The organism is Marinococcus sp. LNHM3E3-2.2 (assembly GCF_056034385.1).
Window position 1 is genome coordinate 342,685 of record NZ_JBQLIC010000001.1, and the last position, 56,710, is coordinate 399,394.

Annotated in this window: 61 protein-coding genes and 1 pseudogene (1 of these 62 cut by a window edge); 40 read left to right on the top strand and 22 right to left on the bottom strand. The window is 46.8% G+C overall.

Translation table 11 applies throughout. The features are described 5' to 3' along the window. Positions 1-12: 12 nt before the first annotated feature. The 10 genes from ACTRXF_RS01700 to ACTRXF_RS01745 all read left to right on the top strand — a co-directional run bounded on the left by ACTRXF_RS01700 (position 13) and on the right by ACTRXF_RS01745 (position 16,155). Positions 13-1,329, top strand: coding sequence for an MFS transporter (locus ACTRXF_RS01700; protein WP_474260641.1), 1,317 nt, complete (start codon positions 13-15; stop codon positions 1,327-1,329). 411 nt (positions 1,330-1,740) lie between these two features. Continuing rightward, positions 1,741-3,186 carry an NADP-dependent glyceraldehyde-3-phosphate dehydrogenase gene (locus ACTRXF_RS01705; RefSeq protein WP_474260642.1) on the top strand — a complete coding sequence of 482 codons (1,446 nt, stop codon included), beginning with the start codon at positions 1,741-1,743 and terminating at the stop codon, positions 3,184-3,186. A 337-nt stretch (positions 3,187-3,523) separates the two neighbouring features. Then, entirely contained in the window at positions 3,524-4,498 is a 975-nt protein-coding gene (locus ACTRXF_RS01710) for an ABC transporter substrate-binding protein (RefSeq protein WP_474260643.1), read from the top strand. Positions 4,499-4,522: 24 nt separating this feature from the next. Further along, positions 4,523-5,536: a FecCD family ABC transporter permease gene (locus tag ACTRXF_RS01715; RefSeq protein ID WP_474277464.1), complete on the top strand. Its 1,014-nt coding sequence runs from the start codon at positions 4,523-4,525 to the stop codon at positions 5,534-5,536. After that, the gene (locus ACTRXF_RS01720; protein ID WP_474277466.1) at positions 5,533-6,570 is read left to right on the top strand and encodes a FecCD family ABC transporter permease; all 1,038 of its coding nucleotides are present in this window, start codon (positions 5,533-5,535) and stop codon (positions 6,568-6,570) included. Before ACTRXF_RS01715 ends, ACTRXF_RS01720 begins: the two co-directional genes overlap by 4 nt. A gap of 13 nt (positions 6,571-6,583) precedes the next feature. After that, positions 6,584-7,402, top strand: a complete 819-nt coding sequence (locus ACTRXF_RS01725; RefSeq protein ID WP_474277470.1) for an ABC transporter ATP-binding protein — start codon at positions 6,584-6,586, stop codon at positions 7,400-7,402. Continuing rightward, a complete protein-coding gene (locus tag ACTRXF_RS01730; RefSeq protein ID WP_474277473.1) occupies positions 7,371-8,069 on the top strand; it encodes an IucA/IucC family C-terminal-domain containing protein in 699 nt (232 codons plus the stop codon). The genes ACTRXF_RS01725 and ACTRXF_RS01730 overlap by 32 nt, the downstream gene beginning before the upstream one ends. A gap of 253 nt (positions 8,070-8,322) precedes the next feature. Then, on the top strand, positions 8,323-10,839 hold the full coding sequence (locus tag ACTRXF_RS01735; protein ID WP_474277475.1) for a GH39 family glycosyl hydrolase: 2,517 nt from the start codon (positions 8,323-8,325) through the stop codon (positions 10,837-10,839). A 168-nt stretch (positions 10,840-11,007) separates the two neighbouring features. Continuing rightward, positions 11,008-13,785, top strand: a complete 2,778-nt coding sequence (locus tag ACTRXF_RS01740) for a beta-glucosidase (protein WP_474277478.1) — start codon at positions 11,008-11,010, stop codon at positions 13,783-13,785. A gap of 27 nt (positions 13,786-13,812) precedes the next feature. Beyond that, entirely contained in the window at positions 13,813-16,155 is a 2,343-nt protein-coding gene (locus ACTRXF_RS01745; RefSeq protein WP_474277480.1) for a beta-glucosidase, read from the top strand. Between the two features lie 489 nt (positions 16,156-16,644). Here ACTRXF_RS01745 and ACTRXF_RS01750 read toward each other — a convergent pair whose 3' ends face one another. Both ACTRXF_RS01750 and ACTRXF_RS01755 read right to left on the bottom strand, forming a co-directional pair. Beyond that, positions 16,645-16,827, bottom strand: a complete 183-nt coding sequence (locus ACTRXF_RS01750) for a hypothetical protein (protein ID WP_474277483.1) — start codon at positions 16,825-16,827, stop codon at positions 16,645-16,647. Positions 16,828-16,955: 128 nt separating this feature from the next. Next, positions 16,956-17,666, bottom strand: a complete 711-nt coding sequence (locus tag ACTRXF_RS01755) for an SDR family NAD(P)-dependent oxidoreductase (protein ID WP_474277486.1) — start codon at positions 17,664-17,666, stop codon at positions 16,956-16,958. Between the two features lie 291 nt (positions 17,667-17,957). Between ACTRXF_RS01755 and ACTRXF_RS01760 the strand changes: the two genes are divergently transcribed. Then, complete coding sequence (locus ACTRXF_RS01760) at positions 17,958-18,149, top strand: DUF6440 family protein (RefSeq protein WP_474277488.1); 192 nt, start codon at positions 17,958-17,960, stop codon at positions 18,147-18,149. Positions 18,150-18,391: 242 nt separating this feature from the next. Here ACTRXF_RS01760 and ACTRXF_RS01765 read toward each other — a convergent pair whose 3' ends face one another. The 4 genes from ACTRXF_RS01765 to ACTRXF_RS01780 form a co-directional block, all read right to left on the bottom strand. Then, positions 18,392-18,919 (bottom strand): hypothetical protein, encoded by a 528-nt coding sequence (locus ACTRXF_RS01765; RefSeq protein ID WP_474277491.1) that lies wholly within the window; start codon positions 18,917-18,919, stop codon positions 18,392-18,394. Positions 18,920-19,025: 106 nt separating this feature from the next. Next, positions 19,026-19,190: a hypothetical protein gene (locus ACTRXF_RS01770; protein ID WP_474277493.1), complete on the bottom strand. Its 165-nt coding sequence runs from the start codon at positions 19,188-19,190 to the stop codon at positions 19,026-19,028. Continuing rightward, positions 19,157-19,471, bottom strand: a complete 315-nt coding sequence (locus tag ACTRXF_RS01775; RefSeq protein WP_474277496.1) for an Lrp/AsnC family transcriptional regulator — start codon at positions 19,469-19,471, stop codon at positions 19,157-19,159. The genes ACTRXF_RS01770 and ACTRXF_RS01775 overlap by 34 nt, the downstream gene beginning before the upstream one ends. 579 nt (positions 19,472-20,050) lie before the next feature. Then, positions 20,051-20,176 carry a hypothetical protein gene (locus tag ACTRXF_RS01780; RefSeq protein ID WP_474277498.1) on the bottom strand — a complete coding sequence of 42 codons (126 nt, stop codon included), beginning with the start codon at positions 20,174-20,176 and terminating at the stop codon, positions 20,051-20,053. A 243-nt stretch (positions 20,177-20,419) separates the two neighbouring features. Here ACTRXF_RS01780 and ACTRXF_RS01785 point away from each other — a divergent pair, with 243 nt between their 5' ends. Both ACTRXF_RS01785 and ACTRXF_RS01790 read left to right on the top strand, forming a co-directional pair. After that, the gene (locus ACTRXF_RS01785) at positions 20,420-20,965 is read left to right on the top strand and encodes a DUF1697 domain-containing protein (protein WP_474277503.1); all 546 of its coding nucleotides are present in this window, start codon (positions 20,420-20,422) and stop codon (positions 20,963-20,965) included. Positions 20,966-21,488: 523 nt separating this feature from the next. Beyond that, positions 21,489-21,962 (top strand): peptide-methionine (S)-S-oxide reductase, encoded by a 474-nt coding sequence (locus ACTRXF_RS01790; protein ID WP_474277709.1) that lies wholly within the window; start codon positions 21,489-21,491, stop codon positions 21,960-21,962. A 31-nt stretch (positions 21,963-21,993) separates the two neighbouring features. Here the strand turns inward: ACTRXF_RS01790 and ACTRXF_RS01795 are convergent, their stop codons facing one another. The 6 genes from ACTRXF_RS01795 to ACTRXF_RS01820 form a co-directional block, all read right to left on the bottom strand. After that, positions 21,994-22,581 carry a hypothetical protein gene (locus ACTRXF_RS01795; RefSeq protein WP_474277505.1) on the bottom strand — a complete coding sequence of 196 codons (588 nt, stop codon included), beginning with the start codon at positions 22,579-22,581 and terminating at the stop codon, positions 21,994-21,996. 115 nt (positions 22,582-22,696) lie between these two features. Then, positions 22,697-22,891 carry a bacteriocin-like WGxF protein gene (locus tag ACTRXF_RS01800; protein WP_474277509.1) on the bottom strand — a complete coding sequence of 65 codons (195 nt, stop codon included), beginning with the start codon at positions 22,889-22,891 and terminating at the stop codon, positions 22,697-22,699. A 62-nt stretch (positions 22,892-22,953) separates the two neighbouring features. Continuing rightward, positions 22,954-23,310, bottom strand: a complete 357-nt coding sequence (locus ACTRXF_RS01805) for a hypothetical protein (RefSeq protein WP_474277513.1) — start codon at positions 23,308-23,310, stop codon at positions 22,954-22,956. 24 nt (positions 23,311-23,334) lie between these two features. Continuing rightward, complete coding sequence (locus ACTRXF_RS01810) at positions 23,335-23,511, bottom strand: YqhR family membrane protein (RefSeq protein WP_474277516.1); 177 nt, start codon at positions 23,509-23,511, stop codon at positions 23,335-23,337. 34 nt (positions 23,512-23,545) lie between these two features. After that, complete coding sequence (locus ACTRXF_RS01815) at positions 23,546-23,839, bottom strand: hypothetical protein (protein WP_474277518.1); 294 nt, start codon at positions 23,837-23,839, stop codon at positions 23,546-23,548. Beyond that, positions 23,836-24,108, bottom strand: a complete 273-nt coding sequence (locus ACTRXF_RS01820) for a hypothetical protein (protein WP_474277521.1) — start codon at positions 24,106-24,108, stop codon at positions 23,836-23,838. Before ACTRXF_RS01820 ends, ACTRXF_RS01815 begins: the two co-directional genes overlap by 4 nt. A gap of 233 nt (positions 24,109-24,341) precedes the next feature. Here ACTRXF_RS01820 and ACTRXF_RS01825 point away from each other — a divergent pair, with 233 nt between their 5' ends. Together ACTRXF_RS01825 and ACTRXF_RS01830 are read left to right on the top strand one after the other, a co-directional pair. Then, positions 24,342-24,668 carry a PadR family transcriptional regulator gene (locus ACTRXF_RS01825; protein WP_474277523.1) on the top strand — a complete coding sequence of 109 codons (327 nt, stop codon included), beginning with the start codon at positions 24,342-24,344 and terminating at the stop codon, positions 24,666-24,668. Further along, a complete protein-coding gene (locus ACTRXF_RS01830) occupies positions 24,669-25,340 on the top strand; it encodes a DUF1129 domain-containing protein (RefSeq protein WP_474277526.1) in 672 nt (223 codons plus the stop codon). Between the two features lie 88 nt (positions 25,341-25,428). Here ACTRXF_RS01830 and ACTRXF_RS01835 read toward each other — a convergent pair whose 3' ends face one another. Genes ACTRXF_RS01835 through ACTRXF_RS01855 form a run of 5 tightly spaced genes read right to left on the bottom strand, consistent with a single transcriptional unit; the run spans position 25,429 to position 29,166 of the window. Next, a complete protein-coding gene (locus tag ACTRXF_RS01835) occupies positions 25,429-26,361 on the bottom strand; it encodes an ABC transporter permease (protein WP_474277529.1) in 933 nt (310 codons plus the stop codon). A 2-nt stretch (positions 26,362-26,363) separates the two neighbouring features. Then, positions 26,364-27,287: an ABC transporter ATP-binding protein gene (locus tag ACTRXF_RS01840; protein WP_474277531.1), complete on the bottom strand. Its 924-nt coding sequence runs from the start codon at positions 27,285-27,287 to the stop codon at positions 26,364-26,366. A gap of 2 nt (positions 27,288-27,289) precedes the next feature. Next, complete coding sequence (locus ACTRXF_RS01845) at positions 27,290-27,994, bottom strand: ATP-binding cassette domain-containing protein (protein ID WP_474277534.1); 705 nt, start codon at positions 27,992-27,994, stop codon at positions 27,290-27,292. Next, complete coding sequence (locus ACTRXF_RS01850) at positions 27,981-28,361, bottom strand: GntR family transcriptional regulator (RefSeq protein ID WP_474277537.1); 381 nt, start codon at positions 28,359-28,361, stop codon at positions 27,981-27,983. Before ACTRXF_RS01850 ends, ACTRXF_RS01845 begins: the two co-directional genes overlap by 14 nt. Positions 28,362-28,365: 4 nt before the next feature. Then, positions 28,366-29,166, bottom strand: coding sequence for a hypothetical protein (locus ACTRXF_RS01855; protein ID WP_474277539.1), 801 nt, complete (start codon positions 29,164-29,166; stop codon positions 28,366-28,368). Positions 29,167-29,352: 186 nt separating this feature from the next. On the opposite strand from ACTRXF_RS01855, the gene ACTRXF_RS01860 reads away from it, so the two are divergent. From ACTRXF_RS01860 to ACTRXF_RS01880, 5 genes are all read left to right on the top strand, one after another. Then, positions 29,353-29,544: a hypothetical protein gene (locus ACTRXF_RS01860; RefSeq protein ID WP_474260682.1), complete on the top strand. Its 192-nt coding sequence runs from the start codon at positions 29,353-29,355 to the stop codon at positions 29,542-29,544. A 195-nt stretch (positions 29,545-29,739) separates the two neighbouring features. After that, positions 29,740-32,094: a glycoside hydrolase family 31 protein gene (locus tag ACTRXF_RS01865; RefSeq protein ID WP_474277542.1), complete on the top strand. Its 2,355-nt coding sequence runs from the start codon at positions 29,740-29,742 to the stop codon at positions 32,092-32,094. Positions 32,095-32,130: 36 nt separating this feature from the next. Beyond that, positions 32,131-33,120, top strand: a complete 990-nt coding sequence (locus ACTRXF_RS01870) for a TRAP transporter substrate-binding protein (protein WP_474277546.1) — start codon at positions 32,131-32,133, stop codon at positions 33,118-33,120. Position 33,121: 1 nt separating this feature from the next. Then, complete coding sequence (locus ACTRXF_RS01875; protein WP_474277548.1) at positions 33,122-33,616, top strand: TRAP transporter small permease; 495 nt, start codon at positions 33,122-33,124, stop codon at positions 33,614-33,616. After that, positions 33,613-34,911 (top strand): TRAP transporter large permease, encoded by a 1,299-nt coding sequence (locus ACTRXF_RS01880; RefSeq protein ID WP_474260686.1) that lies wholly within the window; start codon positions 33,613-33,615, stop codon positions 34,909-34,911. Before ACTRXF_RS01875 ends, ACTRXF_RS01880 begins: the two co-directional genes overlap by 4 nt. Positions 34,912-34,919: 8 nt before the next feature. On the opposite strand, the gene ACTRXF_RS01885 is transcribed toward ACTRXF_RS01880, so the two are convergent. Further along, the gene (locus tag ACTRXF_RS01885) at positions 34,920-36,092 is read right to left on the bottom strand and encodes an ROK family transcriptional regulator (RefSeq protein ID WP_474277550.1); all 1,173 of its coding nucleotides are present in this window, start codon (positions 36,090-36,092) and stop codon (positions 34,920-34,922) included. A gap of 113 nt (positions 36,093-36,205) precedes the next feature. Here ACTRXF_RS01885 and uxaC point away from each other — a divergent pair, with 113 nt between their 5' ends. The 11 genes and pseudogenes from uxaC (at position 36,206) to ACTRXF_RS01940 (ending at position 49,219) form a co-directional block, all read left to right on the top strand. Next, positions 36,206-37,603 (top strand): glucuronate isomerase, encoded by a 1,398-nt coding sequence (gene uxaC / locus ACTRXF_RS01890; RefSeq protein WP_474277553.1) that lies wholly within the window; start codon positions 36,206-36,208, stop codon positions 37,601-37,603. A gap of 14 nt (positions 37,604-37,617) precedes the next feature. Further along, positions 37,618-38,655 (top strand): mannonate dehydratase, encoded by a 1,038-nt coding sequence (gene uxuA, locus ACTRXF_RS01895; protein WP_474277711.1) that lies wholly within the window; start codon positions 37,618-37,620, stop codon positions 38,653-38,655. Positions 38,656-38,658: 3 nt separating this feature from the next. Then, positions 38,659-39,504 carry an SDR family oxidoreductase gene (locus ACTRXF_RS01900; protein ID WP_474277556.1) on the top strand — a complete coding sequence of 282 codons (846 nt, stop codon included), beginning with the start codon at positions 38,659-38,661 and terminating at the stop codon, positions 39,502-39,504. Between the two features lie 11 nt (positions 39,505-39,515). After that, complete coding sequence (locus ACTRXF_RS01905; RefSeq protein WP_474277559.1) at positions 39,516-40,145, top strand: bifunctional 2-keto-4-hydroxyglutarate aldolase/2-keto-3-deoxy-6-phosphogluconate aldolase; 630 nt, start codon at positions 39,516-39,518, stop codon at positions 40,143-40,145. 3 nt (positions 40,146-40,148) lie between these two features. Further along, positions 40,149-41,153, top strand: a complete 1,005-nt coding sequence (locus ACTRXF_RS01910) for a sugar kinase (RefSeq protein ID WP_474277561.1) — start codon at positions 40,149-40,151, stop codon at positions 41,151-41,153. 337 nt (positions 41,154-41,490) lie between these two features. Further along, entirely contained in the window at positions 41,491-43,437 is a 1,947-nt protein-coding gene (locus ACTRXF_RS01915; protein ID WP_474277563.1) for a BglG family transcription antiterminator, read from the top strand. A gap of 58 nt (positions 43,438-43,495) precedes the next feature. Beyond that, a pseudogene (locus tag ACTRXF_RS01920) lies at positions 43,496-45,448 on the top strand (fructose-specific PTS transporter subunit EIIC). A gap of 238 nt (positions 45,449-45,686) precedes the next feature. Then, positions 45,687-46,523 (top strand): DUF4397 domain-containing protein, encoded by an 837-nt coding sequence (locus tag ACTRXF_RS01925; RefSeq protein WP_474277565.1) that lies wholly within the window; start codon positions 45,687-45,689, stop codon positions 46,521-46,523. After that, positions 46,492-47,121, top strand: coding sequence for a class F sortase (locus ACTRXF_RS01930; protein ID WP_474277568.1), 630 nt, complete (start codon positions 46,492-46,494; stop codon positions 47,119-47,121). Before ACTRXF_RS01925 ends, ACTRXF_RS01930 begins: the two co-directional genes overlap by 32 nt. Positions 47,122-47,407: 286 nt before the next feature. After that, positions 47,408-48,736, top strand: a complete 1,329-nt coding sequence (locus ACTRXF_RS01935) for a TrkH family potassium uptake protein (protein ID WP_474277570.1) — start codon at positions 47,408-47,410, stop codon at positions 48,734-48,736. Positions 48,737-48,922: 186 nt separating this feature from the next. Further along, complete coding sequence (locus ACTRXF_RS01940; protein WP_474277572.1) at positions 48,923-49,219, top strand: DUF4282 domain-containing protein; 297 nt, start codon at positions 48,923-48,925, stop codon at positions 49,217-49,219. Positions 49,220-49,337: 118 nt separating this feature from the next. On the opposite strand, the gene ACTRXF_RS01945 is transcribed toward ACTRXF_RS01940, so the two are convergent. Further along, positions 49,338-49,772 (bottom strand): VOC family protein, encoded by a 435-nt coding sequence (locus ACTRXF_RS01945; RefSeq protein ID WP_474277574.1) that lies wholly within the window; start codon positions 49,770-49,772, stop codon positions 49,338-49,340. Positions 49,773-50,056: 284 nt separating this feature from the next. On the opposite strand from ACTRXF_RS01945, the gene ACTRXF_RS01950 reads away from it, so the two are divergent. Further along, positions 50,057-50,368, top strand: a complete 312-nt coding sequence (locus ACTRXF_RS01950; RefSeq protein WP_474277576.1) for a hypothetical protein — start codon at positions 50,057-50,059, stop codon at positions 50,366-50,368. A gap of 104 nt (positions 50,369-50,472) precedes the next feature. On the opposite strand, the gene ACTRXF_RS01955 is transcribed toward ACTRXF_RS01950, so the two are convergent. Continuing rightward, positions 50,473-51,024 carry a DUF7010 family protein gene (locus tag ACTRXF_RS01955; RefSeq protein WP_474277578.1) on the bottom strand — a complete coding sequence of 184 codons (552 nt, stop codon included), beginning with the start codon at positions 51,022-51,024 and terminating at the stop codon, positions 50,473-50,475. Between the two features lie 184 nt (positions 51,025-51,208). Here ACTRXF_RS01955 and ACTRXF_RS01960 point away from each other — a divergent pair, with 184 nt between their 5' ends. Further along, positions 51,209-52,096, top strand: coding sequence for an SDR family oxidoreductase (locus ACTRXF_RS01960; protein ID WP_474277580.1), 888 nt, complete (start codon positions 51,209-51,211; stop codon positions 52,094-52,096). Positions 52,097-52,153: 57 nt separating this feature from the next. On the opposite strand, the gene ACTRXF_RS01965 is transcribed toward ACTRXF_RS01960, so the two are convergent. Beyond that, the gene (locus ACTRXF_RS01965) at positions 52,154-52,513 is read right to left on the bottom strand and encodes a winged helix-turn-helix transcriptional regulator (RefSeq protein WP_474277583.1); all 360 of its coding nucleotides are present in this window, start codon (positions 52,511-52,513) and stop codon (positions 52,154-52,156) included. A 248-nt stretch (positions 52,514-52,761) separates the two neighbouring features. Between ACTRXF_RS01965 and ACTRXF_RS01970 the strand changes: the two genes are divergently transcribed. Both ACTRXF_RS01970 and ACTRXF_RS01975 read left to right on the top strand, forming a co-directional pair. Further along, positions 52,762-53,397, top strand: coding sequence for an FMN-dependent NADH-azoreductase (locus tag ACTRXF_RS01970; protein ID WP_474277585.1), 636 nt, complete (start codon positions 52,762-52,764; stop codon positions 53,395-53,397). A 217-nt stretch (positions 53,398-53,614) separates the two neighbouring features. Continuing rightward, on the top strand, positions 53,615-53,788 hold the full coding sequence (locus ACTRXF_RS01975; protein WP_474277713.1) for a DUF4181 domain-containing protein: 174 nt from the start codon (positions 53,615-53,617) through the stop codon (positions 53,786-53,788). Between the two features lie 11 nt (positions 53,789-53,799). Here the strand turns inward: ACTRXF_RS01975 and ACTRXF_RS01980 are convergent, their stop codons facing one another. Then, positions 53,800-54,165 (bottom strand): hypothetical protein, encoded by a 366-nt coding sequence (locus ACTRXF_RS01980; RefSeq protein ID WP_474277587.1) that lies wholly within the window; start codon positions 54,163-54,165, stop codon positions 53,800-53,802. 128 nt (positions 54,166-54,293) lie between these two features. On the opposite strand from ACTRXF_RS01980, the gene ACTRXF_RS01985 reads away from it, so the two are divergent. The 5 genes from ACTRXF_RS01985 to ACTRXF_RS02005 all read left to right on the top strand — a co-directional run. After that, the gene (locus tag ACTRXF_RS01985; protein ID WP_474277589.1) at positions 54,294-54,485 is read left to right on the top strand and encodes a hypothetical protein; all 192 of its coding nucleotides are present in this window, start codon (positions 54,294-54,296) and stop codon (positions 54,483-54,485) included. Beyond that, entirely contained in the window at positions 54,482-54,772 is a 291-nt protein-coding gene (locus tag ACTRXF_RS01990; protein ID WP_474277591.1) for a hypothetical protein, read from the top strand. Before ACTRXF_RS01985 ends, ACTRXF_RS01990 begins: the two co-directional genes overlap by 4 nt. Positions 54,773-54,978: 206 nt before the next feature. Then, positions 54,979-55,260 carry a hypothetical protein gene (locus ACTRXF_RS01995; RefSeq protein ID WP_474277593.1) on the top strand — a complete coding sequence of 94 codons (282 nt, stop codon included), beginning with the start codon at positions 54,979-54,981 and terminating at the stop codon, positions 55,258-55,260. 139 nt (positions 55,261-55,399) lie between these two features. Next, positions 55,400-55,837 (top strand): Hsp20/alpha crystallin family protein, encoded by a 438-nt coding sequence (locus ACTRXF_RS02000; RefSeq protein WP_474260708.1) that lies wholly within the window; start codon positions 55,400-55,402, stop codon positions 55,835-55,837. Positions 55,838-56,306: 469 nt separating this feature from the next. Next, on the top strand, positions 56,307-56,710 hold the 5' portion of the coding sequence (locus tag ACTRXF_RS02005) for a 3D domain-containing protein (protein ID WP_474277595.1). 265 nt of this gene lie beyond the right edge of the window; the window shows 404 of its 669 coding nt (coding positions 1-404); its start codon is at positions 56,307-56,309; its stop codon lies beyond the right edge, outside the window.

Here is a 56,710-nt window from a genome sequence, read left to right on the forward strand (position 1 = left end):
ATAGGTGAAGTTATGGGAGAAAGAAAAAGAAAGAAGGCAGAAGCCTTTAGGTTAAAGATTCAGCGATATATGGATTCTGAAGAGGAGCAGCACCGGCTGTATAAAAAAACGCTTCTCATTGTAATCATCTCACAAATATTCGGCGGAGCCGGACTGGCAGCCGGGATCACTGTGGGGGCGTTGCTGGCCCAGGACATGATGGGTACAGACAGCGTCACCGGACTGCCTACCGCCGTATTTACGTTTGGTTCTGCTGGAGCGGCGCTCCTGATCGGGCGCTTGTCCCAGCGGCTCGGCCGGCGTACGGGTCTGGCAGCCGGGTTTTTGATCGGCGGGATGGGCGCCGTCGGAGTAGTGCTGGCGGCGATTACCAATCAGATCGGGCTGCTGTTTGTTGCCCTGTTAATCTACGGTGCCGGCACAGCGACGAATTTACAGGCCCGGTATGCAGGAACGGATTTGGCCTCCTCCACTCAGCGGGCGAAGGCGGTAAGCATGGCCATGATTTCTACGACTCTCGGAGCGGTTGCCGGCCCAAATCTGGTGGGACCAATGGGAGAGGTGGCGAGCGCAATGGGCATACCTTCCCTGGCCGGCCCGTTTATGCTGGCTGCCGCTGCCTATCTGGCAGCCGGAGGGTTCCTATATCTGTTTCTCCGTCCTGACCCGTTCCTTGTGGCAAAGGCGGTGGCCGAAGAACAAAAGAATAGCAGGCGGCTGCACGATGAAGAGGAGCCGGTGGAAGCATCGACTGACCGGCGGGGCGTATTAGCCGGAGCTTCCGTGATGGTGAGCACCCAGTTTGTGATGGTAGCGGTGATGACCATGACCCCAATTTACATGGGAAACCACGGCTTCTCCCTGCAGGCGGTGGGTATGGTAATCGGCTTTCATATCGCCGGCATGTATCTGCCTTCATTAATAACAGGAACCCTGGTGGAAAAGGCCGGACGAGCACGGACGGCTGTGGCATCCGCCGGTACCCTTTTGGCAGCAGGAGTGCTGGCTGCCCTGGGGCCGGCAGATTCTCTCGTAACGATAACGATTGCGCTTGTCCTGCTCGGGCTTGGCTGGAACTTTGGCTTAATCAGCGGCACGACCATTGTAGTTGATGCTGCATCCCTGTCAACGAGAGCGAAAACCCAGGGAGCCGTCGATGTCTGGATTGCTTTTTCAGGAGCAATCGGTGGAGGATTGTCCGGCATCATAGTAGCTTATTCGAGCTTTGCCGTATTGGCTATAGCTGCACCACTGCTATCGCTCCTGGCAATTCCAATGATACGGTGGGCCGGTGTAGGCAGGAGAGCAAAAACAGCTGAGGCGCAATAAATAGTGACCGTCCAATCATTATCAGAGGGGCTAAAGAGCAAACTGTTATTATCGGCTAATATAAAAGAAGAGATTTTTTTAAGAGTATTTCATTCTGGTAATAGCGCTGATATGAAATAGCTTGCTGGCAAACCCATACAATTTCGGGGGTTTGCCTTTTTGTTTACTAACTTTTATTTGGCGTAGGCATTCACATTTTATCGACAAGGGTTCTTATTGTTTTCTTTTCCGCACTGCAGGTTTTATATTATTTTTAAGAATACATTAATAAATTCCTTTCCCTGAAATCGTTTTCTTAGTTTCAAAAATGATAATTTATAAAATTCAGACTTGTTTGAAAGTGCACTGTTATGGTTTAATAGATAACATTAACCTTTAAAAGGTTAAAAAAAGATAGAGGGAGAGAGAAATATGACCGTACGGCAGACAGAGGGCGTGTTTGCTACGCTGCTTAACAACAAATGGATCGGAAGCAACAGTGGAGACACTGTCGACATTTATGCTCCCGACGATAATGAAGTCGTAGGAAGCGTGCCTGCCTTGAGTCAGGAGGAAGTTGCCGCTGCGATTCAACAAACGGCCGAGGTTCAGGAAGCGTGGGAAGCAAAAGAGGGACATGAGCGTTCAGAACTTCTTCATCGCTGGGCCGAAGAGTTGGAAAAGATGACCGATGAGATAGGGGAAATGATCCACAAGGAAGTAGGCAAGACGTTGTCATCGGGAAAAAGTGAAGTGAAGCGTACCGCCCAGCTGATTCGCCACACAGCTGAAGAGGGACTTCGAACACATGGAAGCTTTATTCAGGGGGATGCCTTTCCCGGCGCTACAAAACAGACAAAAGCAATGGTTCAGAAAGTTCCACACGGCGTCGTCCTGGCCATTTCGCCATTTAACTACCCTGTAAACCTGGCTGCTTCTAAAATTGCTCCAGCGCTTATTACCGGTAATACGGTTGTCTTCAAACCGGCGACGCAGGGAGCGATTAGTGGATTGTTAATGGTAAAAGCGCTTGTGAAAGCCGGTTTGCCGGAAGGGGTATTAAATGTTGTAACGGGGCGAGGTTCGGTTATTGGCGATTTCATCGTTACTCATCCCCTGATAGATATGATCACATTTACCGGAGGAACAGATACCGGAAAACATATTGCGAAAAAAGCATCAATGATTCCCGTGGTGCTTGAGCTTGGCGGCAAAGACCCGGCGATTGTTCTTGAAGATGCCGATTTGGATAAAGCCGCAAAAGAAATTGTCAGCGGAGCCTTCAGTTATTCCGGTCAGCGCTGCACGGCGATCAAGCGTGTTGTTGTTATGGACAGTGTGGCGGATGAGCTGATAGAAAAAGTGAAGGAAATCGTGTCCGGGCTGAAGGTAGGCACCTCGAGGGAAGATGCGAGCGTAACGCCGATGATTGATCAGAAGGCAGCCGATAACGTTACCAGGCTGATTGAAGATGCCCGGGAGCAGGGGGCTGCAGTCATCCTGGAGGGCGATAAGGAAAAAAATCTTCTGGGGCCGACGCTTTTGGATCATGTCACAGAGGATATGGCAGTCGCCTGGGAGGAACAGTTTGGCCCGGTGCTTCCTTTTCTAAGAATTGAAAATGAACAGGAAGCCATCATGCTGGAAAAGCGTAACGAGTATGGTCTTCAAGCCAGTATTTTTACTCAGAACCTGGAGAACGCCTTCGCTATTTCCGACAAGCTGAACGTCGGCACGGTGCAGGTGAATGGCAAGACGTCCCGCGGACCTGATCATTTTCCGTTTTTGGGAGTGAAAAATTCGGGTCAGGGTGTACAGGGAATTGGCCGAAGTATCGATTCGATGCTTCGTGATAAAGTGCTCGTACTGAACCTGTAAAAAGCAAAAAATGTTTACGCTTAGAGCAAGAGAGCACAGCAATTTTCAAAGTCTTTTATTTTATCTCTGGAACGGAAGCGTTATTTTTAAAAGGCACTTCTAATCAAAGGAATGACTGCTTCTGTAATGAACCGCACACAAAGGCCTCCGGCATTCTTTGCCAGAGGCCTTTGTGTGCGGTTGGTTGTGCTGTGGCGTTCAATGGTATGACGATGCTCCCCAAGATGGAGGAAAAATTCCTTTGTATCGAAAAAGTCTTGATGAAAATGATTATCAACGATACAATTAGTGATAATGATAATTATTATCAATTAAATACAGGGAGGGAGTGACGTAAGTGAAGAAAAAAGCAGGTATTTCTACGGTTTTTCTCGCTGCGATGGTGTTAACAGCATGCGGAAGCGGAGAAGAATCAAGCGGGAGCAGTGAAACAGGAGATGGTGAAGCTTCATCAGAAGAGGAAGAGACGAGAACGGTGGAGCATGAGATGGGCACCACAGAGATCAAAGGAACCCCGGAAAAAGTCGTTACGCTTTACCAGGGGGCCAATGATACAGCGGCGGCGCTGAACGCGGACCCTGTAGGTATTGTTGAATCGTGGACCCAGCAGCCGATTTACAAATACTTACGCGATGATATTGAAGGAACCGAAACGGTCGGAGAGGAAATTCAGCCGAACCTCGAAAAAATAGCAGAAATGGATCCGGATGTCATCATTGCGAACAAATCCAGACACGAAGACATATATGATGACCTTTCTGCCATTGCACCAACAGTTACCACGGATCAGGTTTACGAATGGAAGGATACGCTCGAACTGACAGGAGAAGTCTTAAACAAGGAAGAAGAAGCCGATGAACTGCTCAGTGAGTACGAAGACCGGACCGAACATTTCAAAGAAGAAATGGGGGACAGGCTTCCGATTGAAGTAGCCATAACGAATTTCCGCGCGGATCATGCCCGGATTTTTTATATGGGATTTGCCGGGAGTATTTTGCAGGATGCTGGATTTGACCGTCCGGAGGGCCATGAAGATACAGATGAATGGGGCATCAAATTAACCTCCAAGGAAAGCATTCCTGAAGCGGACGCGGAAATGATATTTAACTTTAATTCCGGTACAGAAACAGAGCAAATTGAAGAAACCTACGAGGAATGGACCTCTCACCCGCTGTGGCAGGAGCTTGAAGCGGTTGAAAATGACGAGGTACACATGGTGGAGGAAGAAACATGGAATGCCGGCGGCGGTATTATCGCAGCGAATTTAATGCTTGATGATCTTTATGAGACGTTTGATATTGAAGAAGAATAACAGTGTTTGGAAGAGTGGACATTTATGAAGAACCGAGTAGCACAGCAAAGGAAAAGGGGCTTGACCCTTTTCCTGATCTTATTCTTATTTCTGCTTTCCTTTATCTCTAGTCTCTTGTTTGGGCAGACGCCCATTACAGCTGGGGAAGTATGGAAATCTTTTTCAGCGTTTAACGACGAAGCGACGAGCCACATTGTGGTGCAATCGGACCGGCTGCCGCGTGCTGTTATCGCTACAGTGGTAGGTGCGAGTCTTGCGGTGGCGGGTACGCTGATGCAGGCACTGACCAAAAACCCGATGGCATCCCCAAGCATTTTTGGCATCAACCAGGGGGCTATTTTTTTTGTAGTCATCGGTATAGTGTATTTATCGTTATCGTCGCTCGTCTCTTTAATGGGCATGGCCTTTCTCGGAGCAGCGGTGGCTGCAGCCGTGGTTTATTTTCTCGGATCACTTGGCCGGGACGGATTGACGCCGGTGAAAATTGTGCTCGCCGGAGCGGCGATCAGTGCGTTATTCCAGTCATACACGCAGGGCATTTTGGTGCTTGATGAGGCAGGGCTGCAGGATGTCATGTTCTGGCTCGCCGGGTCGGTAAGCGGAAGGACCATGGAAATGCTGCTGCCTGTACTCCCGTTTATGATGGCGGCTATGGCGGCAGCGATGTTTCTTGGGAGAGCAATCAATTTATTCATTACCGGCGACGATATTGCCAAAGGCATGGGACAGAAAACCATTCTGTTAAAAGCAGTCATTGGTGTTATTGTCGTGCTGTTGGCCGGGAGTTCTGTCGCGGTAGTGGGTTCGGTAGGATTTATTGGGCTGGTGATTCCGCATGTCGCCAGGTATTTTGTTGGTCACGATTATCGCTGGGTCCTGCCATTTTCAGCAATGCTGGGAGCAGTACTGCTCGTCTCGGCTGATGTGCTTGCCCGGCTTGTGATCATGCCGCAGGAAGTACCGATTGGCGTAATGACAGCGCTTGTCGGAGGGCCATTCTTTATCTATATCGCAAGAAGAGGGGTGTCAAATTTATGAACCGGCATACGACATGGCGCACCCGCTTCTTTTCGTTACAAATGGATAAGAGAGCGATGTGGAGAATGGGGATACTTGCACTGGCGGTGCTGGTCGCCTGCGTGCTCGGCCCGTCTTTAGGAAATACGATGCTTAGCCCCGTTACAGTCGTGGAAACGATGATGGGCAATGGCAGCGGTGCAAATGAATTTATCGTTAACAACTCCCGGGTGCCGCGCACGCTGACAGCGCTTCTGACGGGCGGTGCTCTTGGTGTATCAGGTCTGCTGCTGCAGGGAGTAGTCCGCAATCCGTTGGCCGCTCCCGATATTGTTGGAGTGACTGGAGGAGCCTCTGTAGCTGCCGTTGCGTTTATGACGTTTGGTGCCGGGGTGGTCAGTATTCAATGGATCCCCCTTGCTGCCATTAGTGGAGCGCTCCTCGTATCTTCGCTTATTTACACGCTGGCCTGGAAAAAAGGAGTCTCTCCGATCCGGCTGATTTTGATAGGAATTGGAATTTCAGCCATTATGAGTGCCGGAGTGACTTTCATGATTATTGTAAGCTCCGCTGTTACGGCAACAGACGCCTATGTCTGGCTAACGGGCAGCATATATGGAGCGTCATGGAGCGATATATTTACCATCGCTCCTGTTCTCATACTGGGTCTGCCGCTCGCTGTTTTTTTCTCCAGGAGTCTGAATGCCCAGCAGCTTGGCGATGACACTTCCGCTGGTCTGGGAGTAAGGATTCAGGTGGACAGGGTGGCAGTCGTTTTCCTGAGCGTCGTTTTAGCGGGAACGGCGGTAGCCGTGGCGGGGGCCATTGGTTTTATTGGGTTGATTGCCCCTCACATTGCAAGAGCGCTTATCGGCCGCTCCTACGGGGCACTGGTTCCGGCTTCTGCCTGCACCGGGGCTTTGCTGCTTTTTTCTGCGGATCTTATAGCCCGTACGGTTTTTTATCCGGTGGATGTACCGGCTGGCGTATTCACAGCCGCCATTGGCGCTCCTTTCTTTCTATACTTGTTATTTCAAAACCGCAACCACTTTTAAGGGGGTAAAGCAGATGACTGTTGAAGCGAAAAATGTAACCTTCTCCTACGAGAAAGAAACCGTCCTTCAGGACTTATCCATTCGTGTGCCAAAAGGAGAAATTACTGTGTTTATTGGCGCGAACGGATGCGGCAAATCCACCCTTTTGCGAACGATGGCAAGGCTGATTCAGCCTGAAAAGGGAGCAGTACTGTTAAATGGAAAGGGTATTTCTAAATTAAAAACGAAAGACATAGCTAAACAATTATCGATTCTCCCACAGGGCCCCACCGCACCGGAGGGGCTTACGGTGGAACAGCTTGTGAAACAGGGACGGTATCCGCATCAATCATGGCTAAAACAATGGTCGCCTGAAGATGAAAAAATGATGGAAAACGCTATGCAGGCAGCAGCAGTGACATCCTTTCGTGATACTCCGGTGGATGATCTATCCGGCGGCCAGCGCCAGCGTGCCGGGATAGCAATGACCTTGGCCCAAGGAGCGGACACTTTGCTGCTTGATGAGCCAACCACTTATCTCGATATGGCCCATCAGATCGATGTTCTCGATCTTTTGTATGAGCTGAATGAACAGGAGGGACGTACTATCGTGATGGTGCTGCATGATATCAATCTGGCCTGCAGGTATGCCGATCATCTTGTAGCACTGCAGGGGAAATCCGTGTTTGCCCAGGGGCGCCCCGGCGATATTGTTACCAAAGAAATGGTCAGGCATGTCTTTCACATGAATTGTTATATAGCGGAAGATCCAGTATTTCATACGCCGATGGTAATACCATACGGAAAAGGGAGGCAGCCGTATGGCACCATCGCCGCAGCCGATGCAGAATAAAATCATTTACGGGGCAGAGCTGATGAAAGAGGAGGCCGCTCGGTCGTATCTCGAAGACGTAATGACTGCAATCAACGCTCCCTCAAGGATGGTGGCTGCTTCCCAGTTTTCGAAAAGGTACGCCCGTTTTGTTACTGAGCCTGCCTTTAGGGCGTTAACGATAGACGAAAAGATGCTCGACCTCTCTCCAGAAAACAGCGTTCTTCGTACAGATTTCTCCAGGGATAAATGGACCCCGGAGTTTCACATGCTGGAGACCTCCGGCCATGCGGGAGGCAGTTATCAGGAGAAACGAGCGAGGCTGACAAAGCAGGTCTTTGCCGGGCACCTGCAGCCGGTCTGGAAGCTCCTTTCTCATATTTCAAGCCTGCCGATGCCGATATTATGGGAAAATACGGCTGTTCGTTTATTTTCGCTGTACGAAAAGAAACTGCGAACATCAGCCTCTCTTTCAGAGCTTCAGCGGATGGATGAGGATCTGCATTATCTCGTTTATGAAGCGCCTGGGGAACTATTTGGAGAAACGAACAATCCGTTACAGCTTTTCCATCAAAAGCTTCAGAAAAACAAAGAAGGCGGGTGGTTCCGGGAGCGCAGGACGTGCTGTTTTAACTATGCGGTGAACAACTGCAGCAGCTACTGTGCCGCTTGTCCGAAAAAACCATAGGCCTGGCAAAGTCCTTTCTCCTTTTATGCTGGATGCTCTGGCTGCAGAAAGATTGTCTCATAGAAATGCAGGTGTACAGCTTAAGAACCTGGTTTTCAGGATCGTCAACCAGTGGAGGGGGCGACCGAAAACCGGGTCTTTTTGTAACTTGCATTAACAATTTAAAATATAAAAGAATTGACAATTAAAGATTGAAATTGCAAACTACAACAAATGTTATGAGACAAAGCGGTTGTCTGTTGGAGGTAGAAAATTGTATACATATGAATCGATTAATTACCAAAGTAACCTGCCGATAAATATATTCGCACAGACTATTGAACGTTATCCCTATCACTGGCATGAGGATCCTGAGCTACTGTTCGTGCTCGAAGGGTCGCTGGAAATAAGAATAAATGAAAAAACCTACAATCTGAACGCCGGAGATTTGTTTTTTATCAACAGTAATGAACTACACTTTCTTCATTCAGTCGACCAAAGCAAAAAGCCGCACATACTAGTGTTGCAGATCAATAGTAATTACATGAAACAAAGAGGCATCAATGTAGAAGAACAACAATTTTTTCTTGATGGCTATCATGCATCTTCAGGCGAAGACGTTCATGTGCAACGCCTGAAACAGCTGTTAGCTTTCATTTTAGACTTACTGATAAACCAAAAGGCCAGCTCTATTTTAAAAATCGAAAATTTTGTTCTGGAAATAATAATTATATTAAGAGAAAATTTCGAATATTCATATCAAAAATCCGACGAGCAATTGTTAGAGGACAATAGACTGTTTGAAATAATGAAATATATGAATAACCATTACGCCAATAGTTCTTTAAGCATCGAAGAAATAGCCAGTGAGTTTTCATTAAGCCCGCAGCATGTCTCAAGATATTTCAAGCTGAAGGCAGGGACTTCCCTAAAAACGAAACTGGATACGATACGGATGGAGAAATCACTATTTGCACTGCAGACAACAAATAAAGCTGTAACAGAAATCGCGCTGGAATTCGGCTTTCCTGATACTAAATCCTATTACAGGGTATTCAGAAAGCATATGCAGATGGCTCCCGGTCAGTATCGCAGAAAGTACCAATTCAGCATAGATTACAGCATCCCGAGGGATTATTTAAGCATTAACAGCCGTGAGTCGTTGAAGAAGTTATTTCAATACATGACTATAAAAACTACTCCAGGCCCTGCAGTGCAGGCTGCAAAGGAAAATATTGATTTTTCCCAGCCCGCTAAAGCAATAAATCATTCCTTCACCTCTTTAGCTACCTTTGGCGATGCTGCGCAGGGTTTACGGAAGGATTTTCATGATCAGCTTTACCAACTCCAGAAGGATATTGGCTTTCGCTACGTAAGGTTTCACAATATCTTTTCGGACCAGCTGGAGGTATACAATGAAAGGCCTGATGGCTCATGGTATGCCAATTTTTCTCATATTGAAGCACTGATTGATCAATTGCTGGCAAATAACATTAAACCGTTTATAGAAATTGGATTTATGCCAGGAGAGCTTGCCGGTAAGTCCTACACCATTTTTGAAGGAAGGGCTTCGGTGTCGGCTCCCAAATCCATGGAACGGTGGCTGGAATTGCTGGATTCTTTTATCAGGCATTTATTCAACCGTTACGGCTCAAAAGAAGTAAAGAGCTGGTATTTTGAATTTTGGAATGAACCGGAGGTTGACTATTTCTGGCGTGAATCAAAGGAAGAGTTTTTTTCCTTTTATGCCCAAAGCTACCGGTGTGTTAAAGCAATAGACCCGGATCTTTGCGTTGGCGGCTTCGGAAACATTGACTTTCATGGGAATGCTTCCTGGCTGAACGACTTTCACGAATTTGCCGTCAAGCAGCAGGTAGGCCTCGATTTTTTTTCATTTCATGTCTACAATCTGATGACTAACACGGAGAAGAAAAAAGACAAGCCTGCTAAAAAAGTGGAGAGCTTTAGTACTATTACAGAATTTTTAAGTGAAGTCACTATGATTGGAGAGGAAGATAACTTCTCCGCCTCCATAGATAAAATAATAAACCATACAAAAAAGTACAGCACGCTGAATCAGGAAAAATGGATAACGGAATGGAACGCCAACAGCGATTACGGCGATCCTCTTCATGATACCTGTTACATGGCGGCTTTTATTGTCAAAAATGCCGTGGATAATTTTCAAAAAATAAGCGGGATGGGGTATTGGACCTTCACGGATGTTTTCAGGGAATTCAGCAGAGAGCCCGCTTTGTATCACGGCGGTTTCGGTTTAATGACGTATAATGGGATTAAAAAAGCCAGCTACCATGCTTTTGCTTTTTTGAGTAAGCTGGGGGAGGAGCTTATCACCATAAAAGATAATATGATTGTGACAAAGTCGGATGACAAGCTTCAAATCCTGCTTTGGAATTACAGCCACCCAAACCGTTTATATAGATCGTTCGATTATTCTCAATTAACTTCCACCAGCCGCTACGGTGTATTTGAAAACAGTGCCGCTCAGTCCCTACAATTAGAATTAAAAGGGCTGCAGGGAAACTATCGGATAAAAAAACATTTTGTTAATCAGAAACACGGCTCGTCCTATGATGCATGGGTGGAGCTTGGGGCGCCTGAGGTGATTGATCCTGAGCTGAAAAGCTATCTTCAGGTAAAAGCAGAGCCTGGCCTTCGAACAGATTATTTGAATGCTGAAGACCCGTGTTTGCTTCAAACGACTCTGGATGCCCATGAAATTCAATTGATTGAGCTTACAAAAGATCACACTAATTGGAATGAAAAATAAAGAATTTGTATTTTAGAATATACAATTTTGAAAATAGGTTCATATTTGGAAAAGCATTCCTTCTTAAATGGGAATGTTTTTTTTATTAGACCTTTGTATACTAAGTGCAGTTAAGAGATATGTATAAATGTCAGCGCTTACAAATCAAGGGGGGGAGGGTTCATAACAATGGACCGGTCAGCATTTAAAGAGAAGGTTAAAGAACAAAAACAAGAAGCAAAAAGGAAAATTAAAGCACTAAGAGAAGAGAAAAAGAAACGAAAACCGCTTTCAAGAGAAGAAAAAAAGGATCTCCGAAGAGACGATAAAACGCAAATAAAGCAATGGAAGAAGGATATTAAAAACACGGAGGATAAAAAAGAAAGGAAAGCGAAAAAGAAAGGATTTAAAAAATACAAAAAACTGAAGCGTCGTCCTTACATACTGATCTCTTTATTACTGATTGTTCTATTGATTGGGGGAGGCCTGCTTAACTGGTATTTAAGCGCTACAGCACCGTTAACCGATGAACAGGAGGAAGCCGCAGACGAATCACGGGAAGTGGCGGAGCAGGTAATGGAGGAAAGCATTGTGATGCTGAAAAATGACGATGTCCTTCCACTGGAAAATAAAAAAGTAAACGTGTTTGGAACTGGTTCAGCACGCCCGGTATTCAGCGGAGGCGGGGCCGGGTCCATTGATGACACGAAGGCTGACGGGTTATATACAGCGTTGGACGAGGCAGGAATAAACTATAATTCCACGCTTTATAACGTCTATAACAACTATGAAAAGGAAGAGGAATCTACTACAGAAGATTTCGAACCGTCAGATCCATCACTTATTCAGACCCTTCTTCCAAACGCGGTTGGCTTTTTGCCCTACAACCCGGAGGAAATGCCCGTCTCAGAGCTTCCCGGAGACACACTTGAAGAAGCGGTATCCTATTCTGATACAGCAGTATATACCATTTCGAGAGTAGGGTCTGAAGCGATAGACCTGTCCATCGAAGATACCCGGTTAAGAAAAGAAGAGGAAGAAACCATCGCGACATTAAACGAAAACTTTGAGCATGTCATCATTCTGGCAAATACGTTCAACGCTTTTGAATTTGGGTTTATAGAGGAATACGAAAATATTGACGCTCTCCTTTGGGTGGGGGGACCCGGGCAGTACGGAACACATGCAATTGCACGGGTGTTAAATGGGGAAACCTCTCCGTCCGGAAGACTCCCGGATACGTACGCGTATAACGTCGAAAGCAACCCTGCCGTTGAAAATACCGGAGACTTTGAATATGTAAACGAAAATGGGGAGGAGACCGGCCGGCATTTTGTTAACAATGAGGAAGGCATCTACGTAGGCTACCGGTACTATGAAACCTTTCTGACAGACGAAGAATATGAGGAAACCGTTCAGTTTCCATTCGGCTACGGTCTCTCCTATACAGAGTTTGACTGGAATGTTGAAGCAACGAATTTCACGGATACCGAAATTTCTTTTGACATTAATGTAACGAACACAGGTGACGCAGCCGGCAAAGACGTCGTTCAGGTTTATTTTTCTCCTCCATATAGTGAAGGCGGCCTGGAAAAAGCGGATAAGGAGCTGGGAGGCTACGCGAAAACCTCAGAACTGGATCCGGGTGAATCGGAGGTGGTGACTGTCAGCTTTCCGGTAAAGGATATGGCGACTTACGATCACGAGAATGAAGAAGCCTGGGTGCTTGAGGAAGGAGATTACGATCTGAATGTTGCCTCTCATATCCGGGACAGCCAGGACACTTCCACGTTCACAGTTGAAGAAACAAACATTTACGATGAAGACGGCACAACTGGTACACCGATTCAAAATCGTTTCGAGGACGCTGAAGGTGACCTGACGTATTTATCCCGGGCGAACCCGGAAGAAACCTATCCCGACGGACCTTCGGAAGATGATTTCTTAATTCCGGATATCGTGGAGGAAACCGCCGATTACGAGCATGAAGCCACCACGGAAGAGACGCCTCCGACGAATGTGGATAACGATATTGTGCTCGAGGATCTGCAGGGGCTCGATTATAATGATCCTCTCTGGGAGGACTTTCTCGATCAATTTACCGCCGAGGAAATGATTAAATTAGCAGGTGATGGCGGCTACTGGTCCGTGCCTATCGAACGATTAGGCATTCCGGAAACCTCCATGTACGATGGGCCTTCTACGATTAAAAACTTCTTTGACTCGTGGTCATCGGTTGCTTTTCCGGCCGGCATCAATGTTGGAAGCACATGGAATAAATCGCTGGTGGAAAACATGGGTACGTCGATGGGAGAGGAAGCCAACGCTTTTGATGTGGAAGCGGTATACGCTCCTGCACTTAATATGCACCGCACGCCGCTTGGAGGCAGAAACTTTGAATATTACTCGGAGGATCCGCATCTTGTCGGTGAAACCGGCGCTGCCTATATCAGAGGTCTGGAAAGCACCGATACGACCGCTGTAATGAAGCATTTTGTTGGAAATGACCAGGAAACGAACCGTGCGAGTAACGGATTATATGTATGGGCAAATGAACAGGCTTTGCGGGAAATTTATCTTCGTCCTTTTGAAAAAGCAGTAAAAGAAGGCGAACCCCACGGAGCAATGTCCTCCTTTACAAGAGTTGGGCCTACTTGGTCCGGCGGCAGCCAGGCATTACTGACCGACGTATTGCGCGAGGAGTGGGGATTTGAAGGCTTTGTCATTACCGATGCAGGAATAGGGCCGCAGGGCGAGCACTTTGATGCGTTGCAGGCCATACATGCCGGAAACGACATGATGCTTGCTTTCCCTATCAATCTGCCTATGGCGAATAAATTTGAAGAAGAACTGGCAGAGCACCTGGAGGAAGACGAAACAGAAACGGTGGCAGGGCTTAGAAAAGCAGTCCATAATATCTGCTACTACATTCTTCAAACACAAGAAATGAAAAAAGATGACGAATGATACGAATCCTACAAGGTGGTAAACACAATGCTGAAAAACCAAAAAATTATTGATCAGATGACGCTGGAGGAAAAAGCTTCGCTGATGTCCGGGAAAAACTTTTGGAACACGGAGGACATCGAGAGGTTGAATATTCCTTCGATCATGCTGACAGACGGGCCCCATGGGTTAAGAAAGCAGGGCGGAAAAGCCGATCATTTAGGACTGAATAAAAGCATCCCTTCCACCTGCTTTCCCACCGCTGCCACGCTGGCGAACAGCTGGGATGAAAGCCTGCTGCACGATGTTGGTCATTATATTGGCAGCGAAGCGGTTGGTGAAAATGTAAGTGTCGTTCTTGGGCCTGGTTTAAATATTAAACGAAATCCGCTGGGCGGAAGGAATTTCGAATATTTTTCCGAAGACCCTTTTCTCAGCGGAAAATTAGCCGCAAGCATGACGAGAGGCATCCAGAGTAACGGTATATCTGCGTGTCCTAAGCATTTTGCTGTTAACAGTCAGGAACATTTGAGAATGACAATTGATGAAATCGTCGATGAACGGGCCCTGCATGAAATTTATTTAGAAGGCTTCCGCTTAGCTGTGGAAGAAGGGGAGCCGAAAACGTTGATGAGTGCCTACAATAAAGTAAACGGCGAATATGCCAATGAACATTTGTATCTAATGCAGGAAGTGCTTTATCATCAATGGAACTATGAGGGAGTTGTTGTTACTGACTGGGGAGGTAACAACGACCGCATCAAGGGACTGTTGGCCGGAAATCAGCTTGAAATGCCCTCGACTGGCGGCATCACGGATCAGGAGATCGTGCACGCTATAAAAACGAATGAGCTGGAGGAGAACGTTTTAGACCAAAGCGTGGACCGGCTGCTCACTTTAATCTTTGATACCCGGTCTGTTGATACGAAAAAGGCAGTGGAGACGGAGCACCATCACAAAGCAGCCGTGGGAGCGGCGAAGCGTTCAATGGTTCTGCTTAAAAATGAACAGGATATTCTACCGCTGCAAAGCGGACAGACGATCGCAGTTATCGGTGATTTTGCAGATGTGCCAAGGTATCAGGGCGCGGGAAGCTCACTAGTTCAGCCGACCAGTTTACCCAGTCCGTGGGAAGCCCTGCAAAAAACATCATTAACTCTTTCAGGCTATGCGAAGGGATTTAAGAGGTTTGGGGGGAGCAGCACAAAATTGAAGCAGGAAGCCGCTTCGCTTGCCAGAGAATCAGACATTGTTCTGCTCTTTCTCGGTTTAGATGAAGGAAGTGAAGCGGAAGGCATAGACAGGTCAGATATGAAGCTTGGAAATAATCAGTTAGAGCTGGTGGACGAGCTGACGAACATTCATGATAACGTGATTGTGATTCTTTCGGGCGGCTCTATAGTGGAAATGCCGTTTGCCTCAAAGGTTCAGGGAATTATTCATACGTACCTTGGGGGGCAGGGCATGGGAGAAGCTTTGGGTGACGTTCTGGAGGGTAGCTGTAATCCAAGTGGAAAACTGGCGGAAACGTATCCTGTTCATTACAGCGATGTCCCTTCAGCTTCGTACTATCCTGGACGGGAAGCAACCGCTGAGCATAGAGAGAGCATTTACATTGGTTACCGTTATTTTGATACTAAAGAAATTCCTGTTCTTTTCCCATTTGGGTATGGGCTGTCCTACACTAGTTTTGAATACAGCCAAATGCATGTCAGCAGCACACATATTTCGTTGACGATAAAAAATACAGGCTCCCGGGCGGGGGAAGAAATTGCCCAGCTTTACGTTGAACCATTGGATTCACACATCTTTCGGGCCCGAAAAGAACTGAAAGGGTTTGTGAAGGTGCATTTAGAGCCCGGAGAGGCCAAAGAAGTAACGATTCCGTTTACTGAAGATCAAGCCGCCTACTATAACACAGCCATTCAGGCGTGGTCCCTGGAAAGCGGCAGGTATACACTGAATATTGGAAGTTCTATTCAGGATATAAGGTTGTCCCATACGATAACGATTGAAGGGGACGATCACGCTTCGCCCTATAATAAAGAGAGGCTGCCCTCGTACTATAGAGCAGATGTGCATCGTATAAGGGACGAAGAATTTCATGCTCTTTTAGGCCACACGCCGCCTGCTTCCAAATGGAACAGAAAGAAAAACCTGGACCATAACGACACGCTTGCCCAAATGAAGTATAAAAAAGGGTTAGGGCAACTGATATATCTTTTAATTGTGTCGATAAAAAAAGGATTAATGGCTGCGAATAAGCCCTTACAGGCGAACAACACTATGTTTATCATGAATATGACCTTCCGGCAGATCCCCCGGTTTACAAGCGGCAAAATCAGCAAAAAAACGGTCAGCCGTGTATTAAAAATTATTAATTTAGGATAATAGCCAGGCGAAGTTACGTTGCTGCTTTATTCAATATTTTTCTTAATGAATATACGGCCTTTCTCCAGATCAGCCTTTACGGCTGGTCTTTTTTTGGCTTTTTGAATGAAAAATTTGAGCTGTCTGGATGATTATGAACATGATAATAGGGGAATTTAGGAAGGAGAGAATTTTAACCGTGGGTGACGTAGAAACATCGATCTGTAAAGACCGTTAAAGTATGCCGTGGCAAGAATTTATAAAGGTGGAGAGAATACTAATGTTTTCGCTGACAGCTCTGGATATTTCAAGAACCATGTTAATAACCGGCCTCATTTCTGCCCATGTATTTGGGTTTCTATTTGTCGTTTATATTTCCAGCCCGTTTACTAAAAATAATTTTCGCAAGAAGAAAAAATAGAGTCTTCTTGGAAGAGCGAATGCTTTGCATCACCAAATAATTGGGCACAAAAAAACGTGAATCAAATGATCCACGAAAAAATGCGTTTTTTAATTTTTTAACCGATGAAAAGCCTGTCTGCTCTGATTAAAAAGTAACCGGCAGTGAATCCAGTCCTTCCAGATCCATGTTGGCGTGCCCGGGGTTTTACCATCGCTGTAAAAGGGAGAAACGTATAAATCATCGGAACGGGCAAAAAGGCTGAGCTGTTCTTGATTCCAGGTTGATGACATAAAGTGAACCTCCGCTTATAGAAATTAAAAAGAATGAAAAGGCGGGACATTCTCTATTCAATTTTCTGATTACCTTTGGCTTGAATCCTTGAGTCGGGTTCTCCCGTTTATGATATTAAAGGGGAAGCTTACCATGGGATAATACCTTTATCATTAAGAATCTTGCCGTTATAATTAGTTTCACTTAAAGCGTATTTCACGACTGTCTGAGCTCCTTCAGCAGGTGTCTTTCCGGCAGAAGGGTTGCCATTTAAATCAGTCGAGGTGAAGCCGGGGGTTACCCCTATAACTTCCGGTCCTTCGGTTTCAAACTCTTTTCCGAAGGTAAGAGTTAAGGAATTCACTGCCGTTTTTGATGAGTTATACCCCAGTATATTAAGCGGAGGGGCCTCTCCATTATCAAACATGGTTTGAGACGCCATATCGGTTGTTAAATTAACAATTTTACCGCCCTGAGCCTGCTTTACTAACGGTGCGTAAGCCTGAATCATTTGGAACGTGCCAAAAAAGTTAACTTCAAATGTCTTTTGCAATGTTTCTAAATCGACTTCACTGGGTGAAAGGTTAAAATCAAGAGCGATGCCAGCGTTATTAATGAGTAAATCTAATTGTTCCGTTTTCATTCGAATTTTGTCTACAGAGCTTTGAATGGACATGGGGTCAGAAATATCGACTGGAATTAACGAAACGTTCGAAACCCCCAGGGATTGAACGGCCTGCCGGCCAAGTTCTTCGTTACGGGCACCTAAGAAAACGTGATAATCCTGCTCTGCCAGCTGGCGGGCGGTTTCATATCCGATCCCTTTATTTGCGCCGGTTACGAAAGCAAATTTGGTCATCTTCCATTCCTCCATTGATTTATTTAATAAGATCTATTAATAAGAATACCTCGTCCACCTCATTCGGGGTCAAGAATTTACGCTTATACTTTTACTCATTCTATCAACGAGACAGGGTGTTCATATTTCTTTTTTCAAGCGTACTGGAAGGGAAAATTCTAGCCGGTCACGAAGAAAGGGCTAAAGCAAAGATAAAAGCCTGGACGCTTACGAATGATAGGCAGAAAACCAGGACATTAAGGTAGTCAAACTGAGGTGGGGTAATTCGTTTAAATATGGGGGGCGATTCGATTGTTTAAGAAGAATGAAGAGGGAAAAGAGCAGCGTTTTTACATCAAACAATCAAAAAGTTTGTCTAAGCTTGGGGAAGTTTTTATTGTTGTCGATCGGGACACGGGTATTAATTACATGTGTACAGTTGCGGGAACGGGGAGCAGTCTGACACCTTTACTCGACAGCGAAGGAAATCCTGTACGGGAATGATAAAAATATTATGAGATTTTTCATCCGGATCATTAAAGGAGGATCTTTTTCTTTCTGTGTATACGAAATGGACAGGTTTCAGTAACGGGCCCCCACTTCCCAACTATTTACATGCAAGCTTTTCTAGTTGATATATTAACCCCAAAAGTAATCGTGCTTTTCATGAGTTTTTTCCGCAGTTCGATAAACTGAAAAAGCCATCTCCATATTTTCACGGAGACAGCATTTTCTTCTTTGAGTAATTATTCTTCGCCCTGGCCGGTGTTTCTAGCCCACCGGTTATCGCCAGGAACCATTGGAGAGGCGTATGACGATGAGGCGTCCGTTTCGATATACATGTCCTGCAGATACTCAAGACTTTGATGCAAAATGACTTCGATGTGGCGATAGTTTCCGTTAACTTCATTGGTGTAATTCGAGACAATATAATAATCGCCATTGGATAATTGATACACGAGGGATTGCTCGAAGGCATCAAATGTCAGCACGTCATCGGTGCGATTAAAAATGTCGTTCATGTGGTCATGGTACTGCTGAAAAATTGTTCGGCATTCGGATGTGCCGCAAGGCTGACGCTGTTCCTCCGAAATATAGCTTTCGGTACGGAGGGGATGCTGGCCGTTGTGGTTTTCTTCCTGGATGGATGGTTGATACCCCAGACTGGCACCGCCGACGACAGCTACATGGGCGGCTTCGGCTGGCGTTTCCAAAGTAACGGAAACTACCGATGCAAGTAGAAGACTGGAAATTGTTGTGGTGAGCTTTTTCATACGCGCTCTCCCCCCTTTTCGAAAAATGTTGCTTCAGTATAAACGAAAAGAAAGGATATGAAAACCAATTTTTGTAATAAAAGGTAAAATTATTTATTTTTTATCCTTAATAGGAAAAGCTGTCTTTATATTGCTTGAGCTCTACGTTGACGTCGACATCTAAAATACCTTCAATTGCGGCTAAATCGGCGTTGATAAACGAAACCAATTCCTCATTGGTCGAAAAATATGCCTGTATCATGAGGTCGTGATTACCGGAGAAGGCTCCCACGAAACGAACGGCTTCAAAGGTTTGGAGTTGAAGAGCGACGTGTGCTGTTGCTGTCCGAGCCTGGTATTGACACCGACAATGGCCTGCACGTCCAAACCAATTTTTTTCGGGTCAGTATGAACGATAAAGTCAAAAACTCCGTCATCAAGCATTTTGCGGATCCGGGCGCGAATCGTTCCTTCACTTACATTTAATGACCGGGCAATATGGGAATAGGATTCTTTGGCGTTGTACTGCAAAGCCCGTAGAATAGCCCAGTCGGTTTGATCGAGTGATGGCATGGTGGAGGGCCTCCTTGTAATTATGTGCTTGAATATTATCATGGCACCTATAAAATACCTATATTATACAAGGAAAAAAATCCGGGAGGCAACGAATAATTTTTATGTTCTTATTTAAAAGGGAATTATTGGTATAAAAATGAGGCGGACTGTGGTATTTTAAAAATAGAAATATATACCAATTATTCTAAAATAGGCACGATTTGGCTAACCATCAAAGATCCCCATCTACAGCCCCACTCAATTTTCATAGTCGGTGGAAACGCTTGATTGTTTTCTTTGAAGGTAAAAGAAAATCCCAATAGAAATAGCCAAAATAAGTAATAATAATATAAATAACCAATTTGGCATATGAATAATATGGCGCAAATCCATAAGAATTAAAGCAAACGATATAGTTCCAAACAATTTATAAAACAGTCTTAATATCCTCATGATTTCCTCCTTAAACGACTAGCTTAAAATTCAAAAACTTAAAAATAGATGAACTGATACATGAAAATGCTCATAGCTACTCTCCAGAGCTTTTTTTATTTTTTCGTATGCTATTCAACAACCTATTTCCTGCAAATGAGCCTGTCAGTGTGAAAAAAAAGCGATTATCATTTCAACGATATAAGAAAACGACGCAAACATATCTAATGAAATGAAACTAATCGTTGCCAATAAACCAGTCAATAATCCTATTTGCCATTCGTTCATCATAAAAGTTTCTCCTTTATCCACTATATAATGTAAAATAATTCCTTTTTGTATTCTACTAGGAAATAGCAAAAAGATAAATGGGCGCTATTGCTGGAGCATTGGACGTTTAAAATTCATTGATACTCTCCGTTTATTTTGTCGCGTTACGGTTTTAGGACGCGCATCAGGAATGGACAGCACGTTCATCCATGAGGTCTTTGAATAATGTGCTAAAATAAATGAAAAGTTAACAGGGGGATAAGTATGGTTTATATCGCTCTTCTACGCGGGATTAACGTAGGTGGAAAAAATAAAATGGACATGAAAACCCTAAAGCAGACATTTGAAGCAGCCGGAATGAACGATGTGAGGAGCTATATTAATACCGGCAACATCATTTTTTCAAATCACAGCCTGTCAAAAGAAGAGCTTCCCCTTGTGTTGGAAGAAGCCATATACAAAAATTTCAGTTTACACATTAAAGTAGTCGTACGAAGTATCGATGAGATTACACGGGTCATGGAGGCTATTCCAGCCACATGGAAAAATGACAAAGAAATGAAAAGCGACGTGTTGTTTTTATGGGAAGAAATCGATGAGGCTTCGATACTTGAACATTTGGTCATTAAGCCTGGTATTGACACAGTGCAGTATGTTCCGGGAGCGGTTCTCTGGTCCGTGGATAAAAACGAGGCAACCAAAAGCGGGCTGACAAAAATCGTCGGAACAAAAAGGTACAAACAGATAACGGTGCGAAATGTTAACACAGTACGAAAGATATATGAACTCATGAAGGGCCAGGCAGATTAGTATTTTTTTACCCGTTCCACACCTTTAAAGTATAGTTTTTTTAATGCAAGTAACATGAAAGTGAAAAGGGGATCACTTATGAAGATAATTTTTCTGCTTATGAGTTACAGACTCAAAAGCGCCCTGGTTTGAGAATTGGTCTTATACGTATGTAAAAGCACGGATTGATGATATGTACTTTTAGAGTAGTTTTCGAGGGATGGCATGCTTCCAAAAAGATTCAATGATAGGTTTTGCTATAGGTAATTTAGAATATTGGGAACAGAGTGTGGTCTATTAATTAAATGAATTATGCGTGGTTCAAAGTCATAAACGTTCTTACATAGGGTCTGAACTGATGCAAAAATTAGAAAAAGATCTAAAAGCAGAAAGCGTGCATCAAATGTATTTATCCACGGTTGAAGAAGAAAGAGGCCCGGCATCCTTTTTTCATAAACAAGGCTATAATACGAACGAAACAAGAATTATCATGGAAAAAATTTATAAAGATACTACGTCCTGGGATAACAAAAGGAGTGTTTATATGGAAACCATATACCTTGCCGGCGGCTGTTTATGGGGCGTGCAGGCATTTATAAAAACGCTGCCTGGCGTGGAATTTACTGAGGCGGGCAGAGCGAACGGAAGCAGTCATACTCTTAACGGTGACTATGATGGATACGCTGAATGTGTAAAAACGGAATTTGACCCGGACGTGATAACCGTCAGGGAATTGATGGAATATTTATTTGAAATCATTGAGCCATACAGCTTAAATCAGCAGGGGCCGGACGTGGGGGAGAAATATAGAACCGGCGTATATAGTGAAAGCCTGGAGCATTTAGCAGAGGCGAAGGCGTTTCTCAGGGAGAGGAATGATTACGGGGCTATAATGGTTGAGGTATTGCCTCTTGCCAATTACATCAAAAGCGCCGAAGAACATCAGGACAGGCTGGATAAATATCCCGACGATTATTGCCATATTCCGGAAGGGTTATTGCGTAAATATAATCGGTGAAACCCTTCTTATCGGTCAGGCAGCGGGGAAGCTAGAACGCTGCGTAAAAGCCTCCCAGGAATAAAACCGCGACGACAGCAGCTATCACGGTAAAACATAAGTACGTGAAGGCGATCGTTAAGGCTTTCGGTCTGGTCGTATTTGCCGCAACCTGGATCGTGCTGACGGCAACGACAAATACCCAAACAAAAGAAAGCCATTCCAGTACTATATAGACACTCGTAAATATTGACGAAGTACTTCCCTGCGCAAGAAACAGGAACAATCCAATAAGTGCAATTGGCAGCAGAAATAGAGAAGGAATAACAGTTAAAATATTCACCCAAAAAGCTTTTTGATAGGAGAGGGGATGATTATGAATGCTGCCCGCGCCTTTCAAAATCAAGGGTAATATAAGAACAGAAATTCCCGCAAACAGAGTCTCCGACACTAAAAGCCAGAGATTATCGGAAAAGATTGGAGATTGATTAGTATCGGGGAAAATATAATTCGTAATAAAAGTATGTAAAATACTGCTGCCCAGGATAATGGCTGCCACCAGGGGGAGCCGGTAATGATCTGTTAAAAAAGCGAATTGCTTCCGGGGCTGGAAGGGAAGCTGAAGGATGGATGTAAACATGAAAAGCCCTCCTAACACTGTTCAAAATAATATAAAAGATAAAAGGCAGACATCCATCAGCCTAGCATATGATATCACCATGAGTGCTGAACGTGCCTGCCTCATCAACGACATTTTATACTGCTGATAACTGTTTATTGAAGAGGGGAACCAGCAGCAGCGTAATAACGAACACCACTCCAATGAACGATCCCCAGTACAACACCGCATGATCAAACGGGATGTTTAACGCCCTTATGGAGAAACGATGAACAACTCCTGCCGTAATAAAAATCAGGCAATTAGCCAATGCCAACATTAAATAGCGCATAGATTCAGACTCCTTCGACTTTTATGTAAATTAATTACATTTAAAACAATAATATACATATATTAAAGTGGCAATCCTTTATTAATCGGTGTTGAAAAGTTTCTCAAAGATATAAGTCTTTCATTTGGCGATTTGGGTAGATTGCATGACTGGATATATTTGTTAAAGTAAAAGTTCAGGAAGGTTTTTAGACTTTTATTGTGGGATACGCGAACAATTACTAAGAAAGAATTTTGTTTGAGCTGATGGTCAACCCAGATGTAGATGCCGGAGCCCACGGCAGCGGATATCGCTGAAGACACAGGCACATCGATATAATGAGTACCGGTTAGTATCAACAGGCTTAATACGATAGCTGTAAGGCCGTGAATAATGAGCCAAATCATCAGTATATATTTTAACACTTTGAGCATTTTCATCGTGACTGCTCCTTATAGTCAATTTCATGAATCTTTTTGCCCGAAGACAGTATAGGCGATGACGATCGCAAGGAAAGCGATCATGGCATCGCTGGAAAATTCGAGTAAAGGCGGTAAATCAGGAAAAAGAACGTTTAAAACAAATAAAACCACAAATGTTAAAATGCCTGCCAGTAACCCTGTTCTCCAGGCGAAGCTCATTTCTATTTCCTCCTTATTGGCAAAATCCAGAATCTTACCAGGCAGCATAGCGCTGGAGCATCTGCACATCGTATATGAAAGCGAATATCAGAAGCGCAAGACATCCAATACCGATGTAATAATTTTGATAGTCTTTTTTGGCATGAAACCGGTACAGCAGATAGAGCCACAGGGAAAAGGGGACGAGAGGAACGGCGACCATGCCCATGGTTCTGAAAAATTGATTGATGCTGCTGAAAATGCCAAGGGTGAACATTGATACCAATCCAAGGCCATATACCAAAAACATGCCGGAAAGCAGCAGGATGGCAAGATTCCATTTTTTCATCGAATAACCTCCATTATTTCTGCCCCTGAAGCGAACAGTAGGCTCAGGCCAAGGACTGTACATACCCATAAGGCGAGACGCAGATCCCAGCGCCCGAGGTGAAGATGGCCTACATAGCTGACCGTCCATATGACGCTGAAGGAAAAGAAGAAAAGAAACGCAGAAGGGCGGAGCGAACTCGTAAAACCAATTCCAAATAAACCAAACCCGATCAATCCGCATACAAAAAGGAGCAAAACAAAATATAATACATGTACAGTAATACGCATGGCCTCTCTCCTGTGATTGTAATTATTTCCATTTTTGAACATAAGAACCGAAAATACAAGCCCTATGATGATTGGAAAAATTACTATTGTTTTTTCAAAAAATGTAACTTATGGTAAAACTATATTGTTATACAAGGTAGCAGAATGTTTCTTATGCTAACTCGCCCTGGCGTTAATGCGTACGGGAGGTTTTTGACCAATTTACTAGCATGTAATACAAGGCAGGTGAGCAAATGAATGAGCGAAGTCAGCTGTTGAAGGGGATTCTGGAGGGATGTATTTTAGCTATTATTTCCCGTGAAACTGTCTATGGCTATGAACTGGCGGTCAAGCTGCAGGAGCAGGGGATCGATGTTAAGGAAGGGTCCATTTATCCGCTCCTGCTGCGACTCCAGAAGGAAAAGCTGATTCACGGGGAAATGAAGGCTTCAGGCAGCGGTCCGAACCGGAAATACTATACGCTGACCCCGGAGGGCGAAGCTTCGCTGGAGGCGTTCCGGGAAAACTGGAATGCCCTGAAGCAGCCCGTCGATCAATTACTGGACAAGGAGAAGTCGTAAGTGAGTACGCTGGTGGAGGAAAACAACGAAAAGCGGGAGCAGCTAACTAAAGAGAATAAAAAAGTATATGAGGATATGCTGGTATATATCCGTCTCTCATTTGATAAGAGTGACCAGGAAACCGAAGAGGTGCTGATGGAATTACTGGATTATCTTCTTGTTCTGCAGGCAGAGGGCAGGGACAGTACGGAGCTGTTCGGCTCCGATCCGAAGCAATATGCGGAAGATATTGTCGGCGAGCTGCCTCAGACAGTGCCCAAAGAAATGATGACGTTGTTTGTAATGGGCATTTGTTATTTTTTAGGGGTGTATCTGTTCTTTAGCGGAGTACTTCAAACGATTCTTTCATATGGTTTTCATCAAATAGAGCCATTCAAGTCATACAGCCTGGGTAAAGCTGCGATATTCATTATCCTGGAGACGCTCATATTATCGGCTGTGGCCTACAGTGTGTTTCGCTATATCAAGTGGTCCTGCTTTCGGAACATTTCGAAAATAAAGGAATTTCTATTATCAAGTGTCATGCTAGGTTTTATACCAGGAGGAGCTTTCTTTGCCATGTATTTCTGGCTGCCTGCGCTAGGGCCGACCGTCGCTATTCCAGTGTACTGGCTTGGAATAGCTGGCGTGGTTTTTCTGCTGATAGGCGAGCTGTTGCGGAGAAAAACGTAGCATACAATCATAAAAAAGACAGAACGATGAAGTTCTGCCTTTTTTTAGAATATATTTTTTCTTTCGGCGGTCAAATCAGGGCCCTGGATTAGATAGCTACGTCTCTTTGAGTGAAGCTGACTAATGCAATCATTATAAACAATAACGTGTAGCAGCTCAAGATAATGATTGAAAACCATGGGCTGACATCAACGAACTGGCGAACATTATCGCTGATGAAAACCGTAAGATCATTATTGGCAAACAGGCTGTAGGACGCGAGTCTTTCATTAAGCTGTGCCAGTAATTTGGTGGCGGTGGTTCCGAAAAACATGCTGAACACACTGACGCCGATGGCCATAGCATTACTGCGAAACAGAGAGGCAAGCATCACGGCAAATAGCGTCATGACAGCTGTCTGGATGAAGCCAAGACCAAACGTGCTGAGCATGTGAATCGCTGCGTTTCTCTCCAGCAGGTCTTCGCTGCTGTAAAGATAAGGTGCATCGAGTGGCGAAAAGCCAAACACCAGACCGCCTGTGATGTATACGGAAGCGAGTGTAAACATAGTGAGAAGGGCCGCAAATGTCATTCCGGAAAGGTATTTGCCTATGAGCAGTTTCCATCTTGGGATTGGCCGGATAAATAAGAGCTTCACCGACCCCGTCTGAAATTCGCTGGCGACCAGCGTCGATGTAACAATAATGGAAAACAGGGTAATAAACGAGATCATTATTGTCATTTCATCTACATAATTCCACTGCCCGTATGCAGCAAGTGGAGGAATGTTCTCCTGCAGCCGGTATTCATATTCAGCAGCGAGCTCCGGCGTTAAAGAGGCTCCGGTCTGCTCCCCGCCTTCCTCGTACTGCGTTAGTGCCTGTTCATAATCGGTCCGCCACTGCGACTCTTCCTCGACTCCGTTCCATCTGCTGAGCAGGGCCGCGCCGATAATCATCAGCACCACCAGTCCCCCAATGATCCAGGTGCTTGTTTTGTGCATCCATTTTATGTTTTCATTTTTCCAGATAGCCCACATCATGCTTACACCCCTCCATTGGTTACTTTCAAGAATTGGTCCTCGAGTGAATGGTGATGCACGGAGACTTCGTATATACGGATGCCGTGCTCGACCAGTGTGGCTATACAATGAGGAACATCGTCGGGCGATAGAGATACCCGGAGAGAGGAAGCGTCCATCACGGTCGTCTGCTCCTGTGTAAATGGTTTTAGCACCATGGAAGCCTCACGGGGCTGATCGGTAACAATGGTGACAACCTGCTTTTGATGGTCTCCCTGTATAAAGGACTGGACCGGCTGGACATCCACCAGGTGTCCCTGGTGAATAATCCCGATACGGTCGCACATCTGCTCCATATCCGATAGCTGGTGGCTGGAGATGAATACTGCCATTTGCTCCTGTTCAGCGAGCTGCCGCAAATATTGCCGGAGTTCCCGGATACCCGCGGGGTCCAGTCCATTTGTCGGTTCATCCAATATTAACAGCTTTGGCTGGTGGAGCAGTGCCTGCGCAAGCCCCAGGCGCTGCTTCATGCCAAGGGAATAGGTCTTTAGTTTTCGCTTTAAGGCGTAAGCAATACCCGTCCGTTCGGCGGCATCCCAAATGTTGTTGGCTGAAGCATTACCGGCAAGCCGGGCATAGTGCTTCAGGTTTTGCTCGCCCGTTAAGTAATCATACATTTCCGGGCTTTCAATGATGCCGCCGACGTGAGAAATAGCGGTTAAAGAATTGGTCCGCACATTCTCGCCAGCGATATAAATGTCGCCCCCGGTGGCTTTAATCAAGCCAAGAATCATGCGGATGGTGGTCGTTTTGCCTGCTCCGTTTGGCCCGATAAATCCAAACACCTCTCCGGCGTACACCTGTAAATCAAGGGGATGGACGACGGTTGTTTTTTGAATGGACTTGGTGAGTCCTTCCAACTGCAGTACGGGATGCTGGTTCATGATTAAACATTCCTTTCCCTGGCATAAATGTGCTCCATCCATCCGGCTGTATCAACGCCGAAACGCTCGCGTATCGCTTCGCTGTCTTCAAGGTCCAGCACGTGCTGCTGCCGGAGGACGAGCACCCGGTCGAGCAGGGGATCCATTTCACTCACTTCGTGCGTACTGATCAGGACGCCCTGGGCTTCGACATCAACAAAGGATACGAGGCTTTGGATGATGGAGCGCCGTACGATGGGGTCGAGTCCCGAAAGCGGCTCGTCGAGGAGAAGCAGCTCGGCTTCCCGGGCCAGCGTAATCACAATTTTTACCCGGCCGCGGTTGCCCTTGGAGAGCGTTTTGATTTTTTGCGCAGGATCGAGATTCATAAACGACAGCATGTCATAAGCGCGCTGTTTGTTGAAATCAGGAAACTGGGAAGCCTGATAAGCAATTAATTGGTCGATCCGGAAAAAGGCGTACATATGGTCGTTTTCCGATAAATAGGCGATCCGGGAGCTGTCTTTTCGTGAGACCGGCTGTCCGTTATAAGAAACCGATCCCTTGTCCGGACGCAGCAGCCCGCCGGCAAGCTTGAGAAGGGTTGATTTACCGCTTCCGTTTTCGCCGACCACGCCTGTTACTCCCTTGGAAGGGATTTCGATCGTCACGTTTTCGAGAGCAGTGCGGCTTAAAAATTTCTTCGTTACCCCGTCAAAGGTTATCATGGTCCTCATCCTTTCGGTAGGAATCAATGCCCTGGCGAATTTCTTCCTTGCTCATGCCGAGGCTTTCCATTTCGTTCATAAACTCCTGAATCCGCTGCCGCATCAGATGCTGCTTTAACTGCTGAATGGTTGCTTCGCTTTCGGTTACAAAGGTTCCCTGTCCCCGTTTCATTTCCAACACTCCTGTCCTTTCTAATTCACTGTATGTCCGGGATACGGTATTTGGATTCACACCAAAATCGACAGCCAGCGCCCGGACGGAAGGAAGCTTCGTGCCAGGCGGCCATTCGCCCCGGATGATGTTTCCGTGGATCGTATCAATGATTTGCTGGTAAATGGGCCTGGAGTTATCAAATGTGTAAGCCATGAGCCTATACCTCCGCTTTCTTATCAATCAGCTGAGCGGACAGGATAAAGAGGACTGCGCCAACCACGGTATGAAAAAGAATGACGCCGGCATATAGGTTGAGATTAAAAAATTCCACATTCACCAGTCCGGTGAGCGAAAACTGGCCCCAGCTGGTGATCGCCTGATACACATCACCGAGTCCTGAACTGGCAAGGAGGCTCAGGAGAAACACGGCAGCTACCGCCAACACGATTTGAAGCCCTTTACCTATGGTGTGCCGAAACGCAAAGTCAAACGAGTAAATAAATAACAGGTAAACACTGAAGTAAAGAGAGACGAGAAGCACAAAAACCGAACAAAGCAGGCATAAAGCGAGCACCTGCAGCCATGTTATCCCTTCCTCTAGCAGGCCGAAAAAGGGAGGGAGGCCAGGGGTCAGCCAGGCAGCAATAAGAAGCAGAAGGCCGTTAATAAAAAGCGAAATAGAAGCGCATGCGAGGCCGCTTGCATATTTGGCGCTGAGCAATTTAGTCACCGGCTGCGGCTGATAGAGCCAGAGGTGCAGCTGACGGCGTTCGAGCTCCAGGCTGACAATCACATAGATGGGAAGATAAACAAAATGGGCAAGAATACCTGCGCTGAGAGAACCTAACACCACGCTTCCCACCGTTTCGGCAGGGTTATTCGAATTTACCGAGAAAAAATTTCCGCTGTTCATAACGATGGCGAAGATGACGACGAAAAATATCAGCGCCAGGCACCAGTAAAAGACGGATCGCGTCAGCGCAAACTCTTTTTTCCACAATTGTAACCAGCTTGTCATAAAGCACAGCTCCTTTGTATTAGTGTATTAATTAAATAGTACACTGGTACAAAAGAAACGTCAACAATATTTATAACGGAGAGTCATTTCTTAAAAATCTTTTAATAAAGTTCAATTCTAACGATTTAGCCGAAAAGGGGAAGGGAACAGAAAAAAGTCAGCAATACTAGCCGATGGAGGGATTGGATGAAAAGTACAAAATCCGTTCTTTATTTGTATGGAATATTTTTATTTGTTTCATGGAACCTGGTGCTTCTACTAGACCAGACCCATTACGATGCAACGTACAGGATAGAAGGTATTTTGTTTATGACTGCGGTCGTGGCGGTGCTTTTTCTGTGCAATTTCTTTTATCACAGGAAAAGAACAGAAGAGTAGCAGCGCAGTATTGCATAACGATGGTTCCCCTAGGCAGAGAGGGGAACCATTTTTTAATATAACAACAGAATAAATCATCAAGAAAATCGGGGTTGCGAAACGTTCAGGAAAGCCTTATCATAAAGTAAATAATTAATTTGTTTACACTACAAATTAATTATTTGGGCAAGTGATTAATCCAAAGAGGGTGAACATATGCTAACGACGAAAGACCAGTTTTATTTATCTGCTCAAAAGAACAATATGCTTATTTTTGAATCCGATGTGCAGGAAATGTACTTTTGCGTTTATGTACTCGAAGAAAAATTGTTCCGCGTTACACTGACGAAGGGACAGCCGGAGATGGATATACATACATGGGCAGTGGCCCCGGGAGACACGGAGATGCCGTTTGAAGGACTCGACCGGAATCGAATCACTGATTATTTTTCGCTCCCGGCCTATGAAACGTCAGAGAATCCTGAAGAATATGTAATTGAAACGGCTTCACTTAAGCTGATGATCAATAAAACGAAGCTGCACTGCAGCTGGTTCGACAAAACAGATGAAAAAGAGAAGCTGATTGCCGAAGACCGAAATACCCAGGCGTACGGGTTTCAGATTGCTGAAACGGCGCCGACAGCCCACTACTTAAAACGAAATGAAGGAGAGCGTTACTACGGCCTCGGGGAAAAAACAGGAAATGTCAATAAGTACGGGGAGCGCTTCCGGATGCTGAACATTGACGCAATGGGCTACGATGCCCAAAAAACGGACCCGCTATATAAGCATATTCCGTACTATATTACGCATTCGCCGGAAACCGGAGTGGCTTTTGGACTCTACTACGATGACTATAATGAATGCGCTTTCGACATGGGCCGGGAAAAGGACAACTACCACGGAAAGTACCGTTTTTTTCAATCCAGCTCTCATTTTCTGGACTGCTACTTCATTCTCGGGCCAACGACAGCTGAGGTCACCCGCCGCTTTTCCTGGATGACTGGCCGTCCGGCACTGATGCCAAAATGGAGCATCGGCTACTCCGGGTCAACAATGACCTATACCGATGAAGAAAGGTCTCAGGAGCGTCTGATGAACTTTGTAGAAGACTGCCAGAGACACGACATGCCGTGCGAGTCCTTTCACCTCTCCTCAGGATATACATCCATTGACCATAAACGGTACGTCTTCAACTGGAACTATGAAAAATTTCCGGATCCGGTAAAATTTACTGAAGATTTTCATGCGAACGGCGTCCGCATCATTGCCAACATTAAACCGAGCCTGTTGATCGATCACCCAAAGCATGAAGAAGTACTTAACAACGACTACATTGTTCTCGACAAAAAACACCGGCCGCTCCTGCAGCAGTTCTGGGACGATATGGGCGTCTATCTGGACTTTACCAACAGGCAGACCATTGAGTGGTGGAAAGAAAACGTGAAAAAGGAACTGCTTGCAAACGGGATCGACGCCACCTGGAATGACAACAACGAGTTTGAAATCTGGGATCCTGAAGCAGTGGTTCATTTGTTTGGCCAGGGCGGAAGGTTTCAGGACTACCGCGCAATTTTCCCGATGCTGATGACGAAAAGCTCGCTCGAAGCCCAGACCGAGTTTGACAGTGAAAAACGCCCGTACCTGATCAGCCGGGCAGGAAGCGCGGGCCTCAGCAGGTACGCCCAGACGTGGACCGGAGACAACTACTCTAATTGGGAAACGCTCCAGTACAACATTAAAATGGCGATCGGCTTAAGTCTTTCCGGCATTTACAATTTCGGACATGATACGGGCGGTTTCTCCGGCGACGCGCCGGAGCCGGAGCTTTTTCTGCGCTGGATTCAGAGCAACATTTATTATCCGCGGTTTACAATACATTCCTGGAATGACGACCAGACGGTGAACGAACCGTGGATGTACCCGGAGATTGTCGACAAGGTTTCCGACGCCATTCACTGGCACCAGAAGCTGTCCGGGTATATATTCTCGCTTCTTCACAAGTCGTCGGCCAGCTACGAGCCGGTGATCAAGCCAACCTTCTTTGACTTTGGCGACGATGCAGCGACGCATGTCGAAAACGACGAGTTCATGCTGGGCGAAGAGCTGCTAGTATGCACCATTGTACGTCCGGGAGAGCGTGAACGTGAAGTGTACCTGCCTGCTCATCCGCACGGGTGGTACGACATGTATACCGGGCAGTGGTACGAAGGGGGACGCAGGGTCACGGTTCCTGCTCCGCTCGAGTATACGCCGGTAATGGTAAAGGGCGGCAGCCTGCTGCCGGTGGAAAACGAAGCCGAAAGCCGGATCGACATGCATGTGTATCCGGGCCAAAACGGTGAACAGACATCGTTTACGTATTACGACGACAACGACAAGCGTCACGATACCGACGAGCTTTCGATTACATGTACCATGACGCCTGGCGAAGGCGGTATTTACATTGAAGTCCTTCAGGAAGGGTCGTACAGGAATGGTTTTACGTCTATGCACTTCCAGCTTCCGGAGGATGAAACGAGGCAGGTTATTATTAACGGAAAAGCAGACACGTGGTTTTCATGGAAGTGAGTATCGCTGAACGTTAATTAAAGGAGGGAAACAACAGTGAAAAAATGGATAAGTCTTGCTACGATGACGGCCCTGATTGCTTTGACAGGCTGCCAGAGTGCAAGCGGGGAGGAAGAACAGACCTTCACGCTCGCACACAACCAGCCGACGGACCATCCGGTGCACCAATCGCTTGAACGGTTTGCCGAGCTTGTGGAGGAAAAATCGGATGGAGACATGAGCATTAAAATTTACCCGAACGGGGAGCTTGGAAGCGAGCGGGAAGTAATTGAAGGGACTCAGACCGGCGCCATGGATTTCAGCAAGGTGAGCGGGAGTGCCCTCGAAAGCTTTGAACCGGCGTATTCCGTCTTCAGCCTGCCGTATTTATTTGAAAGCCAGGAAAGCTTTAAGCGTGTCATGAACGATGAAGAAGTGACCAGCGACATTTACATGGAATCTGCTGACAAAGGGTTCCGCGGGCTGACGTATTATGATGCAGGTGTCCGCAACGTTTATACGAAAAATACGATGCTCGAAACAAGCGAGGATATGAGCGGCTTAAAAACGAGAGTGCAGCCGAGTCAGACGAGTGTACAGATGATCGAAGCGATGGGAGGCACCCCAACGCCGATGAGCTACGGGGAAGTATACACCGCGCTGCAGTCAGGTGTCATTGATGCCGCCGAAAACAATGCGACGGCGCTTACGAACAGCAACCACGGGGAAGTGGCGAAAAACTATTTCTACACCGAACACGCTATCGTTCCCGACGTGCTGATTGCTAATGAAAATACGATGCAAGACCTCTCAGATAGTGAACTGGAGGTCATTGAAGAGGCTGCAGAAGAATCAACCAGCTATCATGAAGATCTTTGGAATCAAACAGTAGAAGAAGCCAAGGCTACGGCCGAAGAGGAAATGAACGTAGAGTTTTATGAAGTAGATAAACAATCGTTTATTGACGAGGTTCAGCCGCTGCATGAAGAATTCCAGAACGATCCGGACACCTCTGATATTTACAATAAAATAAAGGAGGCCGAGTAGGATGCAAAAGGTCAAAATGATTCTCGACCGTGCGCTATTAATTGTTAACGCCGTATTAATTACCTGCATGGCTTTACTTTCGATCTGGCAGGTGTTTACCCGGTACGTCCTGGATGCGCCGAGTACCACAAGCGAAGAAATCATCCGCTTTATGCTCATCTGGTTTACGCTGCTGACGGCTGCTTACGTGTTTGGACAGAAAAAGCACATTGCCATTGTGTTTCTGGTGGAAAAGTTCCGGGAACGTTCGCAGCGCTTGATTAACCTTGCGATCAATGTCTTATGGGTGTTTTTAGGGATAGTACCGATGATCATCGGCGGCATCATTCTGCTGACGTATACATACTCGGAAACGGCCCCGGCAACAGGGATGTCCATGCTGTTTGTCTACAGCGCCGTGCCGGTTTCAGGCGTATGTATCGTTATGTACGCGCTGATTGATATGCTTCGTGGCAGCAGCCGGATCGGCACTGCCAGTGAGGGGGAAAAAGGATGACAGTTACAGCCGGAATTTTATTATTTGCATCGCTCGGGATACTGCTCGTGTTCGGAGTGCCGATTGCGCTCGCGATTCTGCTGAGTGCGATGGTAACCATTTCACTTGTCATTCCATTTGACGTCAGTATCATTATTACCGCCCAGCGCCTTGCGACAGGCGTAGACAACTTTACCATTCTGGCGATTCCATTGTTTGTGCTTGCAGGTATTATTATGAACAACGGAGGCATCGCGTTTAGGCTCATTAACCTGGCAAAAATTATTGTGGGAAGGCTGCCAGGGTCGCTCGCCCATACGAACGTCGTCGGAAATATGCTGTTTGGCTCGATTTCGGGCTCAAGTGTCGCAGCGGCGGCTGCGATGGGGAAAATCATGACCCCGATGGAAATGAGACAGAAATATTCCCTGAGCTATTCTGCCGCGACTAATATCGCGTCGGCACCGGCAGGACTTTTAATTCCGCCGAGCTCGATGCTGATTGTGTATTCCCTGGTCAGCGGAGGAACTTCGATTGCAGCGCTGTTTATGGCCGGCTACATTCCAGGCATTTTATGGGGCCTCTCTGTTATGGCGATTGCGTACGTATATGCCAGAAAACATAAATATCCAGTATCCGAGAAAGTCAGCTGGAAGAATAAAATGTTTATCATCTTTGACGCAATTCCAAGTCTGCTTTTGATTATCATCGTTATCGGCGGGATCGTTGCCGGTATTTTTACCGCCACCGAAGGCGCGGCGGTAGCAGTCATTTACGCACTGCTGCTGTCGCTTTTATACAAGCAGCTGAAAAAAGAGCAATTTAAAAACATTTTCAAGGAAACCATTGAAATTACCGGTATGATTCTGCTTTTAATTACGGCATCATCCCTGTTTTCGCTCGTAATGAGCTATACCGAGATTCCAGCAGGGATCAGCAGCGCGCTTCTTTCAATCAGCGCGAATACGATCGTAATTCTTCTGCTCATCAACGTGATTTTGCTCGTCATGGGAACCTTTATGGATATTACGCCGGCCGTGCTTATTTTCACACCGATCTTTTTACCGGTCGTTACCGAGCTTGGCATCGATCCCGTTCACTTTGGCATTATTATTGCGTTCAACCTTTGTATCGGCAACATTACTCCTCCGGTCGGAAGCGTATTATTTGTTGGTACAAGTGTAGCTAACGCAAGACTCGAAAGCGTCATCAAAGCGCTGGTGCCGTATTTCATCATACTGATTGTCATGGTGCTAGCCATTACCTTTATCCCGCAGCTCAGCCTGTTCCTGCCTCAGCTGTTTGATCTGATGTAGCTTTATATTTATTGCTTTTTGATAAAGGAGGCGGAGTGGTCCACGTGGTGCACGCCGAGAAACTTTTTGAACGCAAGCGCTGCGGCGCCGAGAGCGCAGGCATCTTCGTTCAGGCTCGAGACTTTCAGCTGCTCGTAGTTGTTGAACTTGGACTGCAGAGATGCCTCGACCCGGTCCAAAAGCTCCGGCTTAGAGGCAAACAGCGGGCTGTTAATGATGATGCGCTCCGGATTGAAAATGTTAATCACATTATTTACCCCGATTGAAAGGTAGAAAATGTAGTCGTTAATCACCTGTTCGGCGTTGGCCGTTTCCAAATGCTTCTGCACCTGCTCCTGGGTATGAAAGTCTGTACCGTTATCGTGAAGCATTTTAAAAAACGCTTTATTGGAAGCGTACAGCTCCCAGCAACCATGATTGCCGCAAGGGCAGGGCTTGCCGTTTGGCTCAATAATCATATGGCCGATTTCACCCGCAAAGCCCTGATGCCCGCGGTAAATGACCGAATCCTTGACCATGCCAAGCCCGATGCCGGAATACAGGGTCAGGCAGAACAGGTCCGGTACGTGTTCTACGTAAACATGTTCGGCATACACTGCCAAGTTGGCGCTGTTGTCCACATGAACGGGGGTGTCAAATGCTTCTTCGAGCCGGGTCTTCACGTCGAGATCCACCCATTCCTGCTTCGGGGTGTAAACGATCTGGCTGTCGTTATTTACGATGCCGTGAATACCGATGCCGATTCCGGCAAGGGGAGCATCAGAGGTGCCGCTCCGGAATACATCAATTTCTGTCTGCAGCTGTCGAATTAATTCTTCAAGCATGCTTTCAAAATGATATGTGTCCAGATGCAGCTGCTTTTGATGAAGCCGGCGGCCCTTCAGGTCACAAAAAATGATATTGGTGCTCAGTTCATCAATATCAATGCCGATCGTAAAGCCGGCTCGTTCGTTCATTTCGATAATAATGGGCTTCCGGCCGGGAGTCTCGAGTGCTTCGGTTCTTGTTTCAATCACGAGCCCCTGCTCGAGCAGATCATTAATCTGCGTGGAAATGGTTGCTTTATTTAAGCCGGTAATTCTTGCAAGCTCACTCCGGGAAAGGGAAGCATTCTTCACGATTTCCTCAAGAATCAGCCGTCGGTTTAAGTTTCGGATATAGTTCCAGTCACCTTTATGCAAGGTAGATCCCTCTTTCTATTCGTGCTGCGTATGGTAGTAATACGAATGCTTCTGTGTTAAAAGTATAAATTTAATAGTTTGCATAGTAAACAAATTAATTAGGAGATGAGACCATGACTGCATTTATTCACGAAGATTTTTTGCTTCAGTCACCAGTGGCACGCACGCTGTATCATGATTATGCGAAGCATCTGCCGCTCATCGATTATCACAATCACCTGCCGCCAGGCGAAATATTAAACGACAAAAATTTTGATAATTTGGCCGAGATCTGGCTGAGCGGAGACCACTACAAGTGGCGAGCCATGCGGGCGAACGGGATTTCGGAGGAATACATTACCGGAAACAAAAGCGACTACGAAAAATTTCTGGCATGGGCAGAAACGGTGCCGAATACGCTCGGGAACCCGCTGTACCACTGGACGCACCTGGAGCTGTCCTCATATTTCGGCATCCATACGCTGTTAGACAAGAACACGGCGGAGGGAATCTGGAACGAAACCCGGGAAAAGCTGCAGTCACCGGAGTTTTCCACCCAGTCGCTTCTCCAGAAGGACAGCGTCGTGTTCCTGGGAACGACAGACGACCCGGCAGACGCGTTAACCACCCACGAGCAGCTCGGGCGAAGCGATTTGCCATTTGAGGTCTCTCCTTCCTATCGCCCCGATCAGGCACTGCATCTGGAAAAGAACAGCTTCCCAGGCTGGGTCGGGCAGCTGGCAGATTTGACAGGGAAAAGCATTTCCTCCTACGGCGAGCTTTTAGCCGCCCTTGATGAAAGAATCGAAGCTTTTGATGCACTCGGCACCCGCAGCTCCGATCACGGGCTGACCGAAATGGTGTATAAACCAGCGAGCGAAGCGGAAGCAGCAGCCGTTTTCCAAAAACGATTGAACGGAGAGGCGGTTACGGCGCAGGAGGCAGCCCAATACAAAACGTATACGCTGCTGCATCTGGCTGAAAGGTATGCGGAAAAAGAATGGGTAATGCAGCTCCACCTGCATCCGCTCCGCAATACGAATACCACTATGTTTCAGAAGCTCGGCGGGGACGCGGGTTTTGACGCGATTCATGACCAGCTGCCTGCCCGTCCGCTTGCTGCATTTCTTGATCAGCTTGAACAACAAGGAGCGCTTCCGAAAACCGTACTGTACAGCGTCAATGCCAATAACAACAATACGCTCGCGGCAATTGCCGGCAGCTTTCAAAACAGCGACATTCCCGGCAAGGTGCAGGTGGGCACCGCCTGGTGGTTCAATGACCATATTGACGGAATGGAAAGCCATATGAAGTCTCTGGCAAATATCGGCTTAATCAGCAATTTCATTGGTATGCTGACCGATTCGAGAAGCTTTTTGTCATTTTCACGCCATGAATATTTCCGGCGCATTCTATGCAATTTAATTGGTAGTTGGGTGGAAGAAGGAAAAGCGCCGCATGACTTGAAGCTATTACGTACGTATGTCGAAAATATCTGCTACTATAACGCGAAAAAATATTTTTCAATTTAAAGGAGGAATGAATGATGGAGATGAGCTTTCGCTGGTACGGGACCGAAGACCCCGTCAAGCTCGAACAAATCAAGCAGATTCCCGCGATGAAGGGGATAGTGTCTGCCATATATGATCTGCCGCCGGGCGAAACGTGGCCGCAGGAGAAAATCCGGGAAGTTAAAGAAGAAATCGCACAGAGCGGACTCGTATGGAACGTGGTGGAAAGCGTCCCGGTCCATGAAGACATTAAAATGGGTAAAAGCACGAGAGACAGCTGGATTGAAAAGTATCAGGAAACGATCCGCAATCTTTCCCAAGAAGGCATTAAGACCATCTGCTACAACTTTATGCCGGTGTTTGACTGGACCCGCTCAAAGCTCGACGCACCGCTTCCTGACGGCTCCCATTCCCTCATGTATGATGAGGACCTGATTCAGCAGATTGATCCGCTTGACGGAAGCCTGACACTCCCCGGATGGGATTTGTCCTACCAGAAGGATGATCTGCGGGTCATTATGGAGGAATATAAGGAAATAACCAAAGAGGATCTGATGGAAAACCTGATTTACTTTCTGGAGCGCATCATTCCGGTTGCGGAGGAAGAAGACGTGCTGATGGCGATCCATCCCGACGATCCACCCTGGGATATTTTCGGCCTGCCGCGCATTATTACAAACGAAGCCAATGTGATGACGATGCTGAAGCGTGTCAACAGCAGGCACAACGGGATTACCTTCTGTACCGGCTCCTACGGCGCGGACCGGGATAATGATTTAATAAGCATGATTGAACATATGAAGGACCGCATTCATTTTGTACATGCCAGAAACGTACGATGGACAAGCGAAAAATCGTTCCAGGAAACGTCGCATTCCGTGCACGACGGATCACTCGATATGGTCGGCGTTATGAAGAAGCTGATCGAAGTAGGCTACGAAGGCCCGATCCGGCCGGATCACGGACGGATGATCTGGGGCGAAGAAGGCCGGCCTGGCTACGGTTTATATGACCGCGCGCTCGGTGCGGCATATCTTAATGGCATTATCGATGCTGAGCGGGAAAGGAGATAAACGATGCAAACACCATTTCAAATTCCACTGGAGGATAAGGTTGTCGTCATCACAGGCGGTAGCGGCGTGCTCGGCTCTGTGATGGCAGAGGCGCTGGCTGCCAATGGAGCCAAAGTGGCAATCATTGCCCGCAACAAAGAAAAGGTCGAAGAGGTGGCCGAACGGATCATCGAAGGCGGGGGAGAAGCCGCCGGCTACAGCGGCGATGTAACGGATAAGCAGGCGATGGAGACCATTTACGAAGATGTAAAAAGCCGGTTCGGGCCGTGTGATATTCTCGTGAACGGAGCGGGCGGTAATAATCCGAAGGCGACGACCGGACAGGAATACTTCGATCCGGAAGCGCCAGACAGCGGAGGCACGTTTTTTGACCTGGATCCTGCTGCGGTGGATCAGCTGTTTTCGCTGAACTTTCTCGGGGCACTGATTCCGTCGCAGGTATTTACCCGCGACATGGTGTATGACCGGCCGGGCTCGATCATTAACATTTCATCGATGAATGCGTACCGGCCGCTCACAAAAATCCCTGCCTACAGCGGGGCAAAGGCGGCTGTCAGCAACTTCACGCAGTGGCTTGCCGTCTATTTTTCCAAATCCGGCGTGCGGGTAAACGCCATGGCACCGGGCTTTTTCCTGACGGACCAGAACCGGGAGCTGATGTTTTCGGAAGAAGGCGTGCTGAGTGCGAGAGCGGAAAAAATCCTGTCCCAGACGCCGCAGGAGCGCTTCGGGGAGCCAGAGGAGCTGGTGGGCACCCTGCTGTGGCTCGTTGATGAAAAATCCTCGGGCTTTGTGAACGGCATTGTCGTACCAATTGACGGTGGGTTTTCCGCTTATTCTGGAGTATAAAGGAGAAAATAATGAGAGTATTTCATATCCTAAATCAAATGATCGAAAACAAAGTAGCGGTCGTCGTTCGCGGCGACAGTCCGGACCAGGCGCTGACAACCGCAGATGCCTGCGTGAAGGGCGGTTCTAAAACGCTTGAAGTCACCTTCACCGTGCCGGAGGCCGATGATGTGTTGCGGAAGCTGCGACAGAAGTATCCGGACGTGGTAGTCGGGGCGGGAACGGTCCTCGACAGCGAAACCGCCCGGCTCGCCATTGTCCGGGGCGCGTCGTTTATCGTGAGCCCGTCCTTTGATTCTGAGGTGGCGAAGCTGTGCAACCGCTACGCGGTGCCATATCTGCCGGGCGTGATGACCGTTCGGGAGGCCACGGAAGCACTCGCCTACGGCGCGCAGGTGGTGAAGCTGTTTCCGGGAGAAATGTATGCGCCCTCGTTCATCAAGACGATCCGCGGACCACTGCCGTACGTGCAGCTGATGCCGACCGGCGGGGTGGACCTGGATAACGTACAGGACTGGCTGCAGGCCGGTGCCATCATGATAGGGGCCGGGGGATCGATTACCGGACCGGCCAAGACTGGCGATTACGACGAAGTCACCCGCCTTGCCGCCGAATTCCAGCGGCTCGCGGAGGAGGTGTAACCGATGGCGCGAATCCTGACGATGGGCGAAATCATGATGCGTCTCACTCCCCCGTCCCACCAGCGGCTGGTCCAGACCAACGATTTTCACGTGTATTTTGGCGGGGCCGAAGCCAACGTGGCGATGAACATGAGCCAGTTCGGGCACGAGACCGCGTTTCTGACGGCGCTCCCGGCAAATGCGATGGGGGAGGCCGCCAAACGCCGTCTCCGTACAGCTGGCGTCAACACGAACATGATTGTGGCTCAGGGCCGTCGTCTCGGGCTGTACTACGTGGAAGCTGGCTATTCAGTCAAGCCCGCGGAAGTAATTTACGACCGGGAGGATTCATCTGTGTGGGAGCTTACAGATGCTGATCTCGACTGGGAGCAGCTGCTTGCCGGGGTAGAGGTGTTTCACGTGAGCGGCATTACGCCCGCGCTTGGCCCGGCTATGCATAACCTGACGATGACCGCCGTACAGGAGGCTTCAAGTCGCGGGGTGCATGTGAGCTTTGACTGCAACTTCCGCGCGAAGCTGTGGTCCCCGAAGGAAGCGAAAGCCTCCTTTGAAGAAATTTTGCCGTATGTGGATGTCTGCTTCATCGGCCATAAGGATTTTGTGTATCTGTTAGGGATGGACGGGCACGAAGCGTTTTCGCCGGAGCAACTCGAACGGTTCTATGAAGAGGCCGCCCGTACGTATAATATTTCCCTGATGGCAAGCACGCACCGGACGGCGGCATCGGCCAGTTCGAACAGCCTGACCGGCTACTACTATAATGGAAGCGGGCTGCATGCCAGTGCCACGCATTCGTTTGATCTGCTGGAGCGGGTCGGAGGCGGCGACAGCTTTGCCTCCGGCATTCTGCACGGGGTACTGCAGGAGGACTGGGGGCCGCAGCAGGTCATTGAATTTGCGACCGGTTCAAGCGTGCTCAAGCACATGGTGTACGGCGACAGTAACCAGTTTGACGAGGCCTACGTGCTTCAGTTTGTACAGAACCAGGGAAATGATGTGAAACGGTAAAAATCGGAAAAATAAACGGCCCACGTTTCTGCTGATTTTTTAACGTAAAGTGGTTTGCCGATGTAAGCGGCTTTGAATCATAGCCTGTTCAGGATCCGGCCCGGTGCCGGGTCCTGAACAGGCTGTTTTTTGTAACAGGCCCTGCTTTAAAACATCCATCGTCTTTAATATAGTGGTGCAGGGCATGGGTCCACAGTCTTTTTTTAAAGACAGCCGAAGGGATGATGCCAAAATTTAATTAACCTGACTCTCCCAAACAAAAAAACTAAAGTTATAATGGATGATATATTAAGGATGGATGAACCTGAAAAAAAACAGATGAAGGGGGGATAAAGCGATGCTCAATGAAAGACAGATAAAGCTGCTGCAGAAACTATTGCTTCATTCGGAGGCTTTTACGCATATTCAGACGATGGCAGAAGAGTTACACTGCTCGGAAAAAACCGTACGGAATGATATGAAAACGCTGCACTATTTTCTCGGTGAACACTCGGAGGCCAAGCTTCTGCGAAAACCCGGTCTCGGCGTTCAAGTAGTCATTACGGAAGAAGAAAAACATCATATTTTAAGCCTTTTACATAAAAGATCCTCGCATGAAGAGACCGATCACCTGGTGGAAATAGGCTACCGTCTGCTCGTCGAAGAAAAGCCCCAGACCATACAGGGGCTGGCAAAAGAATTCTTTATGTCAGTCAAAGAAATTAAAGAAAGCATGGCGGTCATTTCGGACTGGCTGGCAACGTTTGGGCTTGAACTGATATCGAGACAGCGGCTCGGCCTCACCATCGCGGGAGACGAATTGAAGCGACGAAGTGCTGTTGCTCATTTATCTGAGCTTGTAGCAAAGGATAAAACGGCTTCGGACTCGCTTGTCCGGCTTTTCCCTCAGCATGAGGTCAGCTTTATAAGAAAAGCAATTGCTGACAGGTTAAACGCATGGAACTGGGAGATATCAGCCGAAAAACGGGAAAGCCTGATGATCCATGCGCTCATCATGATGAAGCGTGTGAGGCAGTCTTCGACAATTGTGATGAAGGAAAATGAGCGAAAAGAGGCTAGAGATGCCGGGGAATATACGATGGCGGAAGAGCTCGCAGAGGTTATCAAAGACAAGTTGAAATTATCGCTTCCTGAATCGGAGAAGGTATACTTTACGCTTCATTTGATCAGCTGCTCGGATTCCTACTTTTTGCGGAAAAACAGCAATAAAGAAGCATTAATGAAAGGTATGCTCGAACAGCTCACGACCCAGCTGCAGATTTTGACGATGACCAATTTTAAAGAGGATTTAATTCTTCTAGAGGGGCTGAAGGTTCATTTGCCTTCGACCATCCATCGCGTCATGCATGGGTTTGCGATCAGAAATCCGATGCTTGAGGAAATAAAGAAAATGTACCCCTATATGTTCAGTATGGTGGTGATGGCGCTTGAAGAAGTGAATGACAGCTATGGCATTTACATTCCGGAGGATGAAGCTGCCTATCTGGTGCTTCATTTCCAGGCGTCTGTTGAACGTCTTCAGAAAAAACGGGAGCAGAAAAAGAAAGTCCTGATCGTTTGTGAACTGGGAGTCGGTATGTCCCATCTGCTTGAAGCGAAGCTTGAACAGAACTATAAAGGGATGGAGGTGATCGGCAGCATCGCAGCGCAGAAGCTTGATGATATGCTCGAAACCTATTCGGTTGATCTCGTTTTATCCACGAGAGAACTGACGAACCAAAGGGTGCCTGTATTGGTTATCTCTCCATTACTCCAGGCGGAGGACCGGAGGAAATTGGATAACTATCTTCAATACGAAGAGCAAAAGCCGTTGTTTTCCAGCTCCATGGCAGATTGGCTGAAAAAGGGGGAAACAGCGATCGGTATAGAGCCGGTGCACCGGTACGAGCTGATCGAGAAGCTCGGCCGGGAGCTCGTGAGGAAGGGCACCGTGTCGGAAGATTTTCCACAGCGGGCGGTAATGAGGGAAAGAACATCCTCCACGTCGCTTGGCAACGGGATTGCGATTCCGCACGCCCCGCCGGAGGAGATCTACGAGTCATCGGTGTCTCTTGCAATTTTTAATAAACCGATTGAATGGGGAAAGGAACAGGTGACGATTGTTTTCCTGCTTGCGATTGCCGAAAAGGACCAGGGGAGCATACGCTCGCTTATGCATATGATTTCGAGAATGGGCACGGATGCGAGCATTCTTGAGCAGCTGAACCAGGCACAAACGCTCGAAGAAGTAGAGAGCATCTTTAATAATCATTCGTATTACCGGAGCAGCGGTAAAAATGAATGATTATTTTTTGTAATTTCCGTTTTATGATGAAAACAGAAATTACAGAGGAGGGAAACGGATGAAGGTACTAGCGGTCACCGCCTGTCCGGTTGGCATTGCCCATACATACATGGCGGCTGAAAATCTACAGAAAGCCGGAAGCGAGCTTGGCGTTGAAATCAAAGTGGAAACCCAGGGCTCCATCGGTGTGGAAAATGAGCTGACAGAGCAGGATATTGCGGAAGCAGACGGCATTATTATTGCCAGTGACAAGGAAGTCTCCAAAGAGCGTTTCGGCGGAAAGCCTTTACTGGTGGTAGGCGTGCAGGATGGGATACGCCAGCCAAAGGATTTAATTGAGCGAATTATGGAAGGAAATGTATCCGTTTACAAAGGTGCGATGCCAAATGCGGAAACAGTGAAAGCCAAAAAGAAAGATAAGGAAAACCCCGTGTATAAGCACTTAATGAATGGTGTTTCCTATATGATTCCGTTTATTGTGGTCGGGGGGCTGCTTATTGCTATTTCTTTAGCTTTAGGCGGCAATCAGACGCCTGAAGGGATACAAATTCCTGAAGGTTCCTTCTGAAAGCAGATTGAAAATCTCGGGGCAGCCTCCTTCAGTTTTATGGTTCCTATACTGGCCGGCTTTATCGCAGTAAGCATTGCGGACCGGCCGGGACTGGCTCCGGGGATTATCGGAGGCTACATTGCCGTTAACGGAAGCTTCTACGGAAGTGAGGCCGGGGCCGGATTCATCGGCGGTATTATTGCTGGTTTTCTCGCCGGGTATATCGCCCTCGGTATTAAGAAAATCAAGGTGCCAAAGGCCATACAGCCTGTAATGCCTATTATTTTCATTCCGATACTTGCTTCACTAGCGGTCGGACTGCTGTTCATTTTCATTATCGGAGCACCGGTTGCGGGCATTTTTGAAGGATTGACCCAGTGGCTTGAGGGCATGCAGGGGGCCAGTTCCTTTCTACTTGCACTGATACTGGGCGGAATGATTGCCGTCGATATGGGTGGACCGTTTAATAAAGTAGCATTTCTATTTGGAGCTGCCATGATTGCCGAAGGAAATTACGAAATCATGGGGGCCATTGCTGTAGCCATTTGTATTCCACCGCTTGGCATGGGGCTTGCGACATTTTTAAACAAAAGGAAATACCAGCAGGCCGAACGCGAAACAGGAAAAGCCTCGTTTACGATGGGTCTGTTTGGGATCACGGAAGGGGCCATTCCATTCGCGGCCCAGGATCCGCTTCGGGTAATACCGAGTATCGTTGTCGGTTCGATGACTGGCTCTGTTATTGCTATGCTATCAGGAGTCGGCGACCGGGTGGCCCACGGTGGTCCTATCGTTGCTGTGCTCGGCGCGGTGGATAACATTCTCATGTTCTTCGTAGCTGCAATTGTCGGTACCATCGTGACGGCGCTGCTTATTAACACCCTGAAACGGGATGTAGCGTACGCCGGGGTTCCTGAGGAAAATAATTCCACGGAGGTCGCTGAAAGAACTTCTGCAGAAGCGGCTCCTGCTCCGGAAACGCATCATAATAAGGATAAGCAGATTACTCAGTTAAAAGATATTATGACGCCTGATCTTGTAAATACAAACCTGCATGGCCAGACGCGAAATGAAGTAGTGGATGAAATGATACACATGCTCGACCGGCAGGGGATAGTGGAATCAGAGGAAATGTTCAAAAACGCGATTCTGGCGAGAGAGGAAGAAAGCAGTACAGGACTTGGAATGGGAATTGCTATACCTCACGGAAAATCGGATACTGTGAAGGAGCCTGCGGTAGCCTTTGGAAGACAGACGCAGGGCGTCGACTGGGACAGTGCGGATAAGACAGAAGCCAATCTAATATTTATGATTGCTGTCCCTGTAGAGAGACAGGGAGAGGATCATCTGAAAATACTCCAGATGCTGTCGAGAAAGCTGATGGATGATTCCTTCCGGGAGCAGTTATTAAATACTGCATCTGACGAGGAAGCTTACGAACTGTTAAAAACGATCCAATAATGGCAATTAAATAAGTCCAACCTGAGAAAAGCATCCTGACAGCAGGGTGCTTTTCTCATTCTATTGGCAGCCGTTGCGACTTTTTATATTTACGCAGAAATATTTGTTTGAAAATTGTGAAATCAACGTTTGAAGCATAGCAAAAAAGGATATAGTAAAACCAACTATGCTTCTGATAATTGGTTGCATAGTACCCGCCCCGGAGAAACACATCCTATTTTGGAAAGAAGGCGGAGAAATGAAAAAGGTTGCTGGATCCATGTTAACTGGTGCGCTGGTGTTTAGTTTAGCTGGAGGAGGCACAGCGTTGGCCGACAGTCATGATACGGAGGAAGGCGGCTCGGAAGACAGCGGGATGGTAAGAATTGTTCACGCTTCTCCTGATGCACCCGAGGTTGATGTTTACGTTGATGGAGAGGCTGTAGTCGAAGGGGCGGCCTTCAAGGATGCAACTGATTATTTGGAAGTACCGGAAGGTGAGCGCGAGGTAGAAATATTTGCTGCTGGTGAAGAAGGCGAAGGCGATCCTGTATTGTCCGGTACACTTGATGTGGAAGAGGGCGAAGCTTACACAGCAGCAGCCATAAACACGCTGGAAGACATTGAGCTGAGCGTGCTCGAGGACAATCAGGAAGCAGCAGAGGGAATGGCGAACGTAAGAGTCGCACACTTTTCTCCTGACGCTCCAAATGTTGATGTCGCGGTAACAGACGGAGACATTTTGTTTGAAGACGCTCCGTTTACCGGAGTGACGGATTATATGGAAGTGGAAGCCGGATCCTATGATCTCGAAGTACGTCCAACAGGAACCGAGGATGTAGTACTCGACCTTGCTGGAACAGAGCTTGAAGAAGGCATGAACTATTCCGTGCTTGCGGTTGGTTTTGCAGAGGGCGATCCGGAACTTGATGCAATTATACTGGCAACCCCTTCCAGTGAAAGTATGCCATCTGAAATGCCACAGACTGGAGCAGCTGGAACAGATAACATGATGATGTATGGATTGGCTGGCCTGCTGGCAGCTGGTCTCGGGGTTGGGTACTATGCACGCCGCCGCGCGGGCGCTTCTTCATAGCATTCTCTTCGCTATCCTGATTCTTTTTTTAACCGGAAGCTCAGAGGAATTTACGGAAGCTGAAACGGCATATTCAGAAGCGTCAATAGAAGGGGCAAAAGCTTCGGAAATCGGGAAGCGGACAGAAACACAAACAGTTTCATCAGCTCAGTCGATTTCACCGGCAGAAATCAGAATAAGCTCAATTGATCTAAAAGCGGCAGTGGATGATATGGGATACACGGAAAACGGCGGCATGGAAGTACCGGATAACGGGGAGGACACCGGCTGGTTTTCGCCGGGGTTTAAACCGGGACAGCAGGGAAATGCGGTCATCGCAGGCCATGTGAATGACCGCTCCGGTCCTGCGGTATTTTACCATCTCGATAAACTCAAGAAGGGAGACTTAATCGAAGTAACCGGTGATAATGGAGAAACGATTACGTTTGAAGTGGAATCAGCCGCATCTTATCCGTATGACGATGCTCCCATCCAGCAGATTTTTGGCGCCTCCAGCGAACGGACGCTGCAGCTGATCACATGCACTGGAGAGTTTGACAATGACGCCGGCACTCATCGGGAGAGACTGGTGGTCACCGCCTCGGTGGTGGATGAATAGTGAAAGCCTGCTTTTGGTTAAACAAAGCCTGAATCGTGGACACAGTAACCAGTGTCCACGATTCGGGTTTTTTTGTGTTTAACGACAGTTGTTCTATTTTGGCAGGTTACACCCGGTGGCAGGGAGGGGCGCGGGTAGGCATCGAAGAGAGAGCAAAAGCAGATAAAAAAAATATAGTTAAACAGCAGAGATTTTTGTATGATAGAAAAAACAGAAGGAATATTTTTCAAGCCAGAAATAGTTTCCCAACCGCAGTACTACCTTTTGCAGAATAGAGCGATGTGAAATGACTTTTCTATCATGGTTAATGCGGAGCATGACGCCTCCGCAGATTCTTGCCTCGGGCTTTCTTGTTGTCATTACCCTGGGGACGGCGCTGTTAATGCTTCCTGTATCCGTCACGAGCCCGATCAGCGTAATTGATGCCTTGTTTACGGCAGCCTCTGCAACGACCGTAACCGGCCTGGTAACGGTCAGCCCGGGAAACGGGTTTACGGTGTTCGGCCAGACCGTAATTATGGTCATGATCCAGCTTGGCGGGCTTGGGTTTATGGCGGTTACGGTGTTTATTGTGCTTCTGCTCGGTAAACGCATTGGTCTGCGCAGCCGGCTCCTCGTTCAGGAGTCATTGAATCAGCCGGCGCTGGGCGGAGTCGTGAAGCTTGTGCAGATTCTCGTCATTTTTTCTTTGAGCGTGGAATCGCTTGCAGCCGCCGCACTAGCCACCCAGTGGGTGCCGGAGTACGGGTGGAGCAGAGGCCTGTACTACAGCGTGTTTCACGCGGTCTCCGCCTTTAACAACGCCGGCTTTGCTCTTTGGGACAGCAATCTGATGCAGTACGCCGGCAATCCAGCGGTGAATATTGCGATCTCTTCCTCGTTTATTATCGGCGGTATCGGGTTCACGGTACTGTATGATGTGTGGGAAAAACGGAAATTCCGCACACTGACGCTCCATTCGAAATTGATGATCGTCGGTACACTGGCACTGAACGTTGCAGCCGTGACTATTGTATTTTTGTTTGAATATATTAATCCACAGACAACGACATCACTTTCGCTCGGGGAGCAGCTGTGGACATCCTATTTCCAGGCGGTATCGCCGAGGACTGCCGGATTTAATACCGTCAACATTGCCGATATGCAGATTCAGACAATCGTATTCATTATGATGCTTATGTTCATCGGTGCCGGCAGCGCTTCGACAGCAAGCGGGATTAAACTGACAACATTTCTGGTAATCATTCTGGCTGCGGTGAAGTACATTAAACGAGAGGAAGATCTAACCGCCTTCCGCCGCCGCATCGCTCCGGCCATTATTGAACGGGCGCTCGCGATTACTGTACTTGGATTTGCCGTAGTGTTTTCGGGGATATTTATTTTATCGCTCACCGAGCAGGCTTCATTTGAATACATCGTATTTGAAGTGTTCTCAGCATTTGGTACGGTCGGCCTTACAATGGGACTCACCGAGGACCTCAGCATGATTGGAAAAGTAGTAATTATCCTCATTATGTTTGTCGGCCGGATAGGCTCAGTGACGCTCGCCTTTTCACTGGCCAAGCCGAAAAAAACGCACGTGCGTTACCCGCAGGGCGATATTTTTACCGGATAAATCCTGCAGCCTGTAATTTAAAAAAGCAGCCGTTTCCCGAAAAGCTTCGGTGGGCGTCTGCTTGTACGTGTGCTCAAATACCGGGACTATAGTTTGCGTAAAATTTGCACATAAAACAGAAAAACATATAATTTAAGGAATTTTTATGGTAATATAGTCATTCGTTTATAAAAAGGAGGTGAAAAAATGTATAGTTTCTTGAACTTTAATAAGATGATTACACCGATGATTATTAAAATAATCTTTTTTATCGGGGTGGGCCTGTCGGTTCTGATTGGGATATTCCAAATCGGCGCTGGTGTTACCAGTGATTTTGGCGGAGGCTCCCAGGTGTTGCTTGGATTGATAACTCTTGTGCTCGGACCGTTATTTACCAGAATCTACTGCGAACTGTTGATTGTGTTCTTTAAAATGCAGGAGTCGCTGCATGAAATCAATACGAAGCTTTCAAAATTTGAATCGAGCAATCCCCGGGACTTATAACATATTCATTTTATTATTCCTGCGAATGATTGATATGATAAAAATCAGAAAAACCGTGTCTAAAAAAGACGCGGTTTTTCTAGTATTTGCAGATCAGCAGCTGAATTTTACAGGTTTGTTAATTTGCCCGTTTTTCCTCCCAGAGCCGCTTGCGCTCCTCAAAACTCACTTCCTCATACACCTGATGCAGCATCCAGATATAACCAAAGGTATCCATGAAAACAGCATTTGCTACGCCGTGATCAGGCAGATTCGTGACCGGCTGTACTTCACTGCAGCCAGCGTTGATGGCTTTTTCGTAGGTCGCCTCGATATCTGGAACTGTGATGTTGAACCAGAGTGTTTTTGGGTCGTCCGGGGTGGGAGCGGTCAAATGGAAGGCCGGGTTTTCATCCAATAGATGGAACGGGACATCATACAGAGTGAAAAGTACTTCATTTTCACCCCGGGGAAAGTCTGATACCTCCATTGTTTCAATCTCAAGTATTTTTTCGTACAGCTCCAGGGCTTTTAAGCTGTCAGTTACTACCATATCGATTTCAACACCAGTCATGGCACGCACACTCCCTTTACAGAATTATAAATATTTTTCTTCAAATGGGTGTTTCAAACGTGCTACTGATTTCTACTCATGGTATTAAAATCCCTGCCTGTTTCAATCTATTCCTGAAAACTTCATTGCTTGATAAGGGAAAACTGCAGCTCCCAAAAATATTTGTAATTTTTACAATTAAGTGACAAATTAATATTTCAATCACATTCCAAAAATTGTATGATAAGTATGTAGGTAATTTATCTTAGTTGCAGTTGGGTAAAATATCATGAGGGGGTTCCAGGATGAAGAGAATGCTGCTTTTGATAACTAGTCTGGTGTTTTTGTTAGGGGCTTGCGGCGGGGGATATGACGAGCAATACATTTATGATGAAGCGACAAGATTAATTGAGGATGAAATTCATGAAAATGGTTATACATTAAACCAAATTTCAGGCATTGAGCATACAGATATTTATGCTGAAGACGATGGTAAAACGTATTCGGTCTCGGGGAAGGTATGGGTGCAGGAGCCCTACGGTGAATTTGCCTATAATTACACATTCGATATGGTGGACCAGGGGGAAACATGGTCGACCGAATCAGAGTATTACTAAGTCTCAAATCAAAAGTACTACCCGATATCGAGTATAGTGATTTATGAATTACTGATGACAGTTAAAAACTCATGATCCTTCCAGAACGAAGGGTCATGAGTCTTTTATATGTGTGAATCAAGCTTCCGCCGGTAATCCCGTGTCAGCCACCATATCAAAATGAGAAGTAGTACAACCATGGCAGCAGGCACGAGCCACCGGCCGCCATCATTCTGCGCGGCAGCAAGAATGGTTACACTAATAGTGCTGACCGGGGCCATCACATAATAGGGAAGCCCGTCGTAAAACCATCCGTATGGGAAAAAGTGCGCGCCGGTAATGACGGCAAAAATTAGTACGGTATCAGTGGGACTGGCCGCTATGGCCCAAAAAATCAATGGAAAATAGGCTAACTGCGCAAGGTTCAGGCTGAGACCGAGACTCCCGAGCGGGTTTTCATCAAACTTCCATTCCGCCCGCAGGAGGCGGGAGAACAGTATCGCCAGTGGAAGCATCAGCCCTGAGGAGCAGAGCATGAGAATGTTTTTAGTGTATAAATCGAAGGAAAGGACAAAAACAATTGTAATCAATCCCCAAATCAAGACTGCAGCCATTAAAAAAGCAATACCTTTTTTCCCGTTTACCGACACATCTTTTCTGCAAGCTTGAACCTCCACAGCTTCACCTCCGCTACGCAATATAATGAATTTAAGCTTACCACAAAATGTCTTTTATGGGAGGTGGGACAGCAACCGGTCCGTTAATTTTTTATGTGAAAATACTATTGAATGTTTCAATTTGTCATGAAAAGGAAATGAAAAACCATGTATATAAGTTATGTAAATAAAGGAGATTTTCAGCATGACACAGGATCCACGTAAACAGTATTATCATGACGATTATCCAAAGCAGTACCAGGACCCGCCTGGTGTGCAGAAATATATGAATCCGCAGCCGGACTGCGGCGAAAGCAGCTATGAGGGCACCGGACAGCTGAAGTGGCGAAAAGCGCTCATTACCGGCGGCGATTCCGGCATCGGCCGGGCGGCGGCGATTGCGTACGCCCGTGAAGGTGCTGATGTGGCGATCAACTATCTGCCAGACGAGGAGCCGGACGCCCAGGACGTAAAAGAAATGATTGAACAGGCCGGGCGTAAAGCGGTTCTTCTGCCGGGAGATCTGAGAAGCGAAACGTTCTCCCGCGAACTCGTACAGTCCGCAGTGGATGAACTCGGCGGACTGGACATTCTCGCGCTTGTTGCCGGCAAACAGCAGGCCGTGAAAGATATTGCAGATCTTACTACGGAGCAGATTGTTTCCACGTTTGAAACGAACGTGTTTTCCATGTACTGGATGACACAGGAAGCACTGCCGCATATGCCGGAGGGCGGATCGATCATCACAACGACGTCCGTGGAAGGCTACGATCCGTCGCCAATGCTTCTGGATTATGCGGCGACCAAAAGTACTATCATCGGATTTACGAAAGCACTGGCCAAGCAGGTAGCCTCCCAGGGCATCCGGGTAAACTCGGTCGCGCCGGGACCGTTTTGGTCTCCGCTCCAGATTTCCGGCGGCCAGCCGGCTGAAAATATCCCGAAATTTGGGGAAGAAACGCCGGAGACACCGCTTGGACGTGCCGGTCAGCCGGCGGAGCTTTCCGGCATCTACGTATTCCTCGCCTCCGATCAGGCAAGCTATGTGACCGGTCACGTATACAGCGCGACCGGCGGCTTGAACGCAAATTAATAAATACAGACGAAAAGTACCCATTTCCCGGATTAGCGGGAGATGGGTGCTTAATTTTTAGGAGAGTTTTTCCTCCTGGGTCTCCGGCTCCTCTGCCTGCTTGCGGGCAACGTGGGAGCTGCCCCACTCGTGCATCGCTTCGAGTATCGGCTCCAGGCTCCGGCCGTATTCGGTAATGGAATACTCTACCTTGGGCGGAATTTCCGGATAAATGACGCGCTGGATAATATCTTCATCCTCGAGCTCGCGCAGCTGCTTGGTGAGCATGCGCTGGGTGATGCCCGGCATTTTTCGTTTTAATACGCTGAAGCGCTGCGTGCCGTCATTAAGGAGATGCACAAGGATGACAGGCTTCCATTTTCCGACTAGGATACCGAGCGCCTCCTGAAACTGGCAGAATTCGACTTCTTTTTTCATTAATGCCACTCCTTAGTATGATTTTACAAAGCAGGTATGTAAGTATTTTCTTGCATGCAATTCAGTATGTACATACTACCATGTTCCACCATGAAAGCGAACTTTTTTGCTTACGCTCTTTGAAATCCGTCATTGGTACCCTCAAGGGAACTATACCACTTTTAAGTGCGTACTTGTTTTCGCGAACGGAGCGACTAAAATAATAGGAGCAGAGAAAAATTAAACATTTAAGAAAAAGAGGGATAGCTGTGAACGTATTACTAGTAAAAGCAAATAACCGCCCGGATGGCATTTCCACGAAAATGTACGAAACGTTTCTGGAAAACGTCCAGAATGCGGGCGCATTGAACGTCGAGACCTACGACGTGTTTGAAGAGGATACCCCGTATTTCGGCCAGGACTTCTTTGACGCTTTCGGACGCCTTGCGACAGACGGGGAGCCAACCGAGATGGACCGCCGGGTGCTTGCCGCCAAGCAGAAAGCAAAGGACGCCTTCAGCGCTGCTGATCTGGTCGTATTTGCCTTTCCGCTGTGGAACCTGACAATTCCTGCTAAGCTTCAGACCTTTATTGACTATATCGCTGAAGCCGGCTACACGTTTAAATACAGCCCGGAAGGTGCGTTGATTCCGCTGATGCCAGAGAAAAAAGTAATCTTTCTGAACGCCCGCGGCGGCGTGTATTCCGCTCCGGAAATGGCCGGCATGGATATGGCGCTTGCGTACATGCAGAACATTTTTGGCGGTCTGTATGGTATGGATATCGTAGATGAAGTAGTAATCGAAGGCCATAATGCCAACCCGGACCAGGCAGAGGAAATCATCGACGCTGGACTCAAGGAAGTTGCGGAAGCTGCTTCCCGCGTAGCGTACCAAAAAGTATAACGAATCAATCAACCCGCCCGGCAGGAAACTGCCGGCGTTTTTTTTGTGGGAAAACATAGGAGAGGTAGGCAGAAAAGCAAATCTTTGCTACACTTTTTGTAATATTTTAGGTTATAAAAAGTAGAGGGAAGGACATGGAAACGGGGCACAATCGAATACGTACGACGCTGATATTCTTGTTTGATGGTCTGAAGCTGTGCTTGTTTTTACAATGGATATGTATGCTCGAGCCTGCTTTTCCCTCTTTCTTATTTCTCTTCTGGCATTATTTGGGGCTGCTGAAGCGTGGCTCGAATGGCATTTTGCCAGAGAAGCAAAAGAATATATTGTAACTGGTGTAACTATTTTGTATTTTATTGTTTCTTACCTTGCACTGGAGCTTCTATTTTAGTTGAAACGTATTCAGTAAAGCATAAGTTCTGCCAGAGCGATTATGCCGATTAATGCGGAAACAATGCTGATAAAAAAGGAATGCCAGTGCTTGCGTTCCTGACGGATATTGCGCTTTTCTTCTATGCCATCGAGCAGGGACAGAAGCGCAAAATGGAAACCCAGTGCCGGGAAAACCCATGCCGTTTTTTCGGTACCGATAAAAAGAATAAAAAGGAAAAGTGTAAAAACGGTGACATAAATCTTAGCCTTCAAAAACTTTTCCCCCTGCATCCGGTAGTTGTTTCTTCGGTAGGGAACCCGTGTTTTCTTTCGCATTCTATTATCAATAATTAGTGTAAGAAGAAAAATAATGAGAATGATCATTGCTGTAGTCACGATAGGAACTCCTTTTTATTAGAAATCAACTGGAAAAATTAAGGCTGTTTCAAGTATACATATATCTCTTTAACCGTACGAAGAATCAATATAACTGGTCATATATTTTCCCTTAAGGAGGTTTTTCAATGAGTGTCCGGCAAATAATACTTTTAGCTGCATTAATCATATCAATCACTGTAATTATGGGCATGAATTATTTTGAAAAGGAAAACCTGTTCATTATGATACCGCTCGCTGTGCTGGCCGTAATGGGATCGGGATGGCTTACAGCTGATGTTATTAAAAATAAGCGATGTGTGAAGAATGAAAGCTTATGACGATGTTTACAGAAGCAGTGACAGTTCTTTTTCTATTATTAATCCCGGTAGTGCTCGTCTCCTTCGCTTTATACGCAGTGCTTGAACCGGCGAACTGGAAAATGCATGTGCTGATTACAGTCGGATATGTGCTCATTGCAGGTGTGGTCTCCCTGGTAAGTGCAGTTATTGCGGGGGCGCGAAGCGGGGAATTTGAATCAGGGGACGTCATTTATACTTTTACTACAATTACTGTGTGTATGATCGTCGGCCTTGGCGGCTATTCGCTGTTTCGGGAATATTTATAACGGAGCGTTCCTGCTTTTAAAAATAAAGGGAAATATCCATATTTATGTGCAAATATAGAGGCGGAAAAGGCATTTTATCGTGAAAATTTGTTTGAAATATTAATAGTTCGGAAAATAGATATGTATGAGCAATTGCTTTTTTAAGCGGGAGCATTTATAAAGTACAAACGTTACTAGCCAATTCAACTATCAAAGGAGATGATTACATGGCAGAGAAAAACGAAAATAACAAGGAAAATAAAGGCTACGGCTGGGTAGCTACAGGCAGTCTGATCGGCGGATCCCTTCCGCTTATCACACGTAAGATTAAAAAAGGCCTGACGCCGGATGACGATGATAAAGGCAAGAAAAAGGATAAAAAGAAAAAATCGAAAAAACCGCGTTATATTTTAAACAAAAAGAAGAGCACACCGAAAAAATTGGCGAAGCAGAAAAAGCTCCTGAAGAAAAAAGCAAAAGGCAAGCTGCCGAAAAAGCTGAAGAAATAGTAACTCTGAAGCATCCTTTCCTATCGCCGGGAGGGATGTTTTTTCTAAATTTTTTTTGCGGAAAATAGTTTAATATCCATAATGAGCGTATATAATTAATAATGAAAACACCATTACTTCGAATAAGGAGGAATGCATGATGGCAGATTTAACACCTAATCGCCGTAATCGTGGGTTTTTCCCGGACCTGTCCCGTGGTTTTGGATTTGGAGATTTGCTGAATGACCGCTTTTTGGAGCCGCTTCAGGACATGAACAAGTTTAAGCTGGATGTTCGTGAAGAAGACAAAGAATACGTAGTCGAAGCGGAGCTCCCTGGCTTTCGAAAGGAAAATATCCGGGTGGAATATGAAGCACCGGTGCTTTCGATAAGCGCGAAGCGGGAGGAAAAGCAGGACATTGACCATGACGACTACGTGCACAGAGAACGCAGCTACGGCGAATTCCGCCGGCGTATAACACTTGAGAATGTTAAGGATGACGATATCCAGGCTTCTTTTGAAAACGGCGTACTGAAGCTGCAGCTTCCAAAAGAAGAAAAACGGTCTGTAAATAAAAAACAAATCGATATTCAATAGAAATATTACAGACAAACTGTAAATATTCGTTTTTGCACTTGAATATGCTGAAAATACTGGCACAACCGTGTTAAATGCTTTGAATCAAGAAGAATTACCTGCCTTCATTTTGAAGGCGGTAATCTGATTGTAATATTTTGTGACAAATTCTGGTGGGTAAACCGCTGTTTATATCTTCTTAAAGCTTCGAAGCAGGCCCTTGGGTCTGCTTTTTTTACATAAAATGAAAGTTTATTAAGAGGAGATTACAACTAAATTAATGCTGTTGATATTTTCAGGACCCCGCGTCATAATCGGAAGCGTTGTGTTTGAGAGAAAGCACATAAGTAATTCAGCAATCAACTACATTTAACAACCAACTTAATTCATGCAATAGTGACGTAAAGGTAAGTAATCATATAGGCAAACAATTCATTGGGCATCGTCATCGGGACGAAAAAAATATTTTTACCTCGGAGGTTGAATCAACATGATGAAAAAAACATTATTTGGAACAGCAATTACAGCAGGCGTCGTATTCGGAGCACCACAGGCAGCGGACGCATCCATCAGCGACCACGGCCAAATGGACAGAGGAGACGTTAACTCTTCTGTTGCGGAGCTTCAGGACACGCTGAAGGAAAAAGGCTATTTCCACGGAAACACCGGCTCCACATTCGGACCTAGAACAGAAAGTGCTGTCAAAGACTTTCAGGCAGATAACGGCATTTCTTCTTCTGCCGGCAACTACTTCGGCGTAGCCGGTCCGGAAACACAGGCAGCTCTCGGTGGATCCAGCTCATCTGATTCCTCCAGCGAAGAAGTAGCAGGCGCTTCGACTTCCGAGTCCTCGAACAGCACAAGCGGTGGCGACACAATGACCATGGAAGCTAC

Excerpts from the sequence above, each read along its gene's own strand:
- ACTRXF_RS01700 (WP_474260641.1), top strand. The coding sequence starts at position 13 with ATGGGAGAAAGAAAAAGAAAGAAGGCAGAAGCCTTTAGGTTAAAGATT.
- ACTRXF_RS01705 (WP_474260642.1), top strand. The coding sequence starts at position 1,741 with ATGACCGTACGGCAGACAGAGGGCGTGTTTGCTACGCTGCTTAACAAC.
- ACTRXF_RS01715 (WP_474277464.1), top strand. The coding sequence starts at position 4,523 with ATGAAGAACCGAGTAGCACAGCAAAGGAAAAGGGGCTTGACCCTTTTC.
- ACTRXF_RS01720 (WP_474277466.1), top strand. The coding sequence starts at position 5,533 with ATGAACCGGCATACGACATGGCGCACCCGCTTCTTTTCGTTACAAATG.
- ACTRXF_RS01725 (WP_474277470.1), top strand. The coding sequence starts at position 6,584 with ATGACTGTTGAAGCGAAAAATGTAACCTTCTCCTACGAGAAAGAAACC.
- ACTRXF_RS01730 (WP_474277473.1), top strand. The coding sequence starts at position 7,371 with ATGGCACCATCGCCGCAGCCGATGCAGAATAAAATCATTTACGGGGCA.
- ACTRXF_RS01740 (WP_474277478.1), top strand. The coding sequence starts at position 11,008 with ATGGACCGGTCAGCATTTAAAGAGAAGGTTAAAGAACAAAAACAAGAA.
- ACTRXF_RS01745 (WP_474277480.1), top strand. The coding sequence starts at position 13,813 with ATGCTGAAAAACCAAAAAATTATTGATCAGATGACGCTGGAGGAAAAA.
- ACTRXF_RS01750 (WP_474277483.1), bottom strand. The coding sequence starts at position 16,827 with ATGTCATCAACCTGGAATCAAGAACAGCTCAGCCTTTTTGCCCGTTCC.
- ACTRXF_RS01755 (WP_474277486.1), bottom strand. The coding sequence starts at position 17,666 with ATGACCAAATTTGCTTTCGTAACCGGCGCAAATAAAGGGATCGGATAT.
- ACTRXF_RS01765 (WP_474277491.1), bottom strand. The coding sequence starts at position 18,919 with ATGAAAAAGCTCACCACAACAATTTCCAGTCTTCTACTTGCATCGGTA.
- ACTRXF_RS01775 (WP_474277496.1), bottom strand. The coding sequence starts at position 19,471 with ATGCCATCACTCGATCAAACCGACTGGGCTATTCTACGGGCTTTGCAG.
- ACTRXF_RS01780 (WP_474277498.1), bottom strand. The coding sequence starts at position 20,176 with ATGATGAACGAATGGCAAATAGGATTATTGACTGGTTTATTGGCAACG.
- ACTRXF_RS01785 (WP_474277503.1), top strand. The coding sequence starts at position 20,420 with ATGGTTTATATCGCTCTTCTACGCGGGATTAACGTAGGTGGAAAAAAT.
- ACTRXF_RS01790 (WP_474277709.1), top strand. The coding sequence starts at position 21,489 with ATGGAAACCATATACCTTGCCGGCGGCTGTTTATGGGGCGTGCAGGCA.
- ACTRXF_RS01795 (WP_474277505.1), bottom strand. The coding sequence starts at position 22,581 with ATGTTTACATCCATCCTTCAGCTTCCCTTCCAGCCCCGGAAGCAATTC.
- ACTRXF_RS01800 (WP_474277509.1), bottom strand. The coding sequence starts at position 22,891 with ATGCGCTATTTAATGTTGGCATTGGCTAATTGCCTGATTTTTATTACG.
- ACTRXF_RS01805 (WP_474277513.1), bottom strand. The coding sequence starts at position 23,310 with ATGAAAATGCTCAAAGTGTTAAAATATATACTGATGATTTGGCTCATT.
- ACTRXF_RS01810 (WP_474277516.1), bottom strand. The coding sequence starts at position 23,511 with ATGAGCTTCGCCTGGAGAACAGGGTTACTGGCAGGCATTTTAACATTT.
- ACTRXF_RS01815 (WP_474277518.1), bottom strand. The coding sequence starts at position 23,839 with ATGAAAAAATGGAATCTTGCCATCCTGCTGCTTTCCGGCATGTTTTTG.
- ACTRXF_RS01820 (WP_474277521.1), bottom strand. The coding sequence starts at position 24,108 with ATGCGTATTACTGTACATGTATTATATTTTGTTTTGCTCCTTTTTGTA.
- ACTRXF_RS01825 (WP_474277523.1), top strand. The coding sequence starts at position 24,342 with ATGAATGAGCGAAGTCAGCTGTTGAAGGGGATTCTGGAGGGATGTATT.
- ACTRXF_RS01835 (WP_474277529.1), bottom strand. The coding sequence starts at position 26,361 with ATGATGTGGGCTATCTGGAAAAATGAAAACATAAAATGGATGCACAAA.
- ACTRXF_RS01840 (WP_474277531.1), bottom strand. The coding sequence starts at position 27,287 with ATGAACCAGCATCCCGTACTGCAGTTGGAAGGACTCACCAAGTCCATT.
- ACTRXF_RS01845 (WP_474277534.1), bottom strand. The coding sequence starts at position 27,994 with ATGATAACCTTTGACGGGGTAACGAAGAAATTTTTAAGCCGCACTGCT.
- ACTRXF_RS01850 (WP_474277537.1), bottom strand. The coding sequence starts at position 28,361 with ATGGCTTACACATTTGATAACTCCAGGCCCATTTACCAGCAAATCATT.
- ACTRXF_RS01855 (WP_474277539.1), bottom strand. The coding sequence starts at position 29,166 with ATGACAAGCTGGTTACAATTGTGGAAAAAAGAGTTTGCGCTGACGCGA.
- ACTRXF_RS01860 (WP_474260682.1), top strand. The coding sequence starts at position 29,353 with ATGAAAAGTACAAAATCCGTTCTTTATTTGTATGGAATATTTTTATTT.
- ACTRXF_RS01865 (WP_474277542.1), top strand. The coding sequence starts at position 29,740 with ATGCTAACGACGAAAGACCAGTTTTATTTATCTGCTCAAAAGAACAAT.
- ACTRXF_RS01875 (WP_474277548.1), top strand. The coding sequence starts at position 33,122 with ATGCAAAAGGTCAAAATGATTCTCGACCGTGCGCTATTAATTGTTAAC.
- ACTRXF_RS01880 (WP_474260686.1), top strand. The coding sequence starts at position 33,613 with ATGACAGTTACAGCCGGAATTTTATTATTTGCATCGCTCGGGATACTG.
- uxaC (WP_474277553.1), top strand. The coding sequence starts at position 36,206 with ATGACTGCATTTATTCACGAAGATTTTTTGCTTCAGTCACCAGTGGCA.
- uxuA (WP_474277711.1), top strand. The coding sequence starts at position 37,618 with ATGGAGATGAGCTTTCGCTGGTACGGGACCGAAGACCCCGTCAAGCTC.
- ACTRXF_RS01900 (WP_474277556.1), top strand. The coding sequence starts at position 38,659 with ATGCAAACACCATTTCAAATTCCACTGGAGGATAAGGTTGTCGTCATC.
- ACTRXF_RS01905 (WP_474277559.1), top strand. The coding sequence starts at position 39,516 with ATGAGAGTATTTCATATCCTAAATCAAATGATCGAAAACAAAGTAGCG.
- ACTRXF_RS01910 (WP_474277561.1), top strand. The coding sequence starts at position 40,149 with ATGGCGCGAATCCTGACGATGGGCGAAATCATGATGCGTCTCACTCCC.
- ACTRXF_RS01915 (WP_474277563.1), top strand. The coding sequence starts at position 41,491 with ATGCTCAATGAAAGACAGATAAAGCTGCTGCAGAAACTATTGCTTCAT.
- ACTRXF_RS01925 (WP_474277565.1), top strand. The coding sequence starts at position 45,687 with ATGAAAAAGGTTGCTGGATCCATGTTAACTGGTGCGCTGGTGTTTAGT.
- ACTRXF_RS01930 (WP_474277568.1), top strand. The coding sequence starts at position 46,492 with ATGCACGCCGCCGCGCGGGCGCTTCTTCATAGCATTCTCTTCGCTATC.
- ACTRXF_RS01935 (WP_474277570.1), top strand. The coding sequence starts at position 47,408 with ATGACTTTTCTATCATGGTTAATGCGGAGCATGACGCCTCCGCAGATT.
- ACTRXF_RS01940 (WP_474277572.1), top strand. The coding sequence starts at position 48,923 with ATGTATAGTTTCTTGAACTTTAATAAGATGATTACACCGATGATTATT.
- ACTRXF_RS01945 (WP_474277574.1), bottom strand. The coding sequence starts at position 49,772 with ATGACTGGTGTTGAAATCGATATGGTAGTAACTGACAGCTTAAAAGCC.
- ACTRXF_RS01950 (WP_474277576.1), top strand. The coding sequence starts at position 50,057 with ATGAAGAGAATGCTGCTTTTGATAACTAGTCTGGTGTTTTTGTTAGGG.
- ACTRXF_RS01960 (WP_474277580.1), top strand. The coding sequence starts at position 51,209 with ATGACACAGGATCCACGTAAACAGTATTATCATGACGATTATCCAAAG.
- ACTRXF_RS01965 (WP_474277583.1), bottom strand. The coding sequence starts at position 52,513 with ATGAAAAAAGAAGTCGAATTCTGCCAGTTTCAGGAGGCGCTCGGTATC.
- ACTRXF_RS01975 (WP_474277713.1), top strand. The coding sequence starts at position 53,615 with ATGTATGCTCGAGCCTGCTTTTCCCTCTTTCTTATTTCTCTTCTGGCA.
- ACTRXF_RS01985 (WP_474277589.1), top strand. The coding sequence starts at position 54,294 with ATGAGTGTCCGGCAAATAATACTTTTAGCTGCATTAATCATATCAATC.
- ACTRXF_RS01990 (WP_474277591.1), top strand. The coding sequence starts at position 54,482 with ATGACGATGTTTACAGAAGCAGTGACAGTTCTTTTTCTATTATTAATC.
- ACTRXF_RS01995 (WP_474277593.1), top strand. The coding sequence starts at position 54,979 with ATGGCAGAGAAAAACGAAAATAACAAGGAAAATAAAGGCTACGGCTGG.
- ACTRXF_RS02000 (WP_474260708.1), top strand. The coding sequence starts at position 55,400 with ATGGCAGATTTAACACCTAATCGCCGTAATCGTGGGTTTTTCCCGGAC.